Source organism: Neotamlana sedimentorum, assembly GCF_000943565.1.
In the GTDB taxonomy this organism is placed as follows: Bacteria; Bacteroidota; Bacteroidia; order Flavobacteriales; family Flavobacteriaceae; genus Neotamlana; species Neotamlana sedimentorum.
This window is the reverse complement of the sequence record NZ_JTDW01000005.1, coordinates 403,699-461,369: the sequence shown is the minus strand read 5'-3', so window position 1 is coordinate 461,369 and position 57,671 is coordinate 403,699. Positions and strand designations below refer to the sequence as shown.

At 31.9% G+C, this 57,671-nt stretch carries 56 protein-coding genes (2 of these 56 only partly in view); 37 read left to right on the top strand and 19 right to left on the bottom strand.

The window, feature by feature from the left end:
• From PW52_RS09365 to PW52_RS09290, 16 genes are all read left to right on the top strand, one after another.
• A protein-coding gene (locus PW52_RS09365; protein WP_044632653.1) for a glycosyltransferase family 2 protein crosses the window boundary here: on the top strand, nucleotides 1-426 show its 3' end. The gene continues 672 nt to the left of window position 1, outside the view; only the last 426 of its 1,098 coding nucleotides appear in the window; its start codon lies off the left edge, out of view; it ends in the stop codon at nucleotides 424-426.
• Nucleotides 423-1,562 (top strand): glycosyltransferase, encoded by a 1,140-nt coding sequence (locus tag PW52_RS09360; RefSeq protein ID WP_044632652.1) that lies wholly within the window; start codon nucleotides 423-425, stop codon nucleotides 1,560-1,562. Before PW52_RS09365 ends, PW52_RS09360 begins: the two co-directional genes overlap by 4 nt.
• A 57-nt stretch (nucleotides 1,563-1,619) precedes the next feature.
• Nucleotides 1,620-2,774 (top strand): acylneuraminate cytidylyltransferase, encoded by a 1,155-nt coding sequence (locus PW52_RS09355; protein ID WP_044632651.1) that lies wholly within the window; start codon nucleotides 1,620-1,622, stop codon nucleotides 2,772-2,774.
• 105 nt (nucleotides 2,775-2,879) lie between these two features.
• Nucleotides 2,880-3,755, top strand: a complete 876-nt coding sequence (locus PW52_RS09350) for an N-acetylneuraminate synthase family protein (protein ID WP_044632650.1) — start codon at nucleotides 2,880-2,882, stop codon at nucleotides 3,753-3,755.
• A 1-nt stretch (nucleotide 3,756) separates the two neighbouring features.
• Entirely contained in the window at nucleotides 3,757-4,590 is an 834-nt protein-coding gene (locus PW52_RS09345; protein WP_044632649.1) for a polysaccharide pyruvyl transferase family protein, read from the top strand.
• On the top strand, nucleotides 4,583-5,977 hold the full coding sequence (locus PW52_RS09340; protein ID WP_044632648.1) for a glycosyltransferase family 28 protein: 1,395 nt from the start codon (nucleotides 4,583-4,585) through the stop codon (nucleotides 5,975-5,977). Before PW52_RS09345 ends, PW52_RS09340 begins: the two co-directional genes overlap by 8 nt.
• Nucleotides 5,974-7,122, top strand: a complete 1,149-nt coding sequence (locus tag PW52_RS09335) for a glycosyltransferase family 4 protein (protein WP_044632647.1) — start codon at nucleotides 5,974-5,976, stop codon at nucleotides 7,120-7,122. Before PW52_RS09340 ends, PW52_RS09335 begins: the two co-directional genes overlap by 4 nt.
• Nucleotides 7,119-8,651 (top strand): glycosyltransferase family 2 protein, encoded by a 1,533-nt coding sequence (locus PW52_RS09330; protein WP_044632646.1) that lies wholly within the window; start codon nucleotides 7,119-7,121, stop codon nucleotides 8,649-8,651. Before PW52_RS09335 ends, PW52_RS09330 begins: the two co-directional genes overlap by 4 nt.
• Complete coding sequence (locus PW52_RS09325) at nucleotides 8,648-9,643, top strand: glycosyltransferase family 2 protein (RefSeq protein WP_044632645.1); 996 nt, start codon at nucleotides 8,648-8,650, stop codon at nucleotides 9,641-9,643. Before PW52_RS09330 ends, PW52_RS09325 begins: the two co-directional genes overlap by 4 nt.
• A gap of 7 nt (nucleotides 9,644-9,650) precedes the next feature.
• Nucleotides 9,651-10,478 carry a class I SAM-dependent methyltransferase gene (locus PW52_RS09320; protein ID WP_082050879.1) on the top strand — a complete coding sequence of 276 codons (828 nt, stop codon included), beginning with the start codon at nucleotides 9,651-9,653 and terminating at the stop codon, nucleotides 10,476-10,478.
• Between the two features lie 16 nt (nucleotides 10,479-10,494).
• Nucleotides 10,495-11,499, top strand: coding sequence for a hypothetical protein (locus tag PW52_RS09315; RefSeq protein WP_044632643.1), 1,005 nt, complete (start codon nucleotides 10,495-10,497; stop codon nucleotides 11,497-11,499).
• Nucleotides 11,500-11,504: 5 nt separating this feature from the next.
• Nucleotides 11,505-12,623 (top strand): glycosyltransferase family 4 protein, encoded by a 1,119-nt coding sequence (locus tag PW52_RS09310; protein WP_044632642.1) that lies wholly within the window; start codon nucleotides 11,505-11,507, stop codon nucleotides 12,621-12,623.
• Nucleotides 12,624-13,700, top strand: coding sequence for a glycosyltransferase (locus PW52_RS09305; protein ID WP_044632641.1), 1,077 nt, complete (start codon nucleotides 12,624-12,626; stop codon nucleotides 13,698-13,700).
• Nucleotides 13,697-15,073 (top strand): O-antigen ligase family protein, encoded by a 1,377-nt coding sequence (locus PW52_RS09300; protein ID WP_044632640.1) that lies wholly within the window; start codon nucleotides 13,697-13,699, stop codon nucleotides 15,071-15,073. Before PW52_RS09305 ends, PW52_RS09300 begins: the two co-directional genes overlap by 4 nt.
• A complete protein-coding gene (locus PW52_RS09295) occupies nucleotides 15,070-16,083 on the top strand; it encodes a glycosyltransferase family 4 protein (RefSeq protein WP_044632639.1) in 1,014 nt (337 codons plus the stop codon). Before PW52_RS09300 ends, PW52_RS09295 begins: the two co-directional genes overlap by 4 nt.
• 57 nt (nucleotides 16,084-16,140) lie before the next feature.
• The gene (locus PW52_RS09290) at nucleotides 16,141-17,532 is read left to right on the top strand and encodes an exopolysaccharide biosynthesis polyprenyl glycosylphosphotransferase (protein WP_044632638.1); all 1,392 of its coding nucleotides are present in this window, start codon (nucleotides 16,141-16,143) and stop codon (nucleotides 17,530-17,532) included.
• Between the two features lie 11 nt (nucleotides 17,533-17,543).
• On the opposite strand, the gene PW52_RS09285 is transcribed toward PW52_RS09290, so the two are convergent.
• Entirely contained in the window at nucleotides 17,544-18,716 is a 1,173-nt protein-coding gene (locus PW52_RS09285; protein WP_044632637.1) for a lipoprotein N-acyltransferase Lnb domain-containing protein, read from the bottom strand.
• Between the two features lie 29 nt (nucleotides 18,717-18,745).
• A complete protein-coding gene (locus PW52_RS09280; RefSeq protein WP_449406559.1) occupies nucleotides 18,746-19,816 on the bottom strand; it encodes a putative type IX sorting system protein PorV2 in 1,071 nt (356 codons plus the stop codon).
• A gap of 115 nt (nucleotides 19,817-19,931) precedes the next feature.
• On the opposite strand from PW52_RS09280, the gene pssA reads away from it, so the two are divergent.
• Nucleotides 19,932-20,633, top strand: a complete 702-nt coding sequence (gene pssA / locus PW52_RS09275) for a CDP-diacylglycerol--serine O-phosphatidyltransferase (protein ID WP_044632635.1) — start codon at nucleotides 19,932-19,934, stop codon at nucleotides 20,631-20,633.
• Between the two features lie 9 nt (nucleotides 20,634-20,642).
• Nucleotides 20,643-21,449 carry a TerC family protein gene (locus PW52_RS09270; RefSeq protein ID WP_044632634.1) on the top strand — a complete coding sequence of 269 codons (807 nt, stop codon included), beginning with the start codon at nucleotides 20,643-20,645 and terminating at the stop codon, nucleotides 21,447-21,449.
• Between the two features lie 569 nt (nucleotides 21,450-22,018).
• Here the strand turns inward: PW52_RS09270 and lptB are convergent.
• From lptB to PW52_RS09250, 3 genes are read right to left on the bottom strand one after another with little or no spacing between them, the layout of a single operon-like run.
• Nucleotides 22,019-22,759, bottom strand: coding sequence for an LPS export ABC transporter ATP-binding protein (gene lptB / locus PW52_RS09260; protein ID WP_044632632.1), 741 nt, complete (start codon nucleotides 22,757-22,759; stop codon nucleotides 22,019-22,021).
• Nucleotides 22,760-22,786: 27 nt separating this feature from the next.
• Nucleotides 22,787-23,611, bottom strand: a complete 825-nt coding sequence (gene tatC / locus PW52_RS09255) for a twin-arginine translocase subunit TatC (protein WP_044632631.1) — start codon at nucleotides 23,609-23,611, stop codon at nucleotides 22,787-22,789.
• A complete protein-coding gene (locus PW52_RS09250) occupies nucleotides 23,611-24,576 on the bottom strand; it encodes a KpsF/GutQ family sugar-phosphate isomerase (protein WP_044632630.1) in 966 nt (321 codons plus the stop codon). Before PW52_RS09250 ends, tatC begins: the two co-directional genes overlap by 1 nt.
• Before the next feature lie 182 nt (nucleotides 24,577-24,758).
• On the opposite strand from PW52_RS09250, the gene recQ reads away from it, so the two are divergent.
• From recQ to PW52_RS09225, 5 genes are all read left to right on the top strand, one after another.
• Complete coding sequence (recQ, locus tag PW52_RS09245; protein WP_044632629.1) at nucleotides 24,759-26,960, top strand: DNA helicase RecQ; 2,202 nt, start codon at nucleotides 24,759-24,761, stop codon at nucleotides 26,958-26,960.
• A gap of 164 nt (nucleotides 26,961-27,124) precedes the next feature.
• Complete coding sequence (locus tag PW52_RS09240; RefSeq protein ID WP_044632628.1) at nucleotides 27,125-28,057, top strand: peptidylprolyl isomerase; 933 nt, start codon at nucleotides 27,125-27,127, stop codon at nucleotides 28,055-28,057.
• A gap of 119 nt (nucleotides 28,058-28,176) precedes the next feature.
• On the top strand, nucleotides 28,177-28,593 hold the full coding sequence (locus tag PW52_RS09235) for a hypothetical protein (protein ID WP_165586770.1): 417 nt from the start codon (nucleotides 28,177-28,179) through the stop codon (nucleotides 28,591-28,593).
• A gap of 14 nt (nucleotides 28,594-28,607) precedes the next feature.
• Complete coding sequence (locus tag PW52_RS09230; RefSeq protein WP_044632626.1) at nucleotides 28,608-29,147, top strand: YfiT family bacillithiol transferase; 540 nt, start codon at nucleotides 28,608-28,610, stop codon at nucleotides 29,145-29,147.
• A 10-nt stretch (nucleotides 29,148-29,157) separates the two neighbouring features.
• Nucleotides 29,158-29,643 (top strand): GNAT family N-acetyltransferase, encoded by a 486-nt coding sequence (locus PW52_RS09225; RefSeq protein WP_044632625.1) that lies wholly within the window; start codon nucleotides 29,158-29,160, stop codon nucleotides 29,641-29,643.
• A gap of 11 nt (nucleotides 29,644-29,654) precedes the next feature.
• Here PW52_RS09225 and PW52_RS09220 read toward each other — a convergent pair whose 3' ends face one another.
• On the bottom strand, nucleotides 29,655-30,212 hold the full coding sequence (locus PW52_RS09220; protein ID WP_044632624.1) for a thioredoxin family protein: 558 nt from the start codon (nucleotides 30,210-30,212) through the stop codon (nucleotides 29,655-29,657).
• 48 nt (nucleotides 30,213-30,260) lie between these two features.
• Here PW52_RS09220 and PW52_RS09215 point away from each other — a divergent pair, with 48 nt between their 5' ends.
• The 3 genes from PW52_RS09215 to PW52_RS09205 are packed head-to-tail and all read left to right on the top strand — an operon-like array spanning nucleotide 30,261 to nucleotide 32,540.
• Nucleotides 30,261-30,596 carry a tRNA-binding protein gene (locus PW52_RS09215; protein WP_044632623.1) on the top strand — a complete coding sequence of 112 codons (336 nt, stop codon included), beginning with the start codon at nucleotides 30,261-30,263 and terminating at the stop codon, nucleotides 30,594-30,596.
• Between the two features lies 1 nt (nucleotide 30,597).
• Complete coding sequence (locus PW52_RS09210) at nucleotides 30,598-31,509, top strand: bile acid:sodium symporter family protein (RefSeq protein WP_044632622.1); 912 nt, start codon at nucleotides 30,598-30,600, stop codon at nucleotides 31,507-31,509.
• Complete coding sequence (locus tag PW52_RS09205) at nucleotides 31,506-32,540, top strand: lysophospholipid acyltransferase family protein (protein WP_240475171.1); 1,035 nt, start codon at nucleotides 31,506-31,508, stop codon at nucleotides 32,538-32,540. Before PW52_RS09210 ends, PW52_RS09205 begins: the two co-directional genes overlap by 4 nt.
• 41 nt (nucleotides 32,541-32,581) lie before the next feature.
• On the opposite strand, the gene PW52_RS09200 is transcribed toward PW52_RS09205, so the two are convergent.
• A complete protein-coding gene (locus PW52_RS09200) occupies nucleotides 32,582-32,947 on the bottom strand; it encodes a PUR family DNA/RNA-binding protein (RefSeq protein ID WP_205618129.1) in 366 nt (121 codons plus the stop codon).
• Nucleotides 32,948-33,107: 160 nt separating this feature from the next.
• On the bottom strand, nucleotides 33,108-34,859 hold the full coding sequence (locus PW52_RS09195) for an ABC transporter ATP-binding protein (protein ID WP_044632620.1): 1,752 nt from the start codon (nucleotides 34,857-34,859) through the stop codon (nucleotides 33,108-33,110).
• Nucleotides 34,860-35,063: 204 nt separating this feature from the next.
• Between PW52_RS09195 and nusB the strand changes: the two genes are divergently transcribed.
• The 3 genes from nusB to yajC all read left to right on the top strand — a co-directional run bounded on the left by nusB (nucleotide 35,064) and on the right by yajC (nucleotide 36,886).
• A complete protein-coding gene (gene nusB / locus PW52_RS09190) occupies nucleotides 35,064-36,008 on the top strand; it encodes a transcription antitermination factor NusB (protein WP_240475170.1) in 945 nt (314 codons plus the stop codon).
• Nucleotides 36,009-36,096: 88 nt separating this feature from the next.
• On the top strand, nucleotides 36,097-36,576 hold the full coding sequence (locus PW52_RS09185; protein WP_044632618.1) for a DUF1573 domain-containing protein: 480 nt from the start codon (nucleotides 36,097-36,099) through the stop codon (nucleotides 36,574-36,576).
• A 13-nt stretch (nucleotides 36,577-36,589) separates the two neighbouring features.
• Nucleotides 36,590-36,886, top strand: coding sequence for a preprotein translocase subunit YajC (gene yajC / locus PW52_RS09180; RefSeq protein WP_044632617.1), 297 nt, complete (start codon nucleotides 36,590-36,592; stop codon nucleotides 36,884-36,886).
• A 465-nt stretch (nucleotides 36,887-37,351) separates the two neighbouring features.
• On the opposite strand, the gene PW52_RS09175 is transcribed toward yajC, so the two are convergent.
• Together PW52_RS09175 and rpsO are read right to left on the bottom strand one after the other, a co-directional pair.
• Nucleotides 37,352-39,601, bottom strand: coding sequence for a polyribonucleotide nucleotidyltransferase (locus PW52_RS09175; protein WP_044632616.1), 2,250 nt, complete (start codon nucleotides 39,599-39,601; stop codon nucleotides 37,352-37,354).
• 184 nt (nucleotides 39,602-39,785) lie between these two features.
• Complete coding sequence (rpsO, locus tag PW52_RS09170; protein ID WP_044632615.1) at nucleotides 39,786-40,055, bottom strand: 30S ribosomal protein S15; 270 nt, start codon at nucleotides 40,053-40,055, stop codon at nucleotides 39,786-39,788.
• Between the two features lie 164 nt (nucleotides 40,056-40,219).
• On the opposite strand from rpsO, the gene PW52_RS09165 reads away from it, so the two are divergent.
• Nucleotides 40,220-41,329, top strand: a complete 1,110-nt coding sequence (locus PW52_RS09165; RefSeq protein ID WP_044632614.1) for a sensor histidine kinase — start codon at nucleotides 40,220-40,222, stop codon at nucleotides 41,327-41,329.
• 17 nt (nucleotides 41,330-41,346) lie between these two features.
• Here PW52_RS09165 and PW52_RS09160 read toward each other — a convergent pair whose 3' ends face one another.
• Together PW52_RS09160 and trkA are read right to left on the bottom strand one after the other, a co-directional pair.
• Nucleotides 41,347-42,840, bottom strand: coding sequence for a TrkH family potassium uptake protein (locus tag PW52_RS09160; RefSeq protein WP_044632613.1), 1,494 nt, complete (start codon nucleotides 42,838-42,840; stop codon nucleotides 41,347-41,349).
• 9 nt (nucleotides 42,841-42,849) lie between these two features.
• Nucleotides 42,850-44,199 (bottom strand): Trk system potassium transporter TrkA, encoded by a 1,350-nt coding sequence (trkA, locus tag PW52_RS09155; RefSeq protein WP_044632612.1) that lies wholly within the window; start codon nucleotides 44,197-44,199, stop codon nucleotides 42,850-42,852.
• 131 nt (nucleotides 44,200-44,330) lie between these two features.
• Between trkA and ubiE the strand changes: the two genes are divergently transcribed.
• Nucleotides 44,331-45,056 carry a bifunctional demethylmenaquinone methyltransferase/2-methoxy-6-polyprenyl-1,4-benzoquinol methylase UbiE gene (gene ubiE, locus PW52_RS09150; RefSeq protein WP_044632611.1) on the top strand — a complete coding sequence of 242 codons (726 nt, stop codon included), beginning with the start codon at nucleotides 44,331-44,333 and terminating at the stop codon, nucleotides 45,054-45,056.
• Nucleotides 45,057-45,060: 4 nt separating this feature from the next.
• Nucleotides 45,061-45,792: a type IX secretion/gliding motility protein PorT/SprT gene (gene porT / locus PW52_RS09145; RefSeq protein ID WP_044632610.1), complete on the top strand. Its 732-nt coding sequence runs from the start codon at nucleotides 45,061-45,063 to the stop codon at nucleotides 45,790-45,792.
• Nucleotides 45,793-45,820: 28 nt separating this feature from the next.
• Here the strand turns inward: porT and PW52_RS09140 are convergent, their stop codons facing one another.
• Entirely contained in the window at nucleotides 45,821-46,555 is a 735-nt protein-coding gene (locus tag PW52_RS09140; protein ID WP_044632609.1) for a TrmH family RNA methyltransferase, read from the bottom strand.
• Nucleotides 46,556-46,707: 152 nt separating this feature from the next.
• On the opposite strand from PW52_RS09140, the gene tamL reads away from it, so the two are divergent.
• From tamL to PW52_RS09120, 4 genes are all read left to right on the top strand, one after another.
• A complete protein-coding gene (gene tamL, locus PW52_RS09135) occupies nucleotides 46,708-49,245 on the top strand; it encodes a translocation and assembly module lipoprotein TamL (RefSeq protein WP_044632608.1) in 2,538 nt (845 codons plus the stop codon).
• A gap of 123 nt (nucleotides 49,246-49,368) precedes the next feature.
• A complete protein-coding gene (gene fbaA, locus PW52_RS09130; protein ID WP_044632607.1) occupies nucleotides 49,369-50,436 on the top strand; it encodes a class II fructose-bisphosphate aldolase in 1,068 nt (355 codons plus the stop codon).
• 238 nt (nucleotides 50,437-50,674) lie between these two features.
• Nucleotides 50,675-51,532 (top strand): acetyl-CoA carboxylase, carboxyltransferase subunit beta, encoded by an 858-nt coding sequence (accD, locus tag PW52_RS09125; protein WP_044632606.1) that lies wholly within the window; start codon nucleotides 50,675-50,677, stop codon nucleotides 51,530-51,532.
• Nucleotides 51,533-51,666: 134 nt separating this feature from the next.
• The gene (locus PW52_RS09120) at nucleotides 51,667-51,933 is read left to right on the top strand and encodes a hypothetical protein (protein WP_044632605.1); all 267 of its coding nucleotides are present in this window, start codon (nucleotides 51,667-51,669) and stop codon (nucleotides 51,931-51,933) included.
• Between the two features lie 63 nt (nucleotides 51,934-51,996).
• Here the strand turns inward: PW52_RS09120 and PW52_RS09115 are convergent, their stop codons facing one another.
• Nucleotides 51,997-53,181 (bottom strand): pyridoxal phosphate-dependent aminotransferase, encoded by a 1,185-nt coding sequence (locus PW52_RS09115; protein ID WP_044632604.1) that lies wholly within the window; start codon nucleotides 53,179-53,181, stop codon nucleotides 51,997-51,999.
• A 19-nt stretch (nucleotides 53,182-53,200) separates the two neighbouring features.
• On the bottom strand, nucleotides 53,201-54,301 hold the full coding sequence (locus PW52_RS09110; RefSeq protein WP_044632603.1) for a fatty acid desaturase family protein: 1,101 nt from the start codon (nucleotides 54,299-54,301) through the stop codon (nucleotides 53,201-53,203).
• 141 nt (nucleotides 54,302-54,442) lie between these two features.
• On the opposite strand from PW52_RS09110, the gene rsmG reads away from it, so the two are divergent.
• On the top strand, nucleotides 54,443-55,072 hold the full coding sequence (gene rsmG, locus PW52_RS09105; RefSeq protein WP_044632602.1) for a 16S rRNA (guanine(527)-N(7))-methyltransferase RsmG: 630 nt from the start codon (nucleotides 54,443-54,445) through the stop codon (nucleotides 55,070-55,072).
• A gap of 1 nt (nucleotide 55,073) precedes the next feature.
• Here rsmG and PW52_RS09100 read toward each other — a convergent pair whose 3' ends face one another.
• The 4 genes from PW52_RS09100 to PW52_RS09090 form a co-directional block, all read right to left on the bottom strand.
• Nucleotides 55,074-56,030 (bottom strand): tetratricopeptide repeat protein, encoded by a 957-nt coding sequence (locus tag PW52_RS09100; RefSeq protein WP_044632601.1) that lies wholly within the window; start codon nucleotides 56,028-56,030, stop codon nucleotides 55,074-55,076.
• 63 nt (nucleotides 56,031-56,093) lie between these two features.
• Nucleotides 56,094-56,345, bottom strand: coding sequence for a hypothetical protein (locus tag PW52_RS17715; RefSeq protein WP_240475169.1), 252 nt, complete (start codon nucleotides 56,343-56,345; stop codon nucleotides 56,094-56,096).
• 42 nt (nucleotides 56,346-56,387) lie between these two features.
• Nucleotides 56,388-57,344 (bottom strand): RNA polymerase sigma factor, encoded by a 957-nt coding sequence (locus tag PW52_RS09095; protein ID WP_240475168.1) that lies wholly within the window; start codon nucleotides 57,342-57,344, stop codon nucleotides 56,388-56,390.
• Between the two features lies 1 nt (nucleotide 57,345).
• A protein-coding gene (locus tag PW52_RS09090; protein ID WP_044632600.1) for a YciI family protein crosses the window boundary here: on the bottom strand, nucleotides 57,346-57,671 show its 3' portion. Its footprint extends 22 nt past the window's final position; 326 of the gene's 348 nt are visible here — the last part of the coding sequence; its start codon lies off the right edge, out of view; it ends in the stop codon at nucleotides 57,346-57,348.

Here is a 57,671-nt window from a genome sequence, read left to right as displayed (position 1 = left end):
CAGTTAGAGCGCATCAATCATGCTTATATGAATTTTACTGAAGCTTCAAAACGAACCCAAGTAAATCAGGATTTAGAATGGGGAAAGCTTCCTGTTACTAATCATTATAACCAATTGAATAATGCATGCGATAAAGTATTTTATTTAAAAGCTTCCAACTTAGAACTAAAAGCCTTTTTAGCGCATCTTCATAATATTAAAGATGGAGTTATTCAGCTTAAAATAACCGATTTTTCTTCCAGGGAAAAGCTAAAAAATAATATGAAGAAACTATTGGGTAAAAAAAGCATTCCCGTATTAGCCATGGAAACCATAAATAATATCATTTTAGAAGAAATAATTACTAAGTTTAGAAATAATCCTTATAAATATCAATTTGATCGAACAGAAAACCAAATTGAGCTAACCATGTATTGCGAAGCATGAAAATATTAATGGTTTCTATACCAACTTTACACTTTTTTAGATGGACAGACCAATTAAAAAATGCTGGCCATGAGGTGTTTTGGTTCGATATTACAGGTATGAGTGCTCCTGTAAAGAGGCTGAATTGGGTGCAACAACGTGTTAATTGGAAACTAAATTACCGGTATCCGGGGCGTGTATTTTTAAAAAAGCAGTTTTCTGAAATTTATAATTTTATTCAAAGGTTTAATGAGAAAAACACAGCTTCAGAGTTTGAAAAGTATTTAAATGAAGTAAAACCTGATGTGGTGCATAGTTTTGCTATTTACTTGGCATGTTCACCTATTTATGAAGTCATGATGAAGCATAAAAACCAAAAATGGGTATATTCATCTTGGGGAAGCGATTTGTACTATTTTCAAAATAACCCATCTTATTTAAAAAATATAAAACAAGTTTTACCGCGTGTAAATTATTTGTTTACCGATTGTAATCGCGATTATGAAATAGCAAAACAGTACGGATTTAATGGTGAATTTTTAGGCATTTTTCCAGGTGGTGGTGGTTTTAATTTAAAGCATGTACAAAAATTCCATTTACCTATCAATAAGCGAAAAACCATTTTAATAAAAGGTTTTCAAGGGCGTTCTGGTCGCGCAATTACGGTTTTAAAAGCCATAATAAATCTGCAAGAACAATTAAAACACTATAAAATTATTGTGTTTGGTGCGCCCAACGAGGTGTTTCAGTTTGTAGAGAATTCCAATTTAAAAAACTGGGAGAATTTACAAGTTTTAGGTCGTATAAATCATGAAAATGTAGTTGAGCTTATGGGGAAAGCCTTAATTTATATAGGGAATAGTAATTCCGATGGTATGCCAAATACCTTGCTAGAAGCAATAATTATGGGCGCTTTTCCAATACAATCTAATCCTGGAAATGCAACTTCAGAAATTATAACACCTAATAAAAATGGACTGTTAATTAACGATTGTGAAAATCCCTTAGAAATTGAAAAACTACTTGCAAACGCTTTAATAAACTCAGAGTTAATAAATACTGCTTACATAATTAATCAGGAAGAATTAAAGCAAAAATTAGATAGAGAAACCATTAGGTGGTCGGTTTTACAAAAATACGCCTCAATAGCACCCTAATTGTTTATACTTTTAAAAACAAACAGTATTTTAGCATAATAGTGAAAATCGAATTTTATGAAAAGCATTGGTTTTATACCACTCCGTAAAGGATCAAAAGGTATTCCAAATAAAAATAAAAGGAAAATGGTTGGGCGGCCCTTGTTTACATGGGTTTTAGGCGAAGCAATTTTTTCTAATTTAGATGAAGTTGTTGTTTACACCGACGACAAAGATATTATTTCTTTTATTGAAAAGGAATATACCTGGACCAACAAAGTTAAAGCCTTATTGAGAAGCGAAGATAGTGCAAGCGACAGTGCAAGTACAGAATTTGCCATGTTAGAATATGCTGAAGCTATTAACTTTAATTTTGATGCTTTTTGTTTATTACAAGCTACGTCGCCTTTTACAAAGGCAGATGATATTAATACTTGCTTAAATAAATTAAATGAGGGTTTCGATTCTGCATTAACCGTTGTTAATACACATCGGTTTTTGTGGGATAAAAACGGAAAACCATTAAATTACGACCCATTAAATCGTCCGCGTAGGCAAGATTTTGAAGGCTTGTTAATAGAAAACGGCGCTGTTTATACTGTAACAAAAGAAGCTTTACAAAAACGTAAAAATAGAATAGGCGATAAAGTTGCTGTGGTAGAAATGCCAGAAGATAGTTTGCAAGAAATAGATTCTGAAACCGATTGGATTGTGGTAGAACAATTGCTTATGGAACGCCAAAAACGCGAAAAAGAATCGAAAAAAATAACGCATTTAGTGTTAGATGTTGATGGTGTTTTTACCGATGGCACCATAACTTATACCAAAGATGGCGAACACACTAAAGGATTTGATATGCGTGATGGAATGGGACTTGAAATTTTGCGTCAGTATGATGTTACCGTAATGATAATGACTTCAGAAAACTCGGAACTAGTGGCAAAACGCATGGAAAAATTAAAGTTGAAACATGTGTATTTAGGAGTAAAAGACAAATATACTTTACTTAAAAGCATTATTAAAGATTTAGGAATTAGTATAAGTAATGTAGCCTATGTAGGCGACGACGTTAACGATTTAACCAATATTTGCAGTGTGGGTTGGTCGCTAACACCCAATAACGCTACAACAGTTGTAAAACAACATGCCGATGTGGTTTTATATAATAATTCGGGAGCTGGAGCTATTCGTGAAGCTTGCGGATTTATAATGAATTATAACAAACGATTCTAATTTTTATAAAACAACTATTTTAGTATGTCAGGCTGAGTACAGTCGAAGCCTAACCAAGGAATCATCTAGTAATAGATTGATAAAAGGTTTTAAACCAAAAACAAAATGAATACCTACAAAAAACCATATGTAATTGCTGAAATTGGTTGTAACCATAAAGGCGATATGGAAATAGCTAAGGAGCTTATAAAAGTCGCAAAAATATTTTGTGACGTTGATGCCGTTAAGTTTCAAAAGCGAAATAATAAGGAATTATTAACTAAAGACCAATACAATACACCGCATCCAAATCCGATAAATTCATACGGTTCAACTTATGGAGAACACCGCGAATTTTTGGAGTTCGATGTAAATCAGCATAAAGAATTAAAAGCATTTTGCGAAGAAGTCGGTATCATGTATTCAACTTCGGTGTGGGATTTAACTTCAGCAAAAGAAATAGCATCATTAAATCCAGAATTTATTAAAATTCCATCGGCCTGTAATAACAATGACACCATGCTTACATGGTTATGCGAAAATTATAAAGGCGAATTACATATTTCAACAGGAATGACTACTAAAACAGAGATTGAAGATTTAGTCAACTTGTTTAAAAAACACAATCGTAATAAAGATTTAGTACTTTACAATTGCACATCGGGTTATCCGGTGCCTTTTGATGATGTTTGTCTGTTAGATATTAATCTGCTTATAGAAAAATATGGAGACCAAGTTAAACACATTGGGTTTTCTGGGCATCATTTAGGAATTGCTGTCGATGTTGCGGCTTACACCCTTGGGGCTAACATTATTGAGCGCCATTACACGCTTGATAGAACCTGGAAAGGAACCGACCATGCAGCGTCGTTAGAACCTATGGGCATGCGAAAATTATCTCGCGATTTAAAGGCGGTTTACAAAGCTTTAAGTTTTAAAAACGCCGATATTTTGCCTATCGAACAAGTGCAACGCGAAAAATTAAAAAATCAAAAAGGTTAACATGAGTTCATCTAAAAACATACGATTGTTTTGGTGGAACGAAATTAAAATGCAAGGCAAAGCCAAAGAAAATTATGGCGATTTGCTTGGTAAATATTTAGTCGAAAAAATATCTGAAAAACAAGCGGTTTGGGTAAAACCTAAAACGTTTTCAATTGTGAATTTTTTTAAGCCCATTTACGTTACAATAGGGAGTATTTTAACCAACGTAACTAGTAATTGTATTGTTTGGGGAAGTGGCATAGTATCGAAAGCATATCCAGTTGAAAATGCTAAATTCTTAGCTGTTCGAGGACCGCAAACAAGACATTTTTTAATAGATAAAGGTTACCATGTTCCAGAAGTTTATGGCGATCCGGCTTTATTGTTACCAAAATATTATAATCCGAAAATTGAAAAAAAATACAAATTTGGTATCATTCCGCATTACAACGATTTTAATAAAGTAAAGGATTTTTATTCCGATGTATCGGAAGTGTTGTTAATTGATTTAATGACTAACAATATTGAAGAAACTACAAATCAGTTTTTAGCTTGCGACAAAATTGTGTCCTCGTCTTTACACGGCATTATTGTAGCACATGCTTACGGTATTCCTGCAGTATGGCAAAAATTTTCTGATGATGTTTTTGGTGACGATATAAAATATAAAGATTATTTCGAGTCGGTTTTAATTGAATCGTATAAACCTGAAATTGTAAATACTAAAATGACCACTCCAGATTTAGAAAACTTGTTTACCAATAAACAAGCGCTTCCCAATGCAGAATTAGTTGATGATTTGTGTAATAAATTAATGGCTGTTTGCCCGTTTAAAAAAGAAGTAAATGTCTAAAAAAGTATTCGTTTTTTTTCCAGATGGCGTAGGCTTACGAAATTTTGCTTTCACCGATTTTAAGAAAATAGGAGAGCAAAAAGGTTTCGATATAACTTACTGGAATAACACCATATTTTCATTAAAAGACAATTTAGGCTTTAACGAAGTTAAGATTGAAGATAAAAGCGCTCATAAATTACTTTCCATTTATTCCAGAGCAAGAAAACGCGCCGAATTAAATGTGTCGAGAGATAAATTTAATGACAATGTTTACCCAACTTATAAGTTTCCTTTCAACTATAAAGGAGCAAAAAATATATTCCGTAGTTTGTTTACCAAATGGTTAGTCGGGAAATATTCATCTCCAAAAGGGATAACTCAATTACGGGAAAAAATAAATAAGTTAGAGCGTTCAACATCAAAATATGCGTATTGTAAAAAACAGTTACAAGAACATAAACCAGATTTGGTGTTTTGTACAACCCAACGCGCCACACAATCTATTAGTGCACTTTTAGCTGCTAAAGATTTAGGAATTCCAACGGTGGCTTTTGTATATTCTTGGGATAACGTACCAAAAGCGATGCAAGTTGTTGAAACTGATTATTACTGTGTTTGGAGCGATTTAATGAAAACGGAACAGCTTAAATATTATCCGTTTGTAAAAGAAGAACAAGTGTTTGTAACGGGTACGCCACAGTTCGAACCACATTTCGATGCGTCGTTAAAACAAACTAAAGAGGTTTTTTTTGCTGAGCATAATTTAGATATTAATAAAAAATATATTTGCTATTCTGGAGACGATGAAACCACATCGCCACTCGATCAATATTACCTTGAGGATTTAGCAAATGCATGTAGAAGTTTAAATAGTAAAGGGTATAATTTAGGGGTAATTTACAGAAAATGCCCTGTTGATTTTACATCACGATACGATGCTGTAATTAAAGCGAATAAAGATATTATTGAGGTAATCGACCCCATTTGGCAGCAAGTTGGTAGCCAATGGAACCAAATTTTACCAACGCCCGAAGATTTTAAAATGCTTTACAATGTTTGCGAACATAGCGAGTTTGTAACCAATGTATGCTCGTCTACAGTATTCGATTTTGTGGCTCATAATAAACCTTGTATTTATTATAATTATGAGCAACCGCAGCTAAAAAAAGGCATTCGAGATATTGGCCAGAATTACAAATACGTTCATTTTCGAAGTATGCCAAGCGATAAAGCTGCCGTTATTTGTACCGATAAAAAAGATTTAGAAAGTATCGTGCAGCAGATTTTAGATGGTAAATTATCGAATGTAGAAGAAGGAACAGAGTGGTTTAAAATTGTAGCAGGAAAACAACCTACAAAAGCTTCAGAAACTATTTGGAACACACTTGAAGCGATTTTAAAATGAAAATAGGTTTTATAACACCCGAATATCCGCACGAAAAAATTGCTCATGCTGCAGGAATTGGCACAAGCATAAAAAACCTTGCTATGGCATTAGTTAAAAAAGGTGTTGCTGTTTATGTGCTAGTTTACAATCAAAATGTTTCAGAAGTTTTTAATCATAATGGTGTTGAAATTCATTGTATTGCAAAAAAGAAATTTTCTTATTTAGGTTGGTATTTCAATCGTAAATACATTCAAAATCAAATCAATAAAATAGTATCAGAAAAACAGATTTCTGTATTAGAAGCACCAGATTGGACAGGAATTACCGCTTTTATGAGTTTTAAAGTGCCATTAGTTATTCGTTTTCACGGAAGCGATGCCTACTTCTGTAAATTAGAAGGAAGACAACAAAAGTTTAAAAACTTTGTTTTTGAAAAACAAGCTATAAGAAAAGCAGACGCTTACATAGCGCCTACAAATTTTGCAGGTGAAGAAACGCGTAAAATTTTCGGACTTAAACCCTCTAAAATAAAAACGATTCATTATGGACTTCAATTAAATAACTTCGTTAATAAACGCCCTCTTGACTTTAAGGAAAACATTATTTTATATATAGGAACTATTATTAGGAAAAAAGGCGTTTTCGAGTTGGCGAAAATTTTTAATAAGGTAGTAGAACAAAACCCAGAAGCACAATTAGTTTTAATTGGGAGCGATAGTGCCGATATTAAAACAGGGCAAAAATCCACCTATAGTTTAATGGAGAAATTGTTTTCTGATAAGGCTAAAAATCGTGTTAATTATTTAGGAAAAGTGCCGTATAACGACGTGCAACAGCAAATTAAACAGGCTCACGTTTGTGTGTTTCCAAGCTTTGCCGAAACTTTAGGTATGGTAACTATTGAAGCTATGGCATTACAAAAACCTGTGGTAAATACAAGCATTGGTTGGGCCCAAGAATTAATTGATGATGGTGAAAGTGGGTTTTTAATCCATCCAAAAGAAACCGATTTGTATGCCGAAAAAATATCAGAATTACTTCATAATGAAGATTTATGTAGAAGAATAGGAGCAAAGGCAAGAGTTAAGGTTGCCGAAAAGTTTGATATCGATAAAATTGCCGATATTAATTTAAACTATTATAAATCGCTTTTAAAATCATGATAGGTTTATTCCATAATGAAAATCATGTCGTTGAGGTTGTCGATCTGTCGTCGAAGAACGCAATAGATATACCTTCGGATAAACCAACCAAAGTATTATTTCAATTGGCTGAAAATTTCCCAGATCGAGTTCTAATTTGGTGCCATATAGAGCAAAAAGAAAACTTAAATATAGATGCTTTTCAAGATGTATTTACCTTGAAAAATATGATGTTATCTTATGGTAAATCTCAATATTTACCTAAAGCAATTGGTTTTGTTGAAGATTCTCCGTTTTTAAAAGTGAATAAAAATGTAAAATATCCAACTTGGTTAATGAGTAGTGAAGTTGGAGTAATTCATACTACACAAGTTTTAAAATTTAAATCCATAATTAAATTAGACGCACCGTTTAGTTATGCATTAAATTCCATGGCTAAATTAGGAATGAGTAACGGTTTGTTTTGTTATTCAGAGCCAAAATTATTATTGAACTTAGGTTTAGTTAAAGAGCGAAAAAAGGCATCAAAAACCATGCTTTTTAAGTTTGTGAAACAGCATTATAAATGGGTTTGGAGTTTCTTCTTAATGTTTAATATTACTTTTTTTAATAAGCAATTTCCGCTTTATTCATTTTTTAAAAGTTTGTTTGTTAGTCAATTAAAAGGTTCGATTAAAATAGATTTAGAAGTTTTAAAAAGTAATAGTGTATCTGCTTCAAGTATCGATGTTATTATTCCAACTTTAGGAAGGAAAACTTATTTGTTGGATTTTTTAAATGATTTAAAACGGCAATCTATTTTGCCTAAAAAAGTAATAATCATTGAACAAAACCCAGATGAAAATAGTGCTTCCGAACTCGATTATTTAAGCAACCAAAATTGGCCATTTATAATTTGTCATAAATTTATTCATAAAACAGGGGCGTGCAATGCTAGAAATTTAGCGTTGAAAGAAGTAGTTTCGGATTATGTGTTTTTTGCCGACGACGATATTAGAATTCAACCCAATTTTACCGATTTGGCACTCAAAAAAATGCAAGCAGCTAATATTAAAGCGGTGACCTTTTCTTGTTTAAGAACCAACGATAAAAAACAAAATTTTAATGAGAAACAATGGAGTACTTTTGGTTCTGGTTGTAGTATGGTAAAAAGTACGGCTTTAAAAGAGTTGTACTTTAAAATGGTTTACGAGTTTAATTTTGGTGAAGATGCCGATTATGGCATGCAATTAAGAAACAACGGCGTTGATGTTATTTATTTTCCCGAACCAGAAATTGTTCACCTAAAAGCTCCAATTGGCGGATTTAGAAAAAAGCACATAAATATTTGGACAAAACAGGGATATAGCCCAAAACCATCTCCAACCATTATGTACTATAAATTACAGCATAACACACTGCAACAACTTTTAGGTTATAAATTAGTGTTATTTTTAAAATATTATAAAAGTCAATCACTTAAAAACCCATTAACATATTTTAAAACATTTAAAAAACAATGGCGCGAAAGTGTATTATGGGCAAACAAATTAAACCAGATTAAGCAATGAAATTCTCGTTAATTGTTTGTACATATATGCGGCCAATGGCTTTGTTAACGTTACTGGAATCGGTAAAAAAACAAACGCTTTATCCCAATGAAATTATAATTGTTGATGGTTCTATAAATAAAGAAACGGAGCAAATTTTAAAAGATAATGAGTTTAATAACCTTAGTTATTTTCTTATAGATGATAAGCATCGTGGTTTAACCAAACAACGTAATTTTGGAGTAGCTCAAGTAGCAAAGGAGATAGATATTATTTGTTTTTTAGACGATGATATTGTTTTAGAATCTAATTATTTTGAAGCTTTAATTGGTACCTATAAACTAAAACCAGATGCTTTGGCAGTTGGAGGTTATATTAAAAATGAAGTGGTTTGGGAAAAAGCCAACACTGCAAATAATCCTGATTTGTTTTATTTTGAAGGTTGGAACAGGAGCGAACCATCGCGATTTAAACTGCGTCGAAAATTTGGATTGTTACCAGACGCTAAACCAGGATTTTTACCAACTTTTGCACATGGCAGATCTATTGGATTTTTACCGCCATCTGGTAATATTTATGAGGTTGAATTAATTATGGGTGGTGTGTCATCTTATAAAAAAGAAGTTTTTAGTAAGTTGGCCTTTTCTACTTATTTTGAAGGTTATGGTCTTTATGAAGATGCCGATTTTAGTTTACGTTTAGCTAAACTTGGCAAATTATATGTAAATACACAGGCGCAATTAAGTCATTATCACGATGTTTCAGGACGCCCAAATAAGTATAAATATGGTAAAATGGTGCTTAGAAATGGTTGGTACGTTTGGCGTGTAAAATATGATAAACCTAAATTTATAGCTAGAGTAAAATGGCATGCTACCGCGTTGTTATTAACAGTAATTAGACTGGTTAATGTAATAACTACAAAAGATAAAAAGCAGGCTTTAACAGAATCATTTGGTAGAATAATGGGATGGTTTAGTTTGATTTTTAATAAGCCAGTAATTTTAAAATAATGAAATAATGTTTAAGAACTGTAAATTATGCCATAATGAAGTGAATTTAATAAATGAAAAATTTAACTTAGGAAAATGCGGTCACTGTAAGTTGATTTTTTGCCTCGATAAATATTCTCAAGAAGAGTTAGTTACACTTTACGATAAGTTGTATAATAATAACTCAGCGAAATACGAAAGTTATTCTGTGAATGAGTATAATATGCTTTTGAAAGGTGAAAAAATTAAAATTGGACATAATAGGTCTAGAGTATTACAAAAACATGTATTTAATTCAAAATACAAATCGGTATTAGAAATTGGAAGTGGTATTGGCTTAATGGGAGCCTACATTAGAAGTGAAAATGCTGATATAGAGTATTTAGGGATTGAAATAGATAAGGAGGCTTATAAAAAATCTAAGAGTTTAAATTTAAATACTATTAATTCCGATTTTAAGATAATGAATGATATTGAAGACTCTTTTGATGTTATTTTGTTATGGGAAGTTATTGAACATTTACAAGATTTAAAATTATTTATGGATTTGGCGTACAAAAAGTTAAATAAAAACGGAAAGATAATTTTGTCGACTCCTAATTATAATAAAATATTAAATTATCCTGAACGTGCTAAAGATAATTTATATCAAGACGCGCCGCCAATTCATTTAAATTTTTTTACGAAAAGTAATATTATTACCATTTTTGAATCTTATAATTTTAAAAATTGTAAGGTGAAAATAAAACGGTTTCCGTATTTGAATTTAAAATCGTCGCAGTTTTATAAAAACGTTTGCAAGGCAATTTTTAATGCTTATCAAGGATCAACAATATTTTTTGTTGCTCAAAAATAATGGTTATTAATTATTTATGAAGTTAGAGCTATCCGTTTGGACCCATCATTTAACGCATTTGGTATATTCTTATTTTTACTATTGTAGAGCGAACAAAATAGGGGTTAATATTTCGTATAATCCTAAAATTAAATACAATTCGGCAAAATTAACGGTACATAATAAAACTATTCTTTTCGATTATTCTGATGATACAAAGTTTATTGATACTTCAGATAATTTCGACTATTATTTTAAGCGTTCGTTGTTAAAAAGAGATCAATCCTTAAATGTACATCCATTAAATTTTAATGTTCCTCTGGCTTATAAAAGTTATCAGCTTTTGTTAAAATTAAATAAAGATTTGGTGTTTCATAAATTTAATAGAACAGAAATAGGTAGAGCTTTAGATGTTTTTGGTTGGTTTACAAACTCAGGGCATGGAACTCTTGATATTAGAAATTATCCCAAAACAGTTTCCGATTTTGGTGGAAACATCATTTATTATACCCGATTATGGAACCCAGATAATAATCCTAACCCCGATGAAAAAGAGCGGAGAACCATACAAAATGAATTTAGGATTAATGCGTGCAGAATAATAAAAAAGGAATTTAAGAACGTGGAGGTTGGTTTGTACGCCGATGATTTATCAAAGAAATTAGCCTCAGATTTAGTATTGCCATCTTCAAAATCGGATAAAAAGAGTTATTTAAAAAAATTGTCGAAATTTAATATAGGTATTGCAGACGATGGTTTAAAAAATACTCCAGGTTGGAAAATTGGAGAGTATTTAATGTTTGGTAAAGCTGTTGTAACAACACCTTTAAACATTTGTATTGACGATTTTTATGAGGAAGTAAATTATTCAAAAGTATCTTCTCGTTCGGCTTATAACGAGCTTCCCGATAAAATTGAGTATTTGTTGCAAAATAAAAACTATTTAAAAATGTGTGAAGCTAATTTTATTTGGAGTAAAAATTATATACATCCTAAAAACTATTTGTCACGTATTTTAAAAGTTACCGAATTATCTGAATAATAACAATGAGCTTCGTAATCATCACACATGTTAAACATAAATTTCAAGGACAAGGCATTTTTGCATATGCGCCCTATGTACGTGAAATGAATATTTGGTTAAAACATGTAGATGAAGTTATTATTGTTGCACCAAAAACCTCTGAAGCTATTTCTAATATTGATATTTCATATCAGCATAAAAATATAAAGTTTGTAGAAATTCCTGCCATTCAGTTTACATGTTTAAAGCATGCCTTTTTTGCAATATTTAAACTGCCTAAAATTGTATGGGCCATTTTTAAAGCAAGTAAAAAAGCCAATCATTTACATTTGCGATGCCCTGGAAATATTGGGTTGTTCGGGTGTTTGGTACAAATGGTTTTTCCTAAAACACCTAAAACAGCAAAATATGCGGGGAATTGGGATCCAAAGTCTCCTCAACCATTAAGTTACAGACTTCAAAAAAAGATTTTGAGCAGTACTTTGTTAACCAAAAATATGCAGGTTTTGGTTTATGGAAAATGGCCAAAGCAAACCAAAAACATTAAATCTTTTTTCACGGCAACTTTTACAGAAAATGAAATTGAAACACCATTAATTCGCCAATATACTTCCGATATAAAATTTGTTTTTTTAGGCAGTTTAGTGTCCGGGAAACGTCCGTTATTAGCGATAAAAATTGTTGAATTGTTAATTGAAAAAGGATTCAATGTGTCTTTCGATTTGTACGGCGAAGGCATTTTAAAAGAAGACTTACAACTTTATATTGAAACACAAGGTTTATCAGAACATATCAAACTATTAGGAAATCGGGATAAAAATGTTGTAAAACAAGCTTTAAAGGAAGCTCATTTTTTAATATTACCTTCAAAATCCGAAGGATGGCCAAAAGCCTTGGCTGAAGCTATGTTTTTTGGAGCGATTCCTATTTCAACCACAATTTCTTGTGTGCCTTATATGTTAGCTGAAGGTAATCGTGGTATTTTAATAAGTCCCGATGAAAAATCTGCAGCCAATAAAATTGAATCCTTTTTAAGTACACCCACAGAACTTCAAGAAATGTCTAAATTAGCATCAAAATGGTCGCAAAACTACACTTTAAACACTTTTGAGGCTGAAATTGTTAAATTATTACAGGCATAAATGCGGGTTTTACAACTAATAGATTCTTTAGAGACTGGTGGAGCAGAACGTGTAGCTGTTAATTTAGCCAATGCATTAGCTAAAGAAACTAAATTTTCTGCCATTTGTGCAACTCGAAAAGAAGGTTTATTAAAAAATGAAATTAACCCAGATGTTCATTATCTTTTTCTTGGCAAAACAAAAGCGATAGATATTGCTACTATAAAAAAAATGATTTCGTATGTAAAAACGAATCAAATTGAAATTATTCATGCGCATTCTTCCTCTTTTTTCTTAGCTAGCATAATAAGGTTGTTTAATAAAAGTTTAAAAATAGTATGGCATGATCATTATGGAAATGCCGAGTTTTTAAACAAACGAAAACATAATGTTTTAAAAGTATGTTCAAAATTGTTTTCTCATATTTTTGCAGTAAATACCACTTTAGAAACTTGGATAAAAACGAATTTAAAACATAAAAGTGTATCGTATTTGCCTAATTTCGCAACCTTGAATACCACGCTAAAAATAACCGATTTAAAAGGAGAAACGGGAAAACGAGTGGTATGTTTAGCTAATTTTAGAGAACAAAAAGATCATATTACGCTAATTAAAGCATTTAAAACAGTAACAGAAAAACATAAAAATTGGACATTACATTGCATCGGTAAAAGTTTTAACGACGATTATTTCGATAAGGTTAAATCTGAAATCCAAAAGCAAGATCTTGAAAATAATGTGTTTTTATATAAACAAAAACCCGATGTTTATCATATTTTAAAACAGTGTGAAATAGGAGCGCTGTCTTCAATATCAGAAGGGTTACCCATTGCGCTTTTGGAGTATGGTATTGCTAACTTAGCTGTTGTGGCAACGCAAGTTGGTGAAATAGGTAATGTGGTTTCAAATAAAAAAAATGTGAGCTTAGTTTCACCAAATTCTGTAGAAGAGCTTTCGAAAGCAATTTTATTGTACATTGAAAACGAAGCTTTAAAACAAGAACACAGCTCCGCATTTTCAAAACATATTGAAGCAAATTATTCTGAGAATTCTCAAATTAAATCAATAATAAACACGTATAAACAAATTCTTTATTGAACAATTTTAGTTACATAAAAAAAATAGGATTTCATGTGTTATTAGGTTTAGCTATTTACGCAGTTTCCTTTTTATCTAAAGTGTATCTGTTTGCAATTTGCGTGTATTTTGCAAATCAAATTTTAACAGCAAAACCTTCTCAAAAACCAGTGCAAGTTTTACTGGCTTGTGCTTATGTTGTAGGTTCAGAGGTTTTTATAAGAATGACTGGTGGGAATTTTTTGTACGAGGCGTCTAAATATTTGGTTATTTTGTTCGTGTTTATGGGGCTTTTTACTACCAGGTTGCCAAGTCAATCACTGGGTTATATTTTGTACTTGTTTTTATTATTACCTGGTATTATTGTTGCCGGACTTAACTCTAGTCCAGGGTCTAATTTAAGAACCGATATAGCCTTCAATCTTAGTGGCCCCGTTTGTTTGGGTATTGTCGCTTTGTTTTGTTATAAACGGAAAATTAGTTTTCAAAATTTAAATAAAGTCATGTTATATATGGCCTTGCCGTTAATTTCAATGACCGTTTATTTGTTTTTTTATACGCCAGATGTAAGAGCTACAGTAACAGGAACAGGCTCAAACTTTGCTGCTTCTGGTGGTTTCGGACCCAATCAAGTATCAACTGTTTTGGGGTTAGGGATGTTTGTATTAACAGCACGTTTTTTTATGTTATCTCCCAACCTGTTTCTTAAAATAATTTCGGGTGTGCTTCTGGCGGCCATGAGTTTTAGAGGTGTTGTTACCTTTAGTCGTGGTGGTATTTTAACAGCTTTGTTTATGATTGCCGCTTATTTGTTTTTTTACTTTAAAAAAGTCAATATAAAAGCCAAATTTAGAATTATAAGATTGGTAGTAATTTTTACAGCCTTGGCCTTATCGGTTTGGTTAATTTCGTCTTTACAAACAGGTGGTTTAATTGAAAATAGATACGCAAACCGAGACGCTTTAGGTCGCGAAAAAGAAGATGTTACTACAGGACGAAGCGATTTAATATCGTTTGAGCTTAATGAGTTTTTAAACAATCCTGTTTTTGGGGTTGGAGTGGGAAAAATAAAGATTCTTCGTGAACAGAAAGAAGGACTCTTAGCGGCTTCGCACAACGAGGTAACTCGTATTTTAGCAGAACATGGCTTTTTTGGTGTTTTTGCCTTTTCAATTTTGTTATTGGCTCCAATGATTCTCCGGTTTAATAATAAAAACAATGTGTTTTTTTATTCGTTTTATTTATTTTGGTTTTTAACAATAAATCACTCTGCAATGCGTATTGCTGCTCCAGCTTTTGTGTATGGGTTGTGTTTGCTTGATGTTCGGTTTAAATCGAAACGTGTAAATAAATCACCTGCAACCAAATTGGTAAAAAATATTGGGAATTCGTGAAGCAGATTGTTTACATAGGAAATAAAGCAGGTAAGGCCTCAAAGGCTAATTTGTCTTCTATCGATGTGTTGTCAAAACTACTATCTGCCGAAGGATATTCGGTTACCTCGGCGTCACACAAACAAAATATAGTGTTACGATTGCTTCATATGCTTTATGTATGTTTCAAAAATCGAAAATCGACCGATTATGTTCTAATCGACACATATAGTACTTTAAACTTTTATTACGCCTTTTTTGTAAGTGCCCTTTGTAGAATTTTTAATCTTAAATACATTCCTATTTTACATGGTGGTAAATTGCCAAATCGTTTAAAAACATCACCTAAATTATCAAAATTCATTTTTAATAATGCCTATGTAAATGTGGCTCCTTCGTCCTATTTGGAAAGTCAGTTTAAAACTTTTGGTTTTAACAATATTACGAATATTCCAAATGCTATCGAAATTGATAATTATCCTTTTAAAGAAAGACAATTTAATGAGGTGAAATTGCTTTGGGTACGGTCGTTTTCTAAAATTTACAATCCTTTATTAGCTATAAAAATTTTAAAATCGTTAAAGCTTGGAGGTATAGATGCATCGCTTTGTATGGTTGGGCCAGATGTTGATGGTAATTTAGATGAAGCTAGGCAGTTTGCTAAAAACGAAAACTTAAACGTAACCTTTACAGGAAAGTTAACTAAGCTGGAATGGATTGCCCTTTCCAATGAATATAATATTTTTATAAATACTACAAATTTTGATAATATGCCTGTAAGTGTTATTGAAGCTATGGCATTAGGATTGCCTGTTATATCAACTAATGTTGGTGGTTTGCCATATTTGATTAAGCATGAAAAAACAGGAATTTTAGTAAAGCCTAATAGTGTAGAGTCATTCATTTTTCAAATTAATCAGTTGCACTCAAATTCAAGTTACACTAGTCGGTTAGCCATTAATGCGAGAAGGTTTGTTGAAGATTTTAATTGGGATGTTGTTAAAAAACAATGGATTAATCTTCTTAAATAATGCAGGGCTTATATAAATAACTTATTTATCTTTATTGCTTTAAATTAATGTTAATTAATGGCAAAAACAAGTATTCATTTTAACTTATCGGAGCGTAAAATTTTATTACGTGTTTTCGATATAGTATTTATATTATTTTTTCTTTTTTTTGTGAGCAATACGTTTGCTTTCGATTATTTCACGATAACAAAAGAGAGGTGGGCTTGGGTTGTTGTTTTAATTATTTATGTTTCAGTTTTTGGTAGTATTTTCGAGATGTACGATTTGCAAAAATCGAGTAAAATCGAGAAGATTTCATCTAGTATTTTCTTTACGGTTTCTATAACAGTATTGTTTTACCTTTTAACGCCGTTTTTTACACCAGAATTACCCGATAACCGCCTTCAAATTTTGTTTTTCTTTTTCTCCATGCTCTTGGCATTATTTGCATGGCGATTTATTTACAGCAATTTTATTGAGTCGCAACGATTTTTTAAAAGAGTACTAATTATAGGAGAAATTTCAAATATTCAAACCATTATTGAAGCCTTTAAAAAATCTGACCCTAATTATAAAATTGTTGGATTTATTAATTGTGAAATTGATAAGATGGAAACGGTAAAATTTAAAGGTATTAATGAGTATAGACCAAATCAAATTCATGATGTAATAACTAATAAAAATGTAGGTGAAATTGTTATTGCAAGTTATAATTCAGAAAATATAACTTCCGATATATATTATACTTTAATTAGGTTATTAGAATCTGGTTTTCCAATAAAAGAATATACTCAGGTTTACGAAGAATTAACCCAGCGTGTGCCAGTTCAATTTGTTGGTAAAGATTTTTATAAGTATTTCCCATTTAGCCGAAGCAATCAAAATAAGTTATACCTGGTTTTTCATCGTTTGTTCGATTTGGTAGTTTCTATGATAGGTGTTGGTGTGGCTTTAGCTATTTTACCGTTAATTTTAGTTGGAAATACTTTAGGTAACCGCGGAAAGTTATTTTATACACAAGAGCGTGTAGGTAAAAATGGCACCTTATTTAAAATTATTAAATACCGAACCATGATAAAAAATGCTGAAACAAAAGGAGCAGTTTGGGCACAAAAAGGTGATTCTAGAATTACGCCATTTGGTAAGTTTTTAAGATATTCTCGTTTAGACGAAATGCCACAGTTTTTAAATATTTTACGTGGCGATATGAGTTTTATTGGCCCGAGACCTGAACGCCCGTTTTTTGTTAACGAACTATCTCAAATGCTACCATTTTATGAAACTAGACACATTATTAAGCCTGGTTTAACAGGGTGGGCACAAGTTATGACACGCTACGGTGATTCTTTAGACGATAGCTTATTAAAACTACAATACGATTTATATTATATTAAACATAGAAGCTTTTTATTAGATATTATTATCTTAATTAAAACCTTTAGTACTGTTATTTATTTTAGAGGACAATAGTTCTTTATTATCTATAATTTAGAATAATATTTCGATAAAAATAAGTATCGGATAGCCAAAGCAATTAGCAAAGGTAAAAGGCCAATAGCAAATACTTGAACACCAATAACCCAATGTAGGGTTAAAAGACACAACATTATAATTAAAAACTTAATATAGCTTTTAAGCCAAGAACTTATTTTCTTTTTAAAAAATTGTCCTACAACAAAAAGGTTTAATGCAAATGCCCATAACAAATTATAGTTGTTATGTGTGCTTTGATGATTTGTTGAAAACCAAAGAAGTAAAATTATTACGCCAACCAAACCTGTAATAATAAACAAACTAATGTCTAGCCATTTGCTTTGTTTCTTATTTTTAAAGTCGTTATAAGTAACGAAAATTATAAACAAACTAATAATCCCCAGAATAAATAAAGGGCTTGTAATGAATGAATCGTTGCCTTTTGTGGGTTTTTGTTCGAAAAGTAAATGACTTTTTTTAACTAATGGAGTACCATTGTTGATGGTGGCATTTTCAAAAAATAGGTGTATGTTTTTTGGAAGAAACATGTGTTCCTCTGGAGTGGCAGTTTGATCGATTACGCTTCCTAAGGCGATATCTATGCCTAAACTACCCCAAGTGTTTCGGTTTAAATTTTCTTGAATGAGGCTTCTAAAAGTGGCTTCAGTATAGTTTTTAGGAAGGTTAAAAACGATGCTGTTGTTTGTGTTTGATTGAGCAACATCTTTAATTTTAGTCGCGCAGTTATCGAAAAAGAAATCGTATAAATAAGCTCTGTTTTCTGGTTTGTAATTATTAACTAAATAATTATAAAGCGCTTGTTTTTGATGTTGTTTTAGGTTTAAAACTTGTTCTTTTAACGATCGGTTGTAATAATCGCGATAAATTAAATAAAACCTATTAAAATTAGTTTTACTAATAAGGTAATTAAGTTTTCCTTGTGCAAATTTTAAATAAAAATTTGGGGCATCAAAATCGTATTCACCATAACCATATGTAACATCTAGTTGTAATGCCGGATCTTTAATTCTAAAAGCACTATGGCCAAAGGCATCGCTTAAATTACTACCTGGACCAACCGTTAAAACGCTAATTTCTGCTTGATTTGTCAAGGTTAAATTTTGCCCAAAACTGGCATTAAACAGGCAAAAAGTAAATAAAAGCAGTAGAGTTTTCTTCATTAAACTAAATTTTAAAAATTAATTTTCGTTTATCTAAACATACTAAAATCGAGCTTTAGGGAAAACACGTTAGAGTATAACGCCACACTTTGGTCCCCAATATCGGTAAAGGCATAATCTATTTGTATGCCACTGTATTTAAAACCTAGTCCAAATGTAGGTTGAAAACTTAATTGTTGGGTATTATCGATTTGTAATTCATTTTGAAAATTGCCCATTCCTGCGCGTAGGTAAACCATATCGATATAACCAAATTCGAATCCTAAAGCGGGGTTAATACTAGCAACTGATGTTGAAATGATGTCGTTATTTTCCTCGAACCTAACATTAAGGTTAACTGCCGTTAATAACGTATAGTCATAATTAAAATCGACTAATTTTGATATGCCAATTTGGAGTTTAGGAATAGTAATTTCGGTGGTTTCTGGTAATTCTTGGTTTTGGCCTTCAACGGCGTCTTGTACGGTTGCGAATTCTTCTTCATCAATGGCCCATGCATTAAAAGTGGTTGTAATATCGCGAGCCATAACGCCAAATTTCCAATTATTACGCGATTCAAACTGTATACCAGCATCTAAACCAAAACCCCATGACGATGCAAAATCACCAATAATACGTCTTATAACTTTGGCATTTACGCCGTAATTTAATCCATTAAGCGGTAAAGCTCTGGCGTACGAAATGGTGAATCCGTAATCGGCTGTAGAAAAAAGGCTAATTCTATCGTAATTTATATTGCCCTCATCATCAATAAGTTGAGTGGTGTTTAAAATGTCGTCAACAGCAAAACGAATTAACGAAATACCTACGGCACTTTGCTGGTCTAAAGGAATAGCATAACCAATATAATCGTAGTTTGCAATATTAGCGAAGTAACTAGAGTGCATTAATGCTAATTGGTTGTCTTCAAGTTTTAATAATCCTGCCGGATTCCAATAACCAGAGTTTACATCGGCCGAATGCGAAGTAACGGCGTTACTCATTCCCAATGCAGCAGCATCAACACCTATATTCATAAACTCGTTTGAATATTTTCTAGTTGTTTGACTATAAACTAGTGTAGATATTACTATGAAAAATGCGGTTATGTTAGTTTTCAATGCTAATTTTTTACAAAGATGCACATAATATTTAAACCTATAAACTTGAATTTTTTCGAGTTATTGTTTTAGACGAAATTTGTTTACTATTTTTACAATCCTAAAAATTACTTAGATGAAAAAAGCCATACCAAACATCATAACTTTATTAAATTTATTTTGTGGATGCATTGCGGTAATTTTTGTAATTAATAATCAATTTGTTACTGCTGCGCTTTTTGTTTTTTTAGGTATATTTTTTGACTTTTTTGATGGTTTAGCAGCCCGAAAACTTAATGTGCAGAGTGCATTAGGTCTTCAGTTAGATTCGCTTGCCGATGTTGTTACAAGCGGTGTTGTACCTGGTTTGGTAGTTTATAAATTGTTGCAAATTGCAGAATTAAGCTGGGACGAGTACCATTTAGTGCCTTATTTAGGTTTAGCAATTACCTTAGCATCTGCCTATCGCTTAGCAAAATTTAATATTGATGATGAGCAACAAAGCTATTTTAAAGGATTACCAACACCTGCAAATGCGTTATTAATTGTATCGTTGCCTTTAATTTTAGAATATCAAAATAGCGACGCCATGAATGCTATAATTCTAAATAAATGGTTTCTAATTGGAATAACTATATTGAGCTGTTATTTGCTAAATTCAAATATTAAATTGTTTGCTTTAAAATTTAAAGATTACAGTTTTGCAAATAATGTAACTCGATATGTGTTTCTTTTGCTTTGTGTAGTTTTAATAATTGTTTTACAATTTGCAGCCATTCCATTAATCATTTTACTATATATTAGCCTTTCAATTTTAAATAATTTTTCATCAAAATAAAAGCCATTTATGTTAGAAAATATTTTTACACTTTTAATGCTTGTTATGCTGCAAGCAGTATTAGGGTTCGATAACCTATTGTATATTTCTTTGGAAAGTAAAAAAGCTCCCGAAAACCAACAAAAATCTGTTAGAAAAAAGGGGATTTTAATTGCAATTGCCTTACGTATTGTTTTGCTTTTTGTATTAGTTTCTGTAATCGATTTTTTTCAAGAGCCTTTTTCATTTTTAACAGCCGAGATAAAAGACATAGCGAAATTTGCCTTTAATGGGCATAGTTTAATTGTTTTAGCGGGTGGTGGATTTATTATTTACACGGCTATAAAGGAAATTTGGCACATGATTTCGTTAAAAGATTTAGATCATGATATTGAAGCTGGAGATAACAAGAATGTTAAGTCTGCAAGTGCTGTTATAACCAGTATTGTTATTATGAATTTAGTATTTTCTTTCGATTCTATTTTAGCAGCCATAGGGTTAACTAGCGATATAGAAAACAGTACAACCGCGTTTATAATTATGGCAATTGCCATTGTTTGCAGCGGATTATTAATGCTACTTCTTGCCGATAAAATTTCGGTATTTTTAGCTAAAAACCGCATGTACGAAGTTCTTGGTTTATTCATTTTATTTATAGTTGGAATAATGCTAGTTACCGAGGGCGGACACTTAGCGCATTTAGAATTATTTGGAAACCACATTGTACCAATGAGTAAAACAACCTTCTATTTTGTATTATTTGTACTTGTTGTTGTAGATGTAGTACAAGGTCGATACCAAAAGAAACTGTTGGCAGAACAACAAAAAGGTAAATAAAAATTATATATCATATTTTAAAAAAGCTCACTATTTACAGTGAGCTTTTTTGTGTTTTGTAAACAGCTTTTTGCTGGGTTTTTATAAAATAAGATCTTCTTAAAAATGTGTTTTATTTATTTGAATAATGCGATATATAATAAAGTGAAAGAGAGAATAGGTACTAATAAAATGCTTAAAGAATAAATCGAATAATAAAAATGATGTTTTTTGAAGTTGCCTCTATTTTTCACCCAAATGCCATCGGATAATTCGTTTCTATAAAGTTGAAAAGGTTCTTTTTTGAATATACTTTTAAAAGTAAAGGCTAATATTTTTATAGTAAAAATTAGGAGCAGAGGAAGCGCCGTGAAAAAAATGCACTCAAAATTTTGTAAATAGTTCCAGTTGAAGATTTCCATAATACAGCCAATGGAAAACATAAAAAGGGCAACTTTTGTATAATTAAAAAGATGTTTTCTGTCTTTTAAATCTTCAGAACAAGTTAGTATAATTAGGCTAAAAAATTGAAATAGAAACAAAATCATATAAAAATAGATTTCATTTAATTTCATAATAAAGTTTTGTATTTAGTCTCTAATTTTCTTCTTTCTAAGCTCGAAGTTTTGTCCTAAATAAACTTTTCTAACCATTTCATCACTAGCTAATTCTTCCGGTTCACCAGCTTTAAGAATACTACCTTCAAACATTAGATATGTTCTATCGGTAATAGCCAAAGTTTCTTGTACGTTATGGTCGGTAATTAAAATGCCAATATTCTTTTTAGTAAGTTGTGCAACAATACGTTGTATGTCTTCTACAGCAACAGGGTCTACACCAGCAAAAGGTTCATCTAATAAAATAAAACTAGGATCGGTTGCCAAAGCACGGGCAATTTCGGTACGTCTACGTTCGCCACCAGAAAGTAAATCGCCTCGGTTTTTTCTAATATGGCCAAGACTAAACTCTTCAATTAACGATTCCATTTTATGCAATTGCTCCTTCTTACTAAGTTTTGTAAGTTGTAAAACGCTTAAAATATTATCTTCAATACTTAATTTCCTAAAAACTGAAGCTTCTTGAGCTAAGTAGCCAATACCATTTTGTGCACGCTTGTACATTGGGTATTTTGTAATTTCTGTGTTATCTAGAAAAATATGGCCACCATTAGGTTTAATAAGTCCAACAATCATGTAAAACGATGTTGTTTTTCCAGCCCCATTAGGTCCTAATAGTCCAACAATTTCACCTTGTTCTACTTTAAGTGAAACATCTTTTACAACTTTTCGTCCGCTGTAGGACTTCATTAAATTATCGGCTCTTAAAATCATAATTACAATAACGTAAAATTTAATTAATTATTTGAGGCTTTTTTCTGCTTTACGCTGATTTCTAACAACTATTTTAGAAATATAAATACTAACCTGATATAATATTAAAATAGGAATAGCAACAATTACTTGGCTTGCAATATCTGGAGGTGTTATAATTGCAGAAAGAATTAAAACAATAACCAAAGCATATTTGCGGTAGGTTTTTAAAATTTCTGGGGTTACTAAGCCAACTTTAGTTAGAAAATAAATGATTATTGGTAACTCGAAAATTAAACCAGAAGCCAATGCAGATGATCGCACTAAAGCAATATAAGAACTAATATCTATTTGGTTATCTACCACTTCTGAAACGCTGTAATTAGCTAAAAAGTTAATAGATAGCGGTGTTACAATATAATACCCAAACAATACACCAATAAAAAACAGAAGCGAAGAAATAATAATAAACCCGCGTGAGTGTTTGCGTTCGTTTTCGTGTAATCCTGGACTAATAAAATGCCAAAGCTGATAAATTACGTATGGAAACGAAATAATAAAACCACCCAAAATAGCCGTCCAAATATCGGCCGAAAATTGTCCTGCCATGGTACGGTTCTGAATAATCATAGGTATTTCTTCGGCGCAAAATGTGGTGTCTATATTAATAAAAGTTGCCATTTCGCATAAAAAGTGATACGTTGGAAATGTCATTTTTAATGGCGCAAAAATGATGTCGTCGAAAATAAATCGACTAAAAATAAAGGCTAATGTTGCAACAACAATAACTGCAATACAAATACGAATTAAGTGCCAGCGTAAATCTTCGAGATGGTCTAAAAACGACATCTCGTTTATGTTTTTTTGAGCCATTAAATTATTCCTTCTTTTATTAAATCGTGTAAATGTACAATACCAGCATATTTACCGTTTTCTTCTACTAATAATTGCGTGATGTCGTTAATTTCCATGACTTCTAAAGCATCAACCGCCATAGCATCAATATTTATAGTTTTTGGGCTTTTTCCCATAATGTCTTTTGCTGTAAGCATTGAGAAATCATCGGTTTTACTTAACATTCTACGTAAATCGCCATCGGTAATAATACCAATAATTTTATCATTTTCAACAACAGCAGTAACACCAAGCATTTTAGCCGAAATTTCTACAATTACATTTTTTATGTTTGTATCGCCACTAACTTGAGGCTTTTGGTTTTCTGTCGATATATCTTTTACTCTTAAATATAGCTTTTTCCCTAAAGCGCCTCCGGGATGGTATTTTGCAAAATCTTCACTAGAAAAGCCACGCAAATTTAATAGCGAAATAGCCAGAGCATCCCCCATAACTAATTGTGCTGTAGTACTTGTGGTTGGTGCCAGATTGTTAGGGCACGCTTCTTTTTCAACGTAAGTATTTATAATAAAATTAGCTTGTTTAGCAAGGAATGAATTTTCGTTTCCAGTCATGGCAATCAAACTATTTTCACCTCTTTTAATTAGAGGTATCAAGACTTTAATTTCAGGAGTGTTTCCACTTTTTGAAATACAAATAACAACATCGTCTTTTAATATTAAACCTAAATCGCCATGTATGGCATCGGCGGCATGCATATAAACTGCGGGAGTGCCTGTAGAATTTAATGTGGCCACAATTTTACTAGCTATTATAGCACTTTTGCCAACTCCAGTAATAATTACCCGCCCTTTTGATTTGTATATAAGGTGTACGGCTTCTTCAAAGTCATTGGTAACCAGATCAGAGAGGTTTAAAATAGCATTTGCTTCGGCTTCAATAGTTTTTTTTGCTATATTAACAATTGATATTTTATCGTTCAAAGTTTAATATTTTATTGCGTTTTTAAAGATTTTGTTATCTTTATAGATGCACAAATTTAATTTTTATGTAAATTAGATTTTCGATACAAAACTAACGAAAAAAAAGATGAGGGTTCTTCAAATGTATTATTTAATTTCATAGTACATTTTTTAATAAAACGTTAAATTAATTAAAACTATTCATGTCTGTAGACAAAACTGACTTACAAGTTTCACTTAAAAAATATTTTGGGTTCAGTAAATTTAAAGGTCTCCAAGAAAATGTTGTTAAAAGTATATTATCTGGAAAACATACTTTTGTAATAATGCCTACCGGAGGTGGTAAGTCATTATGCTATCAGTTACCAGCTTTAATGCAAGAAGGTACCGCAATTGTAGTTTCCCCGTTAATTGCTTTAATGAAAAATCAAGTGGATGCTATTCGAGGTGTTTCAAATCAAGAGGGCATAGCCCATGTATTAAACTCATCCCTGAATAAAACTGAAGTTAAGCGTGTTAAGGAAGATATTGTAAGCGGTGTTACCAAGCTATTATACGTGGCGCCAGAATCTCTTACTAAAGAAGAAAATGTCGATTTTTTAAGGTCGGTTAAAATATCATTTCTAGCAATTGATGAAGCGCATTGTATAAGTGAATGGGGACACGATTTTAGACCAGAATACCGTAACTTAAGAAGTATAATTGGACGAATTGGAGAAAATATACCAATTATAGGTTTAACAGCAACGGCAACTCCAAAAGTTCAGGAAGATATTATAAAAAACTTAGGCATAACAGGGGCTAATACTTTTAAGGCATCATTTAATAGACCGAATTTGTATTATGAAGTTAGACCAAAAACTAAAAATGTTGATGCGGATATTATTCGTTTTATAAAGCAAAATGAAGGCAAATCTGGTATTGTATATTGTTTAAGTCGTAAACGTGTTGAAGAATTAGCACAGGTGCTTCAAGTAAATGGTATAAACGCTGTACCGTATCATGCTGGTTTAGATGCCAAAACAAGATCGAGTCATCAAGATAAATTTTTAATGGAAGATGTAGATGTTGTAGTTGCAACCATAGCCTTTGGGATGGGTATAGATAAACCCGATGTACGTTTTGTAATACACCACGACATTCCTAAAAGTATAGAAAGTTATTATCAAGAAACTGGTAGAGCTGGGCGCGATGGAGGTGAAGGTCATTGTTTAGCCTATTATTCTTATAAAGATATTGAAAAACTCGAAAAGTTTATGTCGGGTAAACCTGTTGCCGAACAAGAAATTGGGCAGGCATTACTACAAGAAATGGTTGCTTTTGCTGAAACATCGATTTCTCGTCGAAAATTTATTTTGCATTATTTTGGTGAAGAGTTCGATAATGAAACAGGTGAAGGTGGAGACATGGATGATAATGTTCGAAATCCCAAAAAGCAACATGAAGCCGAAGATGAAGTTAAATTACTTATAGAAACTGTATTTAAAACCAACGAAAAATATAAATCGAAAGACTTGGTTAACGTACTAGTTGGAAGTGAAAATGCCCTTATTAACTCGCATAAAACCAACGAACAACCGTTTTTTGGAGCAGGTAAAAGTCAAGAAAAAAAGTATTGGATGGCGCTGTTAAGACAAGTGCTTGTTTCTGGTCATTTAAGAAAAGATATTGAAACCTATGGTGTTATTAAATTAACCGATTCTGGTAAAGATTTTATGAGTAACCCGGTGTCTTTTATGATGACTGAAGACCATGAGTTTACTCAAAATCAAGACGATGCTATTGTAACCAATACAAAAAGTGGAGGTGTTGCAGCCGATGAGGTTTTAATGAGCATACTTAAAGATTTAAGAAAGAAAAATGCTAAGAAACTAGGCGTTCCTCCATTTGTTATTTTTCAAGATCCATCTCTTGAAGATATGGCACTTAAATACCCAATTACTTTATCAGAATTAGGTAATGTTCATGGTGTTGGCGATGGTAAGGCAAAAAAATACGGTAAAGATTTTGTAACTCTTATTGCTAAATATGTTGAAGACAACGATATTATGCGACCAGACGATTTGGTTGTAAAATCTACCGGAACTAATTCTGCAAATAAGTTATATATTATTCAGAATATTGATAGAAAATTGCCACTTGACGATATTGCTTCTGCCAAAGGGCTGTCTATGGAAGAGTTTATTAAGGAAATGGAAGCTATAGTTTATTCTGGTACAAAACTTAATATAAATTATTGGATTGATGATATTTTAGATGAAGACCAACAAGAAGAAATTCATGATTATTTCATGGAATCTGAATCTGATAACATAAATCTGGCTATTGATGAATTTGACGGCGATTATGATGATGAAGAATTACGTTTATATCGCATAAAGTTTATTAGCGAGGTAGCGAATTAATGTTATCTAATTTGGTTTTGGTGGTTTTGCAGTAAATTGAATCAGATGTTTGTTGTTTTATTATGAATAGATATAATATTAGCTTTTTAGCTTAAAAAATCTTCTTACTTCTAGTTTCTGTCTTCAAACATCATTTCCTATCTTTGCAGCCTAAAATTTAAGAAATGAAAGACGGATTATACGCAAAATTCAATACAACTAAGGGCGAAATTCTAGTAGCTTTAGAGTATAAAAAAACACCAGGAACCGTTGGTAACTTTGTTGCTTTAGCCGAAGGTAACTTAGAAAATAAAGTAAAACCTCAAGGAACACCATATTATAACGGGTTAAAATTTCACAGAGTAATTCCAGATTTTATGATTCAAGGTGGTTGCCCGCAAGGCACAGGTTCGGGTAACCCAGGATACCAGTTCGATGATGAATTTCATCCAGATTTAAAACATGATGGCCCTGGAGTTTTGTCTATGGCAAACGCCGGACCTGGAACTAATGGAAGTCAGTTTTTTATAACACACGTTGAAACTCCATGGTTAGATAACAATCATACTGTATTTGGTAAAGTGATAGAAGGGCAAGATGTTGTTGATGCAATTGCTCAAGGAGATGTTATCGATACTTTAGAAATTGTAAAAGTAGGAGCAGAAGCAGAAGCTTTTAATGCCATAGAAGCATTTAGAACTTTTGAAGGAGCTAGAGAAAAACGTGAAGAAGCAGAAAAGAAAGCAGCGGAGGCTGAATTAGATAAACTTGCAACTGGTTTTAATAAAACTGAAAGTGGTTTACGTTACCAAATTCTGCAACAAGGTAATGGTAAAAAAGCCGAAAAAGGTAAAACAGTTTCTGTACATTACAAAGGACAATTACCAGATGGAACCGTTTTCGATTCTTCATACAAAAGAAATGCACCAATAGATTTTCCTTTAGGAATGGGACAAGTAATTTCTGGTTGGGATGAAGGTATTCAGCTTTTAAAAGTTGGGGATAAAGCCAGATTAGTAATTCCTAGTCATTTAGGTTATGGATCTCGTGGTGCAGGTGGAGTAATTCCGCCTAACGCAACTTTAGTTTTTGATGTTGAGCTAATGGATGTAAAATAAAAACTTTTTATAAATAAACTATTAAAGTACTTAACTCGTTAGGTACTTTTTTGTTTTTTATAGTTTTTTTTACTTATTTTTAGTTAAAATGAAATTATAGCATGGTGAGGAGTAGGAGTGTGAAAAATTCTCGTTTTTATAACGAGATTCTAGAAGAATTTAACTATTCGTTTGGTAAATTATTTGTGTTTCAGGGATATGTAATCTCCGAAATTTATGAAGGAGAGACTATTGGATGGGAGTGTGGAGAACAAATGGTTAATGATGTATCTAATTTTTTAAACACCAAGAGTGGTGAAATAATTTTTATTACAAATAGGATTAATTCGTACTCTGTTATAGCATCTGATTGGTTAAAATTTTTTAAACATAGTTATTCTTTAAAATCTTATTTTGTGGTGTCTAGTAGTTCTGTAGGAACACTTAATTCTACCATAGAAAAGTTGTTTTTTAAAAAGAAAATTAAACATTTTAATAGTTTAGATGAAGCTATTTTAGAGGCTAAATCTATTTTAATACAATCTGTTGATAGATAGTTAAATTATATCTTATGGAAAGTTTAGAATTACTTAAATACCCTATCGGAAAATTTAATTGCCCCAAAAATATTACTAAAAAGCAAATTGAAACTTGGACTTTAGAATTGGAAAATTTTCCCAAAAAGCTTGAAAATTTAGTTAAGAACCTTAATGATGAACAACTGGATACGGTTTATAGACCAAAAGGATGGACGATTAGGCAAGTAATTCATCATGTTTCAGATAGTCATCATCATAGTTATACACGTTTTAAATGGGCTTTAACCGAAGATAAACCGGTTATAAAAGCTTATTATGAAGATCGTTGGGCAGAACTTTTTGATACCAAAACAGCACCTATTGAGATGTCTATACAGCACTTAAAAGCGGTTCATTTTAAGTTGGTTTACCTTATTCGAGGATTAAAATTGTCTGATTTTAAGAGAGTTTTTATTCACCCAGAAACAAATTCTGATGTTTTTTTAGATTATAACATAGGTAATTATGCATGGCATGGAAATCATCATTATGCCCATATTGAAAATTTACTAAAACGAAACAACTGGATTTAAAGTTTATACCGTGATAAGACCTTTTAAAATTGAAGATATACCACAAATTCTTGATATATATAACTATTATGTTTTAAATACTACGGCAACTTTCGATTTAGAAGTTTGTCAACTAGAGCCCTTTAAAGAAAAACTTTTAGGGATAAATGCAAATTTTCCTTTTTTCGTTTTTGAAACTGATGGAGAAATTCTTGGTTATGCTTATGCAAGTAAATTTAGAGAAAGACCTGCCTATAATGGAACGGTAGAAACTACAGTTTATGTAAAGCAAAAAGTCCATGGTAAACAATTTGGTACGACGTTGTATGCAAAACTTATAACACAACTTAAAAAAGAAAAATACCATATGGTTTTAGGTGTTTTAACAATACCCAACAACGCAAGTGTTAAATTGCATGAAAAATTCGGTTTTAAGCAAGTTGCAGATTTAAAAGAAGTAGGTTTTAAATTTGGGCAATGGTTAAATGTAGGTTTTTGGCAACTTAAATTACAATAAAAAATTAACTTTTATTTTTTCCATTTAATATTGCAGCCAATACTAGGTTTTTGCGGAGACTCGTTTTTTTTATTGTTGAGCAGGCAATCTATTGCATATTTTAAATCGTTGCCAGTAACAGGTAAGTCATTTCCTGGTCTTGAATCATCTAGTTGCCCTCTATAAATCAGTTTTAAATCAGCATCAAATAAGTAAAAGTCGGGAGTGCATGCTGCATCATATGCTTTTGCAACTTTTTGTGTTTCATCGTATAAATAAGGAAAAGGGTAATTATTTTCTTTTGCATGAATAGCCATTTTTTGGGGAGAGTCTTGCGGATAATTAATAACATCGTTACTAGAAATAGCAATAAAACCAATACCGTGTTCGCTGTAAGTATTAGCTATATTTACAATTGTTTTATTAACATGAATAACAAATGGGCAGTGATTGCAAATAAACATAATTACAGTGCCTTTACTTCCTTTTAATTGTGATAGTGAAAGTTTTTGTTTCGAAATTGTATCTGTTAAATTAAAATTTGGAGCCGTTGTTCCTAATGGAAGCATGTTTGAAGGTGTATTTGCCATTTTTATTTTCTTTAATTCAAATTTCGTGATTATTTGTATTTTTAAAAAATGAATAATACAATAACTTTTGAAGATTTTACCAAAATAGATTTGCGTGTAGGAACTATAATTGAAGTAAATGACTTTCCAGAGGCTAGAAATCCGGCTTACCAATTAGTAATTGATTTTGGCGAATTAGGTATTAAAAAATCTTCAGCACAAATTACAACACTTTATAAAAAAGAAGATTTATTACAGAAACAAATAGTTGCTGTAGTTAATTTTCCTAAAAAGCAAATTGCTAAATTTATGAGCGAGTGTTTGGTTTTAGGTGCAGTTAATGGTGCCGATGTAATTTTGTTAAATCCAGAAAATAAAGTGAAAAACGGAAGCACCGTAGCTTAATATGCAGGAACTAGATAATGTTGTAATTAATTTTGATAGCAGCGGTTTATGGGTGCTAAATTTGGCTTTAGCCATAGTTATGTTTGGTGTCGCTTTAGGTATAACATTAAACGATTTTAAGCAATTGCTAAAAACTCCAAAGTTAATTTTAGTAGGTGTTTTATGCCAGTTTGTACTTTTACCTTTATTAACATTTTTAGTGGTTTGGGTTATAAAACCACAACCAAGCATTGCTTTAGGCATGTTAATGGTTGCCGCATGTCCAGGTGGGAATATATCTAACTTTATGACGCATTTAGCTAAAGGAAACACGGCTTTATCGGTTAGTTTAACAGCCTTTGCCACCTTTATAGCCATATTTATGACGCCTTTTAACTTTCAGTTTTATGGAAGTTTATACCCGCCAACAGCTCAAATATTAAAAGAGGTAGCTTTAAGTCCTGTTGATATAATACAACTAGTAATTTTAATTTTAGGTATTCCTTTAGTTTTAGGAATGGCTTTTCGATATAAATTTCCGGTTATGGCTTTAAAATTATCTAAACTTTTAAAACCTTTATCTATAATAGTTTTTGGTTTAATTGTGGTATTGGCTTTTTCTAAGAATATCGACATTTTTAATAATTACATTCATTATGTATTATTAATTGGTGTGTTTCATAATTTTTTGGCCATTATTTTAGGCTTTTCAGTGGCTAAATTTTTTAAATTGTCGTTTACCAACCAAAAAACTATAGCCATTGAAACTGGAATACAGAATTCTGGACTAGGTTTATTGTTAATTTTTACTTTTTTTAATGGTTTAGGAGGTATGGCAATTTTAGCTGCGTTTTGGGGCATATGGCATATAATTTCTGGGCTAGTTTTGGCATTTTACTGGTCGTACACTTCGGTTAAAAAAGTTGCCATTTGAAAAAGATTTGGCTACATACGGTTCGTTTTTATTTAAGGTGTGCTTTATATTTTTATTATAAGAAAGTTAAGGTAATTAATGCGAAAAATATTCCTAAAAACAAGCCGCTTTTGTTGCTGTCTAATCATCAAAATGCTTTAATTGATGCATTGCTTATTGCCGTTTATGGTAATGGTCGTTTTTTTTACTTTTTAACTAGAGCTAGTGTTTTTAATAAACCATTAATTGCAAAAATTTTAAAGTCTTTACAAATGATTCCTGTTTATCGTGTTCGAGATGGTTGGAGTACAATTTCTAATAATGTTGAGGTTTTTAATACTTGTAGCGAGCTATTACATAACAATGATGCAGTGTCCCTTTTTCCTGAAGGAAACCATAGTTTAAAACGAACTGTACGCCCTTTAAGTAAAGGATTTACGAGAATTGTTTTTGAAACTCTTGAAAAATATCCGGAAACCGATTTACAAATTATACCTTTGGGATTAAATTATGAAAACGCTAAAAATTATCCGGACTCGGTAAGTCTAAATTTTGGTATTACTATTTCTGCAAAGCAATTTTTATTTGAAGATAAGCATAAATCAGTTTTAAAACTAAAAACCGTTTTGCAAGAACGTATTTCACAATTAACAACTCACATTCCTGAAGATAATTATGCTGTCACACTTGAAAAATTAAAAACTATAAATGTTGATTTTTTACAACCAGAGAGGATAAATAGTTTAATAAAAGATGATTGTTTAGATGAGATCCCACCTTTTAAATCTAAAAAAAGTACTTTAAAAAAATTGTTTAAAACTTTATTAATTTTTCAATTAATAGTGCCATTTATAGTATGGCAATTTTTAATAAAACCAAAAATAAAAGAGGCTGAGTTTACGGCAACATTTAGGTTTGCGGTCGCGATAACATTGGTTCCTATTTGGGTGTTTTTAGTTTTTTGCTTATTAGCAGCTGGTTTTAGTATTCGAATAGGATTAATTTATTTAATAACAGTATTTTTAATAGCACTGTTAACAAGTAAAATATAACATATAAAAAAACCATCAAATTTTGATGGTTTTTATTTTAATTAAATATCGTCAAAATCTACATCTGTAAAACTTTCAGGAGTTTTTAATTCCGCTTCGGTAACATGAGTGGTGTCGAATTCTTTTTTAAAGTCTTTTTGGTGTCTTTCACTAATTACTTCATCTCCCTTTTCACTAATGATATAATCTGTCATTTCAGATAAAATCTCTTTAAATTCGGCGAAATCTTCCTTATAAATGTAAATTTTATGCTTTTTGTAATGAAACGATCCATCATCATTAGTGAATTTTTTACTTTCGGTAATTGTTAGATAGTAGTCTTCAGCCTTAGTTGCTCTAACATCAAAAAAATAAGTTCGTCGTCCTGCTCTTAATACTTTTGAAAAAATTTCCTCTTTCTCCATCATAGCATTCATTTTGAATTGAAATAAGTGTTGATTTAATTGTTTTGTGAATACCAAAAATCTAAAAAAAACTCTTATTAACCAACAAATTATAGGTTTTCTTTTAGTAAAATTCCATTTATTCTTGTTGTTGCATTAAAAGATTGGCAGAATGATTTTAAGCTTAAGATTTTTCGCTTAATTGTTTAAGGTAAAGTTCTTTGTAGTAGCCATCTACATTTATTAAACTTTCGTGGTTGCCTTCCTGTACAATCTTGCCATCATCTAGAACAATAATTTTATCGGCGTTTTTTGCTGATGAAACACGATGACTAACTATAATTGAGGTCTTGTTTTTTGAAATTTTATTAAGGTTTTTAAGAATCTTTTCTTCTGTTTCAGTATCTACAGCCGAAAGACAATCGTCGAATAACAATATTTTTGGCGATTTTATAATGGCTCTCGCAATAGAAACACGTTGTTTTTGCCCGCCAGAAAGTGTAATGCCACGCTCTCCTAATACGGTGTCGTATCCGTTTTTAAACTTTATAATGTTTTTGTGCACTTGAGCATTTTTGGCGGCTTCAATTACATCGTCGTTGGTAGCATCAATTTTACCAAAGCTTATGTTGTTTTTTATACTATCCGAAAACAAAAAAGCATCTTGAGGAACATAACCAATACTATCGCGTAAATTATATAGGTTTAACGCTTTTAACGGTTTGTTGTTTATGGTTATGTTGCCATGTTTTACATCATACAAACGACTAATTAAATCTAAAATTGTGGATTTGCCAGAACCTGTTTTACCTAAAATGGATAAGGTTTCGCCAGTTTTTATACTAAAGCTTATTTCTTTTAAGGCATTAATATTTGTATCGTCGTAAGTGAAAGAAACATTATTAAATACAATGTCGCCTTCAATTTTTGTATTGGCCGTATTTTCGTTTTTAATTTCGGGTTCTATTTTTAAAAACTCATTAATACGTTTTTGCGATGCTTCGGCTTGTTGTACAATAGAGGTTACCCAACCAACCGTTGCAACTGGCCAAGTTAAAAGGTTTACATACATTAAAAATTCGGCAATAGTACCAATACTTTCAATTTCGCCATTTATATATTGCATACCGCCAATGTAAATTACCAAAAGATTACTTGTGCCTATTAATAAAATCATCATAGGAAAAAACCAAGCTTGTACTTTAGCTAAACTTACTTGTTTGTTTTTACTTTCAATGGCTAAATTGTTAAAGTTTTTTGAGGTTTGCGCTTCCAGTCCGTACGCTTTTATTACCGAAATACCACTAAAAGATTCTTGCGTAAATGTTGATAGTTTCGATAAATATTCTTGAACAACGGTGCTGCGATTATGTATTTCTTTACTTAACTTATAAATAATAATTGATAAAATAGGAAGCGGAACCAAAGTGTATAGCGTAAGTTTTGGCGACGCCTTGTACATATAAAATATAACCATAATTATTAAAGTAATGGTATTTATACTGTACATAATTGCGGGTCCAGCATACATGCGCACACGTGTAACATCTTCGGTAATTCGGTTCATTAAATCACCGGTTCTGTTCTTCTTATAAAAGTTTAACGAAAGTTTTTGGTACTGGGCGTAAATTTCATTTTTTAAATCGAATTCAATGTATCGCGAAACATTTATTATAGTTTGGCGCATAAAAAAAGTTAAAATAGCACCAATAATTGCCGCTCCAATTATATATAAAATGGCTTCTAATAAATCATTTTTAAAAACGTCTATAGTTATGTTACCTGAAAAATAATTTTCAATTACCGTAAAAATTTGTTTAACATAACGCGGTGTGTAAAGTAAAAACAAACGCGCAATTATAGTTATAATGATTCCAATAATTAAATGGCTTCGGTATTTATAAAAGTATTTATTTAAATGCAGTAATGCTTTCATGTAATTATAAAAAGTAGAAACGCAAATATAGTTTATTAATGATAATTACACGGAATACTGGCGTAATTGAATTGTTAAACATTGCTTAATTAATTTGTAATAATTATTTAAAAATAAACATGAGAAGTTATTAAATATAGTATTACTTTTGCAGCGTAAAATTTTTTAAACGACATATTTGTTTTATAAAAGTTCTTTGTAATTATGCTTAATAGAAGACACATTCGCATTAAAGTCATGCAAGGCCTTTATGCTTTTAAAGGTTCAGAAAGTGACGATTTTAGTAAAGACCAAAAATTTCTGCTATTTAGCATAGAAAACATCCAAAATTTATACCTTTTAATGCTGTCCTTACTCATTGAAGTGCAAAAAAGAGCAGCTAGCGATATTGTAAAAAAGCAACAAAAACATCTTGCCACAAAAGAAGATAAGGATCCTAATCGAAAGTTTGTGAATAATCAAGTTTTAAGCATTCTTTGCGAAAGCGAAGCGCTGCGTGATGCTCTTGAAAATAGAAAAATTGATAATTGGGAGCTCGACAGCGAATACGTCGATGTTATTTTTAAAGCCATTACATCGAGTAGTTTGTATAAAGATTACATGAAAACAAGAACCTCCGATTTTAAAGAGGATAAAGATTTTATTGTTGATGTTTTTAAAGAAATTGTAGCGCCTAACGAAAAGTTATACGATTATATCGAAGATAAAAACCTTACTTGGTTAGACGATTTACCAATTGTAAATACTACTATTTTAAAGCTTTTAAGAAAAGTAAAACCTAGTGGTTCTGGGCAACACTTTACTCCGAAATTATATAAAGATATAGACGATAAACAATTTGCAATCGAATTGTTTAGAAAAACTTTATTAAATCGAACCAGTTTAAATACTGAAATTGAAGGGAAAACCAAAAATTGGGATACCGATAGAATTGCCAATGTAGATTATATATTGCTACAAATGGCGATTTGCGAGGTTAATCATTTTTCATCTATACCAGTAAAAGTTACTATTAACGAATATCTCGAAATATCGAAGGAATATAGTACACCAAAAAGTAGCATTTTTATTAATGGTATTTTAGATAAGTTGGTAAAAGAATATGAAGCAACAGGAAAATTACAAAAAGTAGGCCGAGGCTTGCTTTAAAGAGTGTTAAGAACTTTACAAAAAATTTTTAATCGCCCAAATAATTACTATTTTTACGAACCAAATTTATAAAATTTTATTTTTTATTATGAAAAAAATTATCTTAGGCTTAGCGGCATTTGCCATGTTAGCCTTTACATCTTGTAAGGACAATGCAGCAAAAAAAATTGACGAAAGTAATATTGCAGCTGCAGCTGAAAGAGATGCCGTAGCATCAAAATTTCCAGTAATTGAGTTTGAAAAAACGGAACATGATTTTGGAGAAATAGAGTCTAGAACAGCAGTTGAAACGGTGTTTAAGTATAAAAACGCGGGTGATGCACCTTTAGTAATTACAGATATTAAAAGTTCATGTGGGTGTACAGTTCCTCAAAACTGGAGTAGAGAACCTTTAGCTCCTGGTGCAGAAGGTGAGTTTACTGTTAAGTTTAATGGTAGCGGATCTAACAAAGTAACTAAAACCATTACGGTTTCAGCAAATACTGAAAAGGGTAAAGAAACTGTAAAAATTATGGCTTTTGTAAAACCAGATCCAAATAAAGTAACTAACGCTCCAGCAGCACACTAATTAAATATAAAAAATGGGAGAAGGTTTAAGTAGTTTACTACCTTTTGCATTAATGTTTGTAGTGGTGTATTTTTTTATGATTGCACCGCAAATGAAACGCGCAAAAAAAGAAAAGAAATTTGCAGCCGAATTAAAACGAGGCGATAAAGTAATAACCAAAAGTGGATTGCACGGTAAAATTGCCGAGTTAAACGATAAAGATAACTCTTGTGTTATTGAAACTTTAGCTGGTAAATTAAAGTTCGATAGATCGGCTATTTCTATGGAAATGAGTATGAAACTTAATACTTCAGTAGCAGATAAAAAATAATTAAAAAGACGTAAATAGTTTTTAAAGCCTCCTAAAATAGGAGGTTTTTTTGTTCCTTAGTGTAATGTAAATTGGAAATTAGATTTTACTCATATAAAACCAAACACAAGCTTTTATGTTTCTTTTTTTAAAATATAGGGCATTATTTTATTCTAAGTCTTTTTAACACATCGGATTCTTATAGTTAAATGGAAAGTCTTTAAATAATAGGTGTCCTTACTCAATTTATCAATTATAAATCCATTATAAATTAATAGAAAGCATTTAGATAAAGATTTACAGTTTATAACATTTAGAATTATATATAAATGATGTTTTTTTAAAACATTAGTTGTTTAATGATATTGAAGTTTTAAAGCAACAAGCACAGAAAGTGGAATAGAATATTTAGAAATAAATACTTAGATAAAAAAACCTCAATATATAATATATTGAGGTTTAATTTATTGAGATTTAAAATAGAGCTTAATCTTCGCTCCTATTTTCTCTAGGTTTTCTATCGTCTCTTCTGTTACCTTTATTTCGGTTATCGCGTCCACGATTATTATCTCTACTGCGGTTGTTATCGCGTTTTGGCCTTTCTTCCCAACCTTCTGGTTTAGGTAAAATAGCTTTACGAGATACTTTTTCTTTACGTGTTCTTGGGTCAATACCAAAGTATTTTACATCAAAAACATCGCCCATGTTTACAACATCGGTTACGTTTTCAGTACGTTCCCAAGCTAATTCGCTTACGTGTAATAAAACTTCGTTTCCAGGAGCTTCAGTATATTCTACTACCGCACCAAAATCTAACATTTTAATTACTTTAACTTCGTAAATACTACCAATTTCTGGTTTAAATAACATCGCTTCAATACGAGCAAGTACAGCCTCAATACCTTTAGGTCCTACACCTAAAACTTCAACAATACCTTCTTCTGTTACAGGATCTTCATTAATTACAATAGTAGTTTCTGTTTCTTTTTGTAATTCCTGAATGTTTTTACCTCCAGGACCAATTAAGGCACCAATAAATTCGTTAGGAATACGTCTTGTAATCATTGTTGGTGCGTGTTCCTTAACTTTAGAATTTGGAGTATCAATAGTATCAGTAATTTTACCTAAAATATGTAAACGACCATCACGCGCTTGTTTTAAAGCATTTACAAGAATTTCGTACGATAATCCTTTAACTTTAATATCCATTTGGCAAGCCGTAATACCATCGGCAGTTCCTGTTACTTTAAAATCCATATCTCCTAAGTGATCTTCATCACCTAAAATATCAGATAATACCGCGTATTTTCCAGAATCTGCATCAGAGATTAATCCCATGGCAATACCAGAAACTGGTTTTTTAAGCTGTACACCAGCATCCATCATGGCCATTGTACCTGCACAAACAGTTGCCATAGAAGAAGAACCGTTAGATTCTAATATCTCTGAAACCACACGTACTGTATATGGGCAATCTTCAGGAACCATGCCTTTTAAGGCACGTTGTGCTAAGTTACCATGTCCTACTTCACGACGAGAAGTGCCACGAATTGGTCGTGCTTCACCAGTTGAGAAAGGAGGGAAGTTGTAGTGTAAATAAAAGCGCTCTTCACCTTCATATGATGGCATATCTATTTGGTTTGCTTCTCTACTTGTACCTAGGGTAACTGTAGCTAAAGCTTGAGTTTCTCCACGAGTAAATATTGAAGAACCGTGTGTAGATGGTAAATAATCTACTTCACACCAAATTGGTCTAATATCAGTAGTTTTACGTCCATCTAAACGCAAACCTTCATTTAGTGTTAAATCTCGTACAGCTGCTTTTTCTGCTTTCGAGTAGTATTTAGAAATTAATCCGCCGTAATCTTCAACTTCTTCTTCAGAAAAACTAGCGATAATTTCTTCTTTAATTTCTGCAAATGCAGCACCTCTTTCGTGTTTAGATGATCCTGCTTTAGCAACAGCATACACTTTATCGTATGCCATATCGTGTATTTTCTTAGCTAATTCTTCATCTTCTCTTTCTGGTTCGTATTCACGAACTTCTTTTTTTCCGAAAGCTTCAGCTAATTTTACTTGTGCTTCACATTGTACTTTAATAGCTTCGTGAGCAAATTTAATGGCTTCAGTCATTTCTTCTTCTGAAATCTCATCCATTTCACCTTCAACCATCATAACAGAATCGGCAGAAGCACCAATAACCATATCGATGTCACTTTCTTCTAATTGAGAAAAAGAAGGATTAATAATGAATTCACCGTTGATACGACCAACTCTTACTTCAGAAATTGGGCATTCAAATGGGAAATCTGATAGTTGAATAGCAGCAGATGCAGCTAAACCTGCCATAGCATCTGGCATAACTTCTGGGTCGTGAGACATTAACTGAATCATTACCTGAGTTTCAGAATGGTAATCTTTTGGGAACAACGGGCGTAAAACGCGGTCTACTAAACGCATTGTTAAGACCTCACCATCACTAGGTCTTGCTTCTCTTTTAAAGAAACCACCAGGGTATCTACCCGCAGCCGCAAATTTTTCACGATAATCTACCGTTAATGGTAAAAAATCAACATCTGCTTGTTTGTAATTGGAAACAACTGTACATAATAACATACATTTTCCAGATTGCACAACAACGCTACCATGCGCTTGTTTTGCTAATTTTCCGGTTTCGATAGAAATTTCTCTACCGTCACCAAGGTCTATAACCTCTTTAAATGTTTGTGGAATCATAAAATTTTAATTCTTATTTCAAGCAAATTTGTGCTTGAAACATGTTAAACAATGGTCGTTGTGTTGTTATGTAGTTGTTGTCGACCAATGAAAAACTGTAAAGCTTCTTCAATTTCGGTGATTATACTCGACCGAAGCGAGTGTATATATAAATTAAAAAAAGAGGCGCGAAGCCTCTTTTAAATTATTTTCTTAAACCTAATTCTTTAACTATAGCACGATATCTTAAAATATCTTTCTTCGTTAAATAATCTAGTAAAGCGCGACGCTTACCTACTAATTTTACTAAAGAACGCTCGGTGTTATAATCTTTACGATTCTTCTTTAAGTGTTCTGTTAAGTGATTAATTCTGTGCGTAAATAACGCGATTTGACCTTCTGCAGAACCCGTATCGTTTTTCCCTTTACCGTGTTTTACGAAGATTTCTTCTTTGACTTCTTTAGTTAAATACATGCTAATATTTTTAAAATGATTTTTATGTATATGAAAGGTTTTCTTTCAAGCGGCAAATATAAACATATTTTATTTATGAATAGTTAAAACTATTTATTTTTTTTGATGTAAAAATCTTACAATAATGTTGTTAATTTTTCAAAAAATGGCTATTTTTAGTAATTATGATAAGAGGAATAGATCGTTTAAAAGATACGCTTTTTGAAAATATTTTTAATTATGCTAAAGGTGGTATTGCTGTTGTTGGATTAAAAGGAGAATTGATTAAAGTGAATACAAGCGTTTTGAATGCATTGGGTTATACAGAGGATGAATTGTATGGCATGAACTTTAAACAAATCACACATAAAAATGATTTAGTTGCCGATCTTAGTTATATGAAAGAACTATTGGATGGGGTTATTGAAAATTATCAAATGGATAAACGGTATTTCCATAAAAACGGACAAATTATTTGGGCAAGTTTATGTGTGTCTTTAGTAAGAAACGAGGCAGGAAAACCGCTTTACTTTATATCTCAAATTGAAGATATTACTGATAGAATGGCCGATAAAGGAAAGTTAGAAGCGATGCTTGAAGTTGTTAAAGAGCAAAACGAACGACTTTCCAATTTTGCGGATATTATTACACACAATTTAAAAACGCATGCCTCGAATTTAAATACCTTAATTAGTTTTCTTGAAGAAGACAAGCATCAACTTACTCAAGATGACGATTTTTATTTGCTAAAAGGATCGGTAATTAATTTAAGTCAAACCGTATCACATTTAACCGAAGTAGCTAAAATTAGAAGCGTAGTTAAAGATCAAATTGAAGCATTAAATTTAAATGATTATGTTGAACAAGCTATTTATAATGTAAGTGCCTTAGCAAAAAATATAGATTGTAGTATACAAAACAATATAGATAAAACTTTATATATTAAAGGGATTCCTGCATACTTAGATAGTGTTATACTGAATTTTTTAACCAATGCTATAAAATATGCTTCACTAGATAGAAAGTTAAAAATAACGTTATCGAGTAGAGAAGAGGATGAATATGTGGTTTTTATGGTAAAAGACAACGGGTTGGGTATTGATTTAATTAAGTTTGGTAACAAGCTTTTTCATATGTATAAAACTTTTCATAAACATAAAGATGCCACAGGAATAGGTTTGTTTATTACCAAAAGTCATATCGAATCAATGGGAGGTAAGGTATCTGTTGAAAGCGAGGTTAATGTAGGTTCAACATTTATTGTACATTTTAAAAATGCAAAAGTACTGGGTTAGTAATTGCAATTAATAATTTAGCGATTTCTCCAGAAAAAAGGTGTTAATAAAATCAGTACTGTAAATAATTCTAAACGTCCAATAAGCATTAAAAACGATGCCCACCATTGTGCTAAATCTGGTAATGCTGCATAATTATTCACAGGACCAAAATTGCCAAGTGCGGGTCCTACATTTCCTAAAGTAGAAGCCGCTAAGCCGATTGCTGATTCATAGTCTATACCAAACATTGAAAACACCAATGCTCCAATAATAAAAGATAGCATATATAGTATAAAGAAGCCTAAAATATTAAATACGATACCTCCTTCAATAGCTTTTTTATTATATCTAACAGGAATAATAGCATTAGGATGCAATGCACGTTTAAATTCTAAAAAGCCATTTTTTATTAGAATTAAATGGCGAACTACTTTTACCCCCCCAGAAGTACTACCTGCCGAGCCCCCAAGAAACATAATTCCAAAGAAGAATACCATTAAAAAAGGCGTCCATAAAGTGTAATCTGCAGACACAAAGCCCGTGGTTGTGATTACGCTAATAACTTGAAATAATGCATGTCTAAAAACACTTTCTGCTTTGCCCCAAACCATAGGATGATTAATAGATGAATCTCCTAAATCGGCGTTAAAATAAATTATAATAGAAGCTATGAGTGTAAAAATTAAAATAAACTTAAAATAAAGCTTAAATTCTTCATCTTGAATAGCTTTTTGTACTTTTCCTTTAAATGCGAAGTAGCTTAAAACAAAATTAGTACCCGCCAAAAACATAAATAGAATAATAATGTACTGTATAATAGGTTGGTCATTCCAATATGCAACACTAGCATTTTTTGTTGAGAATCCACCCGTTGAAAGTGTACAAAGCGCATGGTTTATAGCATCGAAAAACGACATGCCTGCTAAACTTAAAAACAAAGTTTCGGCGGCTGTATAGCCAAAATAAATTAGCCATAGGCGTTTAGCAGTATCGGTTATTCTTGGGTGTAACTTATCGGCACTTGGTCCGGGAGCTTCGGCTGCAAAAAGTTGCATACCACCAATTCCTAATAGAGGTAAAATAGCAATAGCAAGAACAATAATTCCCATACCGCCAATCCAGTGGGTTAAACTACGCCAAAATAACACCCCTTTAGGAACAGCCTCAATATCGTTTAAAATGGAAGCTCCTGTTGTGGTATAACCCGACATAGTTTCGAAAAAAGCATTGCTGAAATTAGGAATACTTCCGGTTAGTACATAAGGAATAGCTCCAGATAGCGACATAATTATCCAGCCAAAAGTTACGACAATATAACCTTCTCTTTTATTTATCTCCTTGGTATGTTTTCTCGTAAAAAACATAACAATTATTCCTAAAATTAGGTTGGCAATACTAGAAATTAAAAGATCTAAAGTAACACCATCTTTATAAATAAGGCTTATCAATGTTGAAATTAGCATAAAACCACCATTAAATAATAATAGTGATCCTAAAAAATAAAAAATGATTTTGTAATTAAGTTTCATTTTTTGGATTTAGCGAAATAATTTTTCAACACCTTTAATTGATTGTAATAAACAACAAACTACCACTAAGTCTCCTTCACGAATTTTAAAATCTCCTAAAGCTATTTGGCCAACACCGTCTCGAATAACACCACCAATAATAGCTGAACGTGGGAAGTCTAATTTTTTAATGTATTTGTTGCAAATAGCAGAAGATGCTTTAACTTCAAATTCCAGTAACTCAGCATTCATATTGTTAAGTTTAGTCATTGCAACAACTTCTCCTTTGCGAATGTATCTAAAAATATTATTGGCTGCTAATAGTTTTTTATTAATTAGAGTGCCAATACCTACCGATTGAGACAATTCAAAATAGTCCATGTTTTCTACTAAAGCAACAGTTTTTTTTACATTTTTAGATTTGGCAACTAAACAAGACATGATATTTGTTTCAGAGTTTTCTCCTACAGCTATAAAGGCGTCCATATCGCTAATGTTTTCTTCTTCTAGTAAATCAACATTCTTACCGTCACCATGTAATACTAAAACTTTTGGTAAATCGTCGGCAAAATCGAATGCTCGTTCTTTGTTTTCAACAAATAATTTAACATTAATACCTTTTTCTGCTAATTCTCGCGCTGTTTTGTATCCAATTCTACTACCTCCTAAAACAATTACATTTTTAATATCTCTATTAGCTTTTCCAGTTAGACGGCATAATTCTTCACCACCATCTTCGGTTGTAATAAAAACAACGGTATCTCCTTTTTGAAAAACCGTGTCTCCGCGAGGAATTAACGTATGTTGCGCCCCAAAGCGTTGAATCGCAATAGGAACAAAATGAATCTCGGGGAAAATTTTAGCGGCTTCTTTTACTGTTTTTCCAACAAATAAAGCGGAACGAGATAGTACAATGCGAGCCATTTTCAACGCGCCTTCTTCAAACTCATAAGCATCTGTAAAAGAAGACTGTTTTAAAGATAATTCAATTTCAGAGGCTGCTAAAGATTCAGGGGAAATAAGTTCGTCTATACCAAGTTTAGTAAAACCTAATTCGTCTTTATGTTTTATAAATTCTGTATTTGTAATTCTAGCAATTGTTTTGTCCGATCCTAATTGTTTGGCTAAAACACAGGCTGTAATATTTGTGGTTTCGCTGGAAGTGACCGCAATAAATAATTCTGAGTCTTCAATTCGAGCATCTTTTAAAATGGCTCTAGATGTAGCGTCTCCCCTAATTACTTTTATATCTAAATGGGTATCGGCATAGGCCAAACTATCTTTGTCAACATCAATTAAGGTGATTTCTTGCGACTCGTACGATAAAAGTTTCGCTAAATGAAATCCTACTTCACCTGCACCAGCAATTATAATTTTCATTTTTCAATCTAATAAAAAGTAGTGCAAATATACTATAATTACAATTTTGGGATAAAATTATTCGATATAATTCCTTTAAAGCTTCTACACTTAAATTTTTAAAAGATTATCTTTGCTTAAAATTTTTGAGTTTGTTAAAAGTAAAACCATATAAAAATAGCGACTTGGGTAAAAAAGAACAGGTGGCTAAAATGTTCGATACGATTTCTGAAGATTATGACGGCTTAAACCGTGTTATTTCGTTTGGGATTGATGTTAAATGGCGAAAAAAAGTGGTGCAAATGGTTGCTACCACGAATCCAGATTCTATTTTAGATATTGCCACTGGTACTGGGGATTTAGCCATTAATTTAGCTCAAACCTCGGCTACTAAAATTGTTGGGTTAGATATAAGTAGTGGCATGCTCGCGGTTGGTAAAGAAAAAATAAAAAAGAAAGGTTTAACTTCTAAAATTGAAATGGTTTTAGGTGATAGTGAGAATTTACCTTTTAAGGATAATGCTTTTGATGCAATTACAGTTGCTTTTGGTGTACGTAATTTTGAAACTTTAGAAAACGGATTAAAAGAAATTTTAAGAGTTTTAAAACCAGGTGGTATTTTTGTGATTTTAGAAACATCGGTGCCAACTAAAACGCCTTTTAAGCAGGGTTATAATTTGTATACTAAAAATATTATGCCATTTATTGGTAAATTATTCTCAAAAGATAGAAGTGCTTACAAATATTTAAGCGAATCGGCTTCGGTTTTTCCTTATGGTGAAGCTTTAAACAATATTTTACATAAAATTGGGTTTATTAATGTTGAAGATTTTCCACAAACTATGGGTGTGGCAACAATTTATAAATCATCGAAGTAAAAATATGAAGTATTTTTTTGCAATTCTTTCATTCTTATTCGTAGTAAACACATCTCAAGCGCAGCTTTTTAAGCGCGAAAAAGTAACATACGATGCCAACCAAGGGCGTGGTACAACCGATAATAATTTGTTACGTTGGGGCTATTATTTGGGTTTAAGCTCGTACGATTTTAATTTCGACTATAACGAGGATTTACATGATATTTATGTCGCAAGAAGCCCTGGTTTTAACGTGGGTTTAATTGGAAATTTGCGAATTAATAAATTTTTAGATTTACGCCTAGAACCGGGTTTGATTATTACCACCAGAGAATTAAACTATAACGAAAGTTATTTTGTAAACGAACCAGAATTACGAAATTCGTATTTGGTACGCGAAGTAAAATCGACTTATATACACGTGCCATTATTACTAAAAGTTTCAACAAAACGAATAAATAATTTTAAACCGTTTATAGTTGGGGGCTTCTCTACAGCATTAAACCTTTCGAGTAACGAAGATAATCCAGAAGACAACCGTAGCGGCCAATTTAGAACTACAAAAAATGCTTTATTTTATGAACTAGGTTTTGGTATCGATTTTTATTTGTATAATTTTAAGTTTACACCCTCTGTACGTGGTGTATTTGGTATTAACGACGAGTTAATTAGAGATGAAGATCCAAATAGTCCATGGACAAGCAATGTAGCAAGCATGAAAACAAGAGGGTTATTTGTTAACTTTACGTTCCAATAAATGTGGTAGTTTGTAGTTTATTAAAAGCTTAATTTCTTCTTCTAAATTCACTTAATAATATTGCCGTAGCTGTGGCTACATTTAAACTTTCGGTAGCTTGAAGGTCTCCAAACCTTGGAATAGATAGTTTCTCTGTAATTAAGGCTTCAATTGGCTCGCTAATGCCGTTTGCTTCATTTCCCATTACTAATATGCCGTCAGCTAAGGCTTGTTTTTGGTACACATTAGTGCCATCCATAAAAGCACCGTAAATTGGTAAATTAGTGCTTTTTAAAAAGTTTTCTAGATTAACATAATTAATATTAATTCGGGTTATTGATCCCATTGTGGCTTGTACTACTTTAGGATTATAACAATCAACGGTTTGGTTGCTACAAACTAAATTTTTTATTCCAAACCAATCGCAAAGTCGAATAATAGTGCCTAAATTTCCAGGATCTCGAATGGCATCAAGAGCTAGTATTAAACCTGATTTTTCAATTTTTTTCGGTTTAGGAATTTCGAAAATAGCTAAAGCCGTATTAGGGTTAGCTAAAAAGCTAATGCGTTTTAAATCGGAATCAGAAATTAAAATTTCATCAATTTTATTATTATTGGCATCAATTTTGAACGACTTGGTAGTGTATAGTTTTTGAAGATTAAAGGACGATTGAAGCAATTCGGTTATCGTTTTTATGCCTTCAACTACAAATAAACCATGTTGTTGTCTGTATTTTTTTTGTTTTAAACTAGTTATTAATTTTATCTGACTTTTAGATAGCATGGTTTAGGTATTTTTTATAAAGAAAAGAAAATATTAATAAGTTAACCAGATGCATAAGCAAATAAGTATTTTTTTCTTTTAAAAGCTGTATTTTTGACAGCAAAATTATGGATTATAAATTTTAAAAAAATACTAAATCGAATTATCTCCGTTTGAAGAAGCTTCTCTTTAAAATATTAATAATAAGCGTATGTTTTAACTTGTTTTACGCCTGCGATAGCGTTAAAAGAGTTGCCGAAAAAGAACGACTATTAACTAAAAACACCATAAAAGTAAATGATGAAAAGGTTAAGACGGAGGCTTTAATTAATTTGCTTTATCAACAGCCTAATCTAAAAATTCCGTTAATTAATTTACCATTGCGTCTGCATGTTTATAACTTGGCACGTCCAAATATAGACTCTATTATAGAGAGTAACATTTTTGATAAGCCTTCGAAAAGAGAACGATTAGAAAACTTTTTGTCCACAAAGCAATTCAATAAATACGTTCAATCTAAAAAGGACTTTAATAATTGGTTGAAAAATACTGGAGAGGCACCTGTAATTTTGAATGAAGATAAAGCTAAACGGACTGTTAACAGATTTAAAGATTATTACATAAATAATGGTTGGTTTAATGTTAAAGCCAATTATGATATTGAAAACGTTGGCAATAAAAAGGCAGAAGTAACTTATAATGTCACTACTGGTAACGCCTTCATTTTAGATACAATATCAACAGATATAAAGTCGGCTATTGTAGATACACTTTATAAAAAAATAAAACAAGAAACGCTTTTAAAGCGTTATGATCAGTACAAAACCGAAAATTTTAATAAAGAACGCGAACGTATTGCAAGTGCTTTACGAAATTCAGGAATTTATCATTTTAAAGCCGATTATATTACCTACACCATGGATACCATTGGAACCAATAATAAGGTAAATGTTGGAATAAATATTCAAGACCGAGCCATACGAACTCAAGATTCTGTTAGTCGTGAACCTTTCGATATTTTTAAAATTAGGGATGTAAATATTATTACTGATTATACCTTTGAAAATCGTGGTAAACCATTTAAAGATTCTATAAAATATAATAGTTTTAAAATTTACAGTTACGATAAAATAAAGTATCGTCCTAAGGCGTTAACCGATGCTGTTTTTATAAATCCTGGAGCTATTTTTAGAGAGATTGATAAAACAAGAACATATAGGCATTTAAACGAGTTACGAACTTTTAAATATCCAAATATTGAGTATATTGAAAATAAAGACAATACACTTACTGACACTATAAGACTTACGCCTTTAAAAAAGTTTAATTTTAGTTTTAGGACAGATGGCTCCCAAAGTAATATTCAGCGTGTTGGTTTTTCGGTTAATCCTAGTTTATTAATACGAAATATTTTTAGGGGTGCCGAAACTCTTGAAATTTCAGGGTTAGCATCAATTGGAGCGTCTACAGATGCTAATAGAAATAGTGATGAAGATCCGTTTTTTGATATAAATGAATACGGAGTGGATTTTAAGTTAACTATTCCACGGTTGTTTTCACCTTTTTATACGGAGCCTTTTATACCAAAATATATGTCTCCAAGTACTGTAATTAGTCTCTCTGCAACAAGTCAAACTAACATAGGTCTGGATAAGCAAAGCTTTAGCGGGGTTTTCAATTATAATTGGTACCCTAACAAAAAGGTCTCAAATCGGTTAGACGTATTTAATATCCAGTATGTGAAAAATTTAAATATTGATAATTATTTTTCAGTTTACACAACTTCCTTCAGTAATTTAAATAGTATTGCTCAAGAAATTGGTTATGTGGGAGAAGAAGACGAGTTGTCAATTCCTGAAGATGCCGATATATTTATCTCTGATGTACTTTCTAATAATACAGTATTAACTTCAGACGACAATGATTATATAACGGTTTCAAATATCAACGAACGTAAAAATAGATTAACGGAAAACAATCTTATTTTAGCTTCAAGCTTTAGTTTTGTTAATGATGAGCGCACCAATTTATTTGATAACGATTTTTCCATTTTTAGAGCCAAACTTGAGGTTGCGGGTAATTTGTTTGCTACAGCTGCCGATTTAATGGGATTAGAACGTAACAGCGATGACCGCTTTGAAATTTTAAACGTTGCATTTTCACAATACACAAAAGCCGAATTAGATTATATAAAACATTGGGATTTAGGAAGAAATAATGTCCTGGCAATACGAAGTTTTTTAGGAGTTGCAATACCTTATGGAAATTCTAACAGCATCCCTTTTTCTAAAAGTTTTTTTGCCGGTGGCCCTAACGACAACAGAGCTTGGACAGCCTATGGTTTAGGTCCTGGGAGTTTAGAAACTACAAACGAATTTAATGAAGCTAATCTAAAAATTGCTTTAAGCGCAGAACAACGTTTTAACATTGCGGGAAGTTTAAATGGAGCGTTGTTTGTTGATGCTGGCAATATTTGGAATGTACTAGATAATGTAGATGATGCTAGAGCAACTTTTACAGGCTTTAATTCGTTAGAAGATATCGCAATTGGCTCAGGTTTTGGGCTGCGTTACGATTTTAGTTTCTTTGTATTTCGATTCGATATTGGTTTTAAAACTTATGATCCTTCATATCAAGATGAAAACCGTTGGTTTAACGATTATAATTTTTCTAATGCCGTTTATAACATAGGTATAAACTATCCTTTCTAAAAATAGATTTACTATAACGTTTTAGGTTTATTTAGGGTTAAATAACTAATTAGCGATAATTAATTTATTAAAAATTGATTACTTTTGAAGTAATCTATTTAAAAAATAAAATTAAACATAAACATGGCACACAACATTAAACCAGGCGTTGCTACAGGCGATGAAGTTCAAGAAATATTTAAACACGCTAAAGCAAATAGTTACGCTTTACCAGCTGTAAATGTTATTGGTTCGGACACTATTAACGGTGTATTAGAAACAGCAAGAGATTTAAATGCTCCAGTAATTATTCAATTTTCAAATGGTGGTGCACAGTTTAATGCTGGGAAAGGATTAAGCAACGAAGACCAAAAAGCTGCAATTGCAGGTGCTGTAGCGGGTGCTAAGCATGTGCATACGTTATCAGAAGCTTATGGTGTGCCAGTAATTTTACATACAGACCACTGTGCAAAAAAGTTATTACCATGGATTGATGGTATGTTAGACGCCAGTGAAAAATATTTTGAAGAAACTGGAAAACCATTATTCAGTTCACACATGATTGATCTTTCTGAAGAACCAATAGAAGAAAACATAGAAATATGTAAAACCTATTTAGAGAGAATGAGCAAAATGGGAATGACTTTAGAGATAGAATTAGGTATCACAGGAGGAGAAGAAGATGGAGTAGATAACAGTGATGTAGACGATTCTAAACTATACACACAACCCGAAGAAGTGGCTTACGCTTACGAAGAGCTAAGTAAAGTAAGTCCTCGTTTTACCATTGCAGCAGCTTTTGGTAATGTACACGGTGTTTACAAACCAGGTAACGTAAAATTAACTCCAAAAATCTTAAAAAATTCTCAAGAATATATTTCTGAAAAATATGGTGTAGGTCATAATCATATCGATTTTGTATTCCATGGCGGTTCTGGTTCTTCAGTAGAAGAAATTCGTGAAGGTATTAGCTATGGTGTAATTAAAATGAATATCGATACTGATTTACAATATGCATTCATGACAGGTATTCGCGATTACATGGGGAAAAAAGCTGAATATTTAAAAGCACAAATTGGTAACCCTGACGGAGACGATGTGCCAAATAAAAAATTCTACGATCCACGTGTTTGGTTGCGTGAAGGCGAAAAAACTTTCGTAGCACGTTTAAAGAAAGCGTTTGAAGATTTAAATAACGTTAATACGTTGTAAGAAATTAAATATTTTCGATAAAAAAGATTCTGTAAAAACAGAATCTTTTTTTGTATAAAGTATTTTCAACCAGATTAATAGCACTAACTTAAAGGAGCTTGTTTCATAAAAAGCACCGTAGTTTTACCTCAAAAGCAAAAAAAGGTTTAATTTTGTCTTCTCGCTTTTATAAAAGCAAACTGACTAACAAAGTTGAAACGTAATAGATTGTTATAATCTGTAAAAAAATATAAATCATATGTCTTGGTTTAAAAGAAAAACAAAAGGAATAACAACAACAACCGAAGAGAAAAAAGATACACCAAAAGGGCTTTGGTACAAATCGCCTACAGGGAAAATTATTGATACCGAAGAGTTAGAAAAAAACTTTTATGTAAGTCCAGAAGATGGGTACCATGTGCGTATTGGTAGTAAAGAGTATTTTGAAATTCTTTTTGATGATAATAAGTTTAAAGAATTAGATGCAAACCTAGAATCTAAAGATCCTTTAAAGTTTGTTGATACTAAAAAATACCCAGACCGTTTAAAATCTGCTCAAGAAAAAACAAAGCTAAAAGATGCCGTTAGAGTCGGCGTTGGTAAATCTAAAGGAAAAGATTTAGTTGTAGCTTGTATGGATTTTGCCTTTATTGGTGGTTCTATGGGAAGTGTAGTAGGCGAAAAAATAGCACGTGCAGCAGATTATGCTTTAAAGAAAAAATTACCATTAATGGTAATCTCAAAATCTGGCGGTGCCCGTATGATGGAAGCAGCATTATCTTTAATGCAGTTAGCCAAAACATCTGTTAAGTTAGCACAGTTAGCCGAAGCTAAATTACCTTATATTTCGTTGTGTACAGATCCTACAACAGGAGGTACAACAGCATCTTTTGCTATGTTAGGCGATATAAACATTAGCGAACCAGGAGCTTTGATTGGTTTTGCAGGACCTCGTGTTGTAAAAGATACAACTGGAAAGGATTTACCAGAAGGATTTCAATCTGCTGAGTTTTTATTAGAGCATGGTTTCTTAGATTTTATTACGGTTAGAAAGGAACTTAAAAATAAAGTAAATCAATATATCGATTTAATTATGAATCAGCCTTTAAGAGCTTAATTCATTTTATAATATTTCAATTAAAGCCGCTAAATTTAGCGGCTTTTTTATTTGCTTTCTGTAACTTTTTTATAAAATCTACCACCTATAAATACAACAATGTGTTATTGTTGGTTTATAAAAACTATTAAATTATGGGAGGAGAAGGTGCAATGGTAGCAGCCAGTAATTCATTAAAAAATAATAGAAGTTTATTAGCAAAACGACAAGACAAAAAAGTATTGTCTGGTAGCTACCGCGGAGTTAAAATGAAATCTTTTTCAGAGTCTACACCAGCATTATTAAATAAAATAAAACAGCAAACTATCGAGGAAAACAGGGCCTTTAAAAAGAAAATAGTTTTTATAATTCTACTATTAGTTGTGCTTTTTATAGTATTAGGCTATTTTATTTTTACATAAAAAAAGCCTTTAAGTTTTTAAAACTTAAAGGCTTAATATAAACTTTAGAGCTTTAGTAAGAAATTAACTTACAGCTTCTTTAATTCGTTTTATAGCTTCAATAATTTGTTCTTGCGAAGCAGCGTAAGATATACGAATACAATTTGGATTTCCAAAAGCATCACCTGTTACGGTTGCAACCAAAGCTTCTTCTAATAAATATAAAGAAAAATCGGTAGCGTTGTTTATTGTTTTTCCACGTAAAGTCTTTCCGAAGTAATATGAAATATCAGGGAATACGTAAAAAGCACCATCAGGAACATTACAGTTAAAGCCTTCAATATCGTTTAATAAACCAAGAATTAAATCGCGACGCTCTTTAAATTCTTCAATCATATACGATACTTTCTCTGGAGATTCTGTGCATGCAGTTATTACAGCGCGTTGTGCAATACAGTTGGCACCGCTTGTGGCTTGTCCTTGAAGTTTATTACATGCTCTAGCAATTTTTTCTGGAGCACCAATATATCCAATACGCCATCCCGTCATAGCAAAAGCCTTAGAAACGCCATTTACGGTGATAGTTCTGTTGTACATCTCTTCAAATTCGGCTATACTGGTATGACCTTTACCATAATTTATGTGTTCGTAAATTTCATCGGAAACGACATAAATGTCTGGGTATTTTTTAAAAACATCAACTAAAGCTTGCAGCTCTTCTTTACTGTACACCGAACCACTTGGGTTACAAGGCGAACTAAACCACATCATTTTGGTTTTTGGTGTAATGGCAGCTTCAAGTTGTTCTGCAGTCATTTTAAAATCTGTTTCAATTGAAGTTTTCACTTCTACAGGAACACCGCCAAAAAGCTTTACAATATCAGAGTAACTTACCCAGTATGGACATGGTAAAATAACTTCGTCGCCATCATTAAGCATAACTCCTGCAATATTAAACAGAGCTTGTTTAGCACCTGTAGAAACCACAATTTGAGAAGACTCATAAGTTAAACCATTATCACGTTTAAACTTTGTAATAATGGCATCTTTAAGTTCACCATAGCCATCAACAGGAGTATACGAGTTGTAGTTCTCGTTAATAGCTTGAATAGCGGCTTCTTTTATAAAATCGGGCGTGTTAAAATCGGGTTCGCCTAAGCTTAAACCAATAATATCTTTGCCTTCGCCTCTTAATTCGCGTGCTTTCGCCGCCATAGCTAACGTTGCTGAGGTAGCCATGTTTAAAATTCTATCAGATAATAGTTGCATTTAAATGTAAATAAGTTGGTTAAACGTTTAACGCAGGTTTTGCTCCCATTTGTTTTAAAAATTTAAAATGAGAAATAACAGCTTTACGTGTTGTTTTATATTCGTTGTATGGTAAATTAAATTCTTTAGCTGTTTCTTTTACTATTTTTGCGATTTTAGTATAATGTACATGACTAATATGCGGAAAAATATGGTGCTCTACTTGGTGGTTTAAGCCGCCAGTAAACCAGTTAACAATTTTGTTTTTGGTGCTAAAATTAATGGTTGTGTTTAATTGGTGAATTGCCCATGTGTTTTTCATAGTACCGTTTTCTTCTGGTAAAGGCATTTCGGCTTCTTCCATAACGTGTGCTAATTGAAACACGACACTTAAAATTAAGCCGGCGGTATAATGCATTAAGAAGAAACCTAGTAGTACTTTCCACCAAGCAATATCTAAAACTAAAAGCGGTAAAACAATCCAAATAGAAACATAAATTAGTTTTGAAATTACAAGTTTACTCCAATTCCAAACTGGGTTAGGGAATTTTCCGTAAGATAATTTACGTTTCATATAACGGCGCATTTGTTGCCAATCGGTAGTGATGGCCCAATTTATAGTTAATAAACCGTATAATAAAATAGAGTAGTAGTGTTGAAATCTGTGATACCATTTCCACTCTGAATGTTTTGTAAAACGTAAAATACGACCAGCGTCTAAATCTTCGTCGTGTCCGTGTATATTTGTATAAGTATGATGTAAAACATTATGTTGTACTTGCCAGTTGTACACATTTCCAGCTAGAATGTAGATACTACTTCCCATTAAGCGGTTAACCCATTCTTTGTTAGAAAAAGCACCGTGGTTACCATCATGCATTACATTCATACCAACTCCTGCCATTCCAATTCCCATTACTATGGTTAAAAGTAGTTGAGCCCAACCAGGTATATTTAAGGTAAGTATTAAGAAATAAGGCGCCAAGAAAATGGAGAACATAACTATGGTTTTAACCCATATTTTCCAGTTGCCGGTTTTTTTTACGTTATTTTCTTTAAAGTAATTGTTAACTCTTTTATTTAATGTTCTGAAAAATTTTGCTGAATCCGTTCTGGAGAACGATAATGTCTGTTTAGTCATGATAAATATTTTATATAGTACTCAAATTAGGTCGAATGACTATATTCGGTGCAAATATAGTTATAAACCAACTTAACTAATAACGTTTTTTAGTAAAATAATGTATTTAAAAAGTATATTTTTGTTGAAAATTTAACAGAAATGGAACTCATTTTAAAGTACTTTCCAAATTTAACTGAGACTCAAATTAATCAGTTTAAACAATTAGAAAATCTTTATCAAGACTGGAATTTAAAAATTAATGTAGTCTCTAGAAAAGATATTGACGAGCTGTATTTACGCCACGTCTTACACTCATTAGGTATTGCTAAAGTATTGCAATTTAATGATGGAAGTAAAATAATGGATGTTGGTACGGGTGGAGGGTTTCCAGGGTTACCATTAGCCATTTTATATCCAGAATGTTCGTTTCATTTAGTAGATAGTATTGCTAAAAAGCTTAAAGTAGTAAATGAGGTTGTTGAAGGCTTAGGTTTAACCAATGTTAAAACAACACACACTCGTGTTGAAGAAATTAATGATACTTACGATTTTATTGTAAGCAGAGCTGTAGCTTCAATGCCCACGTTTGTTCATTGGGTGAAAGGAAAAATAAAAAAAGAACAAAGCCATGATTTAAAAAATGGTATACTATATTTAAAAGGTGGTGATTTAAGCGAGGAGCTTAAAACTTACAGGACAGCCACCATTTACGATTTGCCAGATTTTTTCGAAGAAGACTTTTTTGAAACCAAAAAAGTGGTGCATTTACCTTTAAAGTATAAAGGGTAATTTATCGATTTTTAATTATCTCGTTAATATTATTATTAAAGTAATGATAATAATGTTGATGCCAATAAGTGTTTTCATAATCATCAATACTATTTATAGTTTGGTTTGGGGAAATAATACTATTAGCTTTTTTTAAATTTTCTTGAGAAAGCGGTGTGTTATTTAATTTGTTGTAAGCCATAGCTAATCCTAAGTAGGTATCAAAATCTGTTGTGTCGAACTGGTTGGCTTTGGTGAAATCTATAATAGCTTCTTCAAATTTTCCTAAAAATAAATTTATGGCTCCTCTGTAAAAATAGCTATAGGCATTATTTCTGTCGGCTTTTAATACAATAGAAAAATCACGTTTAGCTTCTTTAAAATAGTTCATTTCCATGAAGAAAAGTGCGCGGTTGTAATACGTGTCTATTGACGGCTCTAAAACGATGGCAGTAGTATAACCTTCTAAAGCTTTTTCTAATTTTTCGGTGGCTTTATAAGCATGTGCCCTTAAAACATGTGCCCGAGCAAAGTTTGGTGCATTTTTTATAACGATATTAAAATCGGTAATGGCACTTTCAAATTCGCCTAAATCTAACTTCACACAAGCCAAACTATAAAGTGCGTCAATAAAATTATCGTCTAGCATATAAGCTTTGGCATAGTCTTGTTTTGCACCTGGTAAATCTTGCAAGCTGTATTTCGCATTTCCACGATTAAAAAAGGTGTCCGCTTCTGGTTTTTCAACAATTATTCTGGAGTAATCTACAATGGCACCTCTAAAATTTCCTAAGTCGTTTTTTGCAATACCACGCTGAAAAATGGCATCGAAATTTTTAGGGTCTTGTTTTATAATTTCGTTTAAAATAGAAATTCGTTCTTCTAAATTAGAAGTTCTTAAGGCTTGCCTATATAATTTCTTAACCTGAGCAAAATTAAGAAGAGGCAATAACAGTAAAAGTGCTAGCAGTTTTTTCATTGTGAATTAGGGAGCAAAAAATATGCCGTTTTTCACATAAAGATAATATAGTTTTCCAGAAATTTAAGTTTTGTTTTTTAAAATTAAATCGTCACGTTTTTTTATTAAATATTTTTTTTCGAGTGTATTGCTAACCTGTTCTATAGCTTTGTTTAGGTTTAAAATGGCTTTTTTAGGTTGATTGGTTTGCAAATAATAATTGGCTTTAGTGGCATAAAACAAATATGAGCGTTGTTGTAAATCTTCAGCATTTAATTGGTTTAAATGTGTTTTTGCCATTATAAAATCTTGTTTTTGCAAGCATACAACAGCCATGTTTAATAAATTAATGGGAGCTGGTTGTAATTGGTGTAGGCATTAATACCAATGGTGAATTTTGTTCCAATCTGTTTGTTCGAAGGTTGAAGCTTTTAAGTGCTCTGCAATTATGGCGGCTTCATAATGATAATGCGAAAATGTATGAGTTTCAACAGCTTTATACATCATTACATTTCCGCGCTCTATAAGCGGTTTATGCCACAGGCTACGGTTTTGCGTTTTTAAATCTAAAATTTCGTTATTGGTATTGGTTTTCGCATCTAGTCGTGCGGCATGAAAACACAATAAAGCACAAAGCGCATATACTTTTGGTTGTCTTGTAATGTCTTTTTTTAATAGAATTTGAGTTAAACGAATAGCTTCTGCACAAAGTTCTTTTTGAATGAGTTTGTCTGTTTTGTTAGAGTGAAATCCTTCATTAAAAATTAAATATAAAACTTCCAGTACACTATCTAACCGTTGAGGTAACGCATTGCCTTGTGGAATTTTAAAAGGAATATGTTGTTGTTTAATACTTTTTTTAGCCCGAAGCAGCCGTTTTTTAATAGTATCTTCTTTGGTTAATAAAGCCGAAGCAATTTCTTTTATGCTAAAACCAGAAACGGTTTTTAATGCAAACGAAATACGATCGCGAGCATCGAGTTTGGGGTGGCAAGCGGTAAAAATCATACGTAATTGCGCATCTTCAATTTCTGAATCTAGAAACAATTCGTTTATAGCAATACTTTGTGTGCCTTGGTTTATTTGTGGTAAGTTGTTTTGTTGGGCTTTAAGCGTTCTAAAAATATCTAAAACACGGTTTTTCGCCACTTTATTTAACCAAGCTTCAGGATTTTCGGGTTGTTTTGTACGCCAACTTAAACTGGCTTTTATAAAGGTGTCTTGTACGGCATCTTCAATTATACCGAGATGCTGTAAACCAAAAAATCGAGTTAAAACAGAGACCATCTTTCCGCTGTGATGTCTAAAAAGATGGTCTATAAGTTGGTTTTCCATACTATCTATCGAACACCATAACTTCTCTAATTTCTACAGTGCCACCTAAATCGTAATCGGGAAAATCTTGAGCAATGGCTTCAACAGCATCAAAACTTTCGGCTTCAACGGTGTAATAACCACCAACAATTTCTTTAGCTTCGGCCGAAGATAAATCGGTTACCGTGCGGTTTTCACCCGAAACACGTCTAATTTGTGGTGTTAAAGCTTCACCGCCTCGTAAAATACCGGCTTGTTCCATTTTGTTTCCCCAGGCAAACCATTTTTGCATGCGAGTTTGTAATTCTTCTGGCGATAAGCCTAAATCGGTGTAATCGGCTCCAGTGA

What these genes read in the sequence shown, in the direction of transcription:
- PW52_RS09360 (WP_044632652.1), top strand. Translation starts at nt 423, where the DNA reads ATGAAAATATTAATGGTTTCTATACCAACTTTACACTTTTTTAGATGG.
- PW52_RS09355 (WP_044632651.1), top strand. Translation starts at nt 1,620, where the DNA reads ATGAAAAGCATTGGTTTTATACCACTCCGTAAAGGATCAAAAGGTATT.
- PW52_RS09350 (WP_044632650.1), top strand. Translation starts at nt 2,880, where the DNA reads ATGAATACCTACAAAAAACCATATGTAATTGCTGAAATTGGTTGTAAC.
- PW52_RS09345 (WP_044632649.1), top strand. Translation starts at nt 3,757, where the DNA reads ATGAGTTCATCTAAAAACATACGATTGTTTTGGTGGAACGAAATTAAA.
- PW52_RS09340 (WP_044632648.1), top strand. Translation starts at nt 4,583, where the DNA reads ATGTCTAAAAAAGTATTCGTTTTTTTTCCAGATGGCGTAGGCTTACGA.
- PW52_RS09335 (WP_044632647.1), top strand. Translation starts at nt 5,974, where the DNA reads ATGAAAATAGGTTTTATAACACCCGAATATCCGCACGAAAAAATTGCT.
- PW52_RS09330 (WP_044632646.1), top strand. Translation starts at nt 7,119, where the DNA reads ATGATAGGTTTATTCCATAATGAAAATCATGTCGTTGAGGTTGTCGAT.
- PW52_RS09325 (WP_044632645.1), top strand. Translation starts at nt 8,648, where the DNA reads ATGAAATTCTCGTTAATTGTTTGTACATATATGCGGCCAATGGCTTTG.
- PW52_RS09320 (WP_082050879.1), top strand. Translation starts at nt 9,651, where the DNA reads ATGTTTAAGAACTGTAAATTATGCCATAATGAAGTGAATTTAATAAAT.
- PW52_RS09315 (WP_044632643.1), top strand. Translation starts at nt 10,495, where the DNA reads ATGAAGTTAGAGCTATCCGTTTGGACCCATCATTTAACGCATTTGGTA.
- PW52_RS09310 (WP_044632642.1), top strand. Translation starts at nt 11,505, where the DNA reads ATGAGCTTCGTAATCATCACACATGTTAAACATAAATTTCAAGGACAA.
- PW52_RS09305 (WP_044632641.1), top strand. Translation starts at nt 12,624, where the DNA reads ATGCGGGTTTTACAACTAATAGATTCTTTAGAGACTGGTGGAGCAGAA.
- PW52_RS09290 (WP_044632638.1), top strand. Translation starts at nt 16,141, where the DNA reads ATGGCAAAAACAAGTATTCATTTTAACTTATCGGAGCGTAAAATTTTA.
- PW52_RS09285 (WP_044632637.1), bottom strand. Translation starts at nt 18,716, where the DNA reads ATGAAGAAAACTCTACTGCTTTTATTTACTTTTTGCCTGTTTAATGCC.
- pssA (WP_044632635.1), top strand. Translation starts at nt 19,932, where the DNA reads ATGAAAAAAGCCATACCAAACATCATAACTTTATTAAATTTATTTTGT.
- PW52_RS09270 (WP_044632634.1), top strand. Translation starts at nt 20,643, where the DNA reads ATGTTAGAAAATATTTTTACACTTTTAATGCTTGTTATGCTGCAAGCA.
- lptB (WP_044632632.1), bottom strand. Translation starts at nt 22,759, where the DNA reads ATGATTTTAAGAGCCGATAATTTAATGAAGTCCTACAGCGGACGAAAA.
- tatC (WP_044632631.1), bottom strand. Translation starts at nt 23,611, where the DNA reads ATGGCTCAAAAAAACATAAACGAGATGTCGTTTTTAGACCATCTCGAA.
- recQ (WP_044632629.1), top strand. Translation starts at nt 24,759, where the DNA reads ATGTCTGTAGACAAAACTGACTTACAAGTTTCACTTAAAAAATATTTT.
- PW52_RS09240 (WP_044632628.1), top strand. Translation starts at nt 27,125, where the DNA reads ATGAAAGACGGATTATACGCAAAATTCAATACAACTAAGGGCGAAATT.
- PW52_RS09230 (WP_044632626.1), top strand. Translation starts at nt 28,608, where the DNA reads ATGGAAAGTTTAGAATTACTTAAATACCCTATCGGAAAATTTAATTGC.
- PW52_RS09220 (WP_044632624.1), bottom strand. Translation starts at nt 30,212, where the DNA reads ATGGCAAATACACCTTCAAACATGCTTCCATTAGGAACAACGGCTCCA.
- PW52_RS09215 (WP_044632623.1), top strand. Translation starts at nt 30,261, where the DNA reads ATGAATAATACAATAACTTTTGAAGATTTTACCAAAATAGATTTGCGT.
- PW52_RS09210 (WP_044632622.1), top strand. Translation starts at nt 30,598, where the DNA reads ATGCAGGAACTAGATAATGTTGTAATTAATTTTGATAGCAGCGGTTTA.
- PW52_RS09200 (WP_205618129.1), bottom strand. Translation starts at nt 32,947, where the DNA reads ATGATGGAGAAAGAGGAAATTTTTTCAAAAGTATTAAGAGCAGGACGA.
- PW52_RS09195 (WP_044632620.1), bottom strand. Translation starts at nt 34,859, where the DNA reads ATGAAAGCATTACTGCATTTAAATAAATACTTTTATAAATACCGAAGC.
- nusB (WP_240475170.1), top strand. Translation starts at nt 35,064, where the DNA reads ATGCTTAATAGAAGACACATTCGCATTAAAGTCATGCAAGGCCTTTAT.
- PW52_RS09185 (WP_044632618.1), top strand. Translation starts at nt 36,097, where the DNA reads ATGAAAAAAATTATCTTAGGCTTAGCGGCATTTGCCATGTTAGCCTTT.
- yajC (WP_044632617.1), top strand. Translation starts at nt 36,590, where the DNA reads ATGGGAGAAGGTTTAAGTAGTTTACTACCTTTTGCATTAATGTTTGTA.
- PW52_RS09175 (WP_044632616.1), bottom strand. Translation starts at nt 39,601, where the DNA reads ATGATTCCACAAACATTTAAAGAGGTTATAGACCTTGGTGACGGTAGA.
- rpsO (WP_044632615.1), bottom strand. Translation starts at nt 40,055, where the DNA reads ATGTATTTAACTAAAGAAGTCAAAGAAGAAATCTTCGTAAAACACGGT.
- PW52_RS09165 (WP_044632614.1), top strand. Translation starts at nt 40,220, where the DNA reads ATGATAAGAGGAATAGATCGTTTAAAAGATACGCTTTTTGAAAATATT.
- PW52_RS09160 (WP_044632613.1), bottom strand. Translation starts at nt 42,840, where the DNA reads ATGAAACTTAATTACAAAATCATTTTTTATTTTTTAGGATCACTATTA.
- trkA (WP_044632612.1), bottom strand. Translation starts at nt 44,199, where the DNA reads ATGAAAATTATAATTGCTGGTGCAGGTGAAGTAGGATTTCATTTAGCG.
- porT (WP_044632610.1), top strand. Translation starts at nt 45,061, where the DNA reads ATGAAGTATTTTTTTGCAATTCTTTCATTCTTATTCGTAGTAAACACA.
- PW52_RS09140 (WP_044632609.1), bottom strand. Translation starts at nt 46,555, where the DNA reads ATGCTATCTAAAAGTCAGATAAAATTAATAACTAGTTTAAAACAAAAA.
- fbaA (WP_044632607.1), top strand. Translation starts at nt 49,369, where the DNA reads ATGGCACACAACATTAAACCAGGCGTTGCTACAGGCGATGAAGTTCAA.
- accD (WP_044632606.1), top strand. Translation starts at nt 50,675, where the DNA reads ATGTCTTGGTTTAAAAGAAAAACAAAAGGAATAACAACAACAACCGAA.
- PW52_RS09120 (WP_044632605.1), top strand. Translation starts at nt 51,667, where the DNA reads ATGGGAGGAGAAGGTGCAATGGTAGCAGCCAGTAATTCATTAAAAAAT.
- PW52_RS09115 (WP_044632604.1), bottom strand. Translation starts at nt 53,181, where the DNA reads ATGCAACTATTATCTGATAGAATTTTAAACATGGCTACCTCAGCAACG.
- PW52_RS09110 (WP_044632603.1), bottom strand. Translation starts at nt 54,301, where the DNA reads ATGACTAAACAGACATTATCGTTCTCCAGAACGGATTCAGCAAAATTT.
- rsmG (WP_044632602.1), top strand. Translation starts at nt 54,443, where the DNA reads ATGGAACTCATTTTAAAGTACTTTCCAAATTTAACTGAGACTCAAATT.
- PW52_RS09100 (WP_044632601.1), bottom strand. Translation starts at nt 56,030, where the DNA reads ATGAAAAAACTGCTAGCACTTTTACTGTTATTGCCTCTTCTTAATTTT.
- PW52_RS17715 (WP_240475169.1), bottom strand. Translation starts at nt 56,345, where the DNA reads ATGGCTGTTGTATGCTTGCAAAAACAAGATTTTATAATGGCAAAAACA.
- PW52_RS09095 (WP_240475168.1), bottom strand. Translation starts at nt 57,344, where the DNA reads ATGGAAAACCAACTTATAGACCATCTTTTTAGACATCACAGCGGAAAG.